The sequence below is a fragment of the Saccharothrix sp. genome, from assembly GCF_031180885.1.
Lineage (GTDB): Bacteria > Actinomycetota > Actinomycetes > Mycobacteriales > Pseudonocardiaceae > Actinosynnema.
In genome coordinates this window covers 1-57,671 of record NZ_JAPSLK010000047.1, presented here as the reverse complement: position 1 = coordinate 57,671, position 57,671 = coordinate 1, and the positions used below count along the sequence as shown (strand labels likewise).

Annotated in this window: 50 protein-coding genes (1 of these 50 running past the window's edge); 16 read left to right on the top strand and 34 right to left on the bottom strand. The window is 72.1% G+C overall.

Annotation, left to right across the window (positions count from 1 at the left end; translation table 11 throughout):
* The 3 genes from RIN75_RS33975 to RIN75_RS33965 all read left to right on the top strand — a co-directional run.
* Positions 1–1,738, top strand: the 3' portion of a protein-coding gene (locus RIN75_RS33975; protein ID WP_309116178.1) for a BTAD domain-containing putative transcriptional regulator. Its footprint begins 1,448 nt before the window's first position; only the last 1,738 of its 3,186 coding nucleotides appear in the window; its start codon lies beyond the left edge, outside the window; the stop codon is at positions 1,736–1,738.
* Between the two features lie 101 nt (positions 1,739–1,839).
* On the top strand, positions 1,840–3,069 hold the full coding sequence (locus tag RIN75_RS33970; RefSeq protein WP_309116177.1) for a cytochrome P450: 1,230 nt from the start codon (positions 1,840–1,842) through the stop codon (positions 3,067–3,069).
* On the top strand, positions 3,066–3,689 hold the full coding sequence (locus RIN75_RS33965) for an LUD domain-containing protein (protein WP_309116176.1): 624 nt from the start codon (positions 3,066–3,068) through the stop codon (positions 3,687–3,689). Before RIN75_RS33970 ends, RIN75_RS33965 begins: the two co-directional genes overlap by 4 nt.
* A gap of 745 nt (positions 3,690–4,434) precedes the next feature.
* On the opposite strand, the gene RIN75_RS33960 is transcribed toward RIN75_RS33965, so the two are convergent.
* The 17 genes from RIN75_RS33960 to RIN75_RS33880 form a co-directional block, all read right to left on the bottom strand.
* On the bottom strand, positions 4,435–5,409 hold the full coding sequence (locus RIN75_RS33960; RefSeq protein WP_309116175.1) for a glutathione S-transferase C-terminal domain-containing protein: 975 nt from the start codon (positions 5,407–5,409) through the stop codon (positions 4,435–4,437).
* The gene (locus RIN75_RS33955; protein ID WP_309116174.1) at positions 5,406–7,016 is read right to left on the bottom strand and encodes an ABC transporter ATP-binding protein; all 1,611 of its coding nucleotides are present in this window, start codon (positions 7,014–7,016) and stop codon (positions 5,406–5,408) included. Before RIN75_RS33955 ends, RIN75_RS33960 begins: the two co-directional genes overlap by 4 nt.
* The gene (locus tag RIN75_RS33950) at positions 7,013–7,798 is read right to left on the bottom strand and encodes an ABC transporter permease (RefSeq protein WP_309116173.1); all 786 of its coding nucleotides are present in this window, start codon (positions 7,796–7,798) and stop codon (positions 7,013–7,015) included. The genes RIN75_RS33955 and RIN75_RS33950 overlap by 4 nt, the downstream gene beginning before the upstream one ends.
* A 2-nt stretch (positions 7,799–7,800) precedes the next feature.
* Positions 7,801–8,745 carry an ABC transporter permease gene (locus RIN75_RS33945; protein ID WP_309116172.1) on the bottom strand — a complete coding sequence of 315 codons (945 nt, stop codon included), beginning with the start codon at positions 8,743–8,745 and terminating at the stop codon, positions 7,801–7,803.
* A gap of 2 nt (positions 8,746–8,747) precedes the next feature.
* The gene (locus RIN75_RS33940; protein ID WP_309116171.1) at positions 8,748–10,343 is read right to left on the bottom strand and encodes an ABC transporter substrate-binding protein; all 1,596 of its coding nucleotides are present in this window, start codon (positions 10,341–10,343) and stop codon (positions 8,748–8,750) included.
* A 670-nt stretch (positions 10,344–11,013) separates the two neighbouring features.
* The gene (locus tag RIN75_RS33935) at positions 11,014–12,366 is read right to left on the bottom strand and encodes an FAD-binding protein (RefSeq protein ID WP_309116170.1); all 1,353 of its coding nucleotides are present in this window, start codon (positions 12,364–12,366) and stop codon (positions 11,014–11,016) included.
* Positions 12,351–13,022 (bottom strand): hypothetical protein, encoded by a 672-nt coding sequence (locus tag RIN75_RS33930; RefSeq protein WP_309116169.1) that lies wholly within the window; start codon positions 13,020–13,022, stop codon positions 12,351–12,353. Before RIN75_RS33930 ends, RIN75_RS33935 begins: the two co-directional genes overlap by 16 nt.
* Positions 13,019–14,056 (bottom strand): prenyltransferase, encoded by a 1,038-nt coding sequence (locus RIN75_RS33925; RefSeq protein WP_309116168.1) that lies wholly within the window; start codon positions 14,054–14,056, stop codon positions 13,019–13,021. Before RIN75_RS33925 ends, RIN75_RS33930 begins: the two co-directional genes overlap by 4 nt.
* 7 nt (positions 14,057–14,063) lie before the next feature.
* Positions 14,064–14,600: a VOC family protein gene (locus RIN75_RS33920; protein ID WP_309116167.1), complete on the bottom strand. Its 537-nt coding sequence runs from the start codon at positions 14,598–14,600 to the stop codon at positions 14,064–14,066.
* Positions 14,600–15,382 carry an SDR family oxidoreductase gene (locus RIN75_RS33915; RefSeq protein ID WP_309116166.1) on the bottom strand — a complete coding sequence of 261 codons (783 nt, stop codon included), beginning with the start codon at positions 15,380–15,382 and terminating at the stop codon, positions 14,600–14,602. The genes RIN75_RS33920 and RIN75_RS33915 overlap by 1 nt, the downstream gene beginning before the upstream one ends.
* A complete protein-coding gene (locus tag RIN75_RS33910; RefSeq protein WP_309116165.1) occupies positions 15,382–16,002 on the bottom strand; it encodes a cupin domain-containing protein in 621 nt (206 codons plus the stop codon). Before RIN75_RS33910 ends, RIN75_RS33915 begins: the two co-directional genes overlap by 1 nt.
* Before the next feature lie 38 nt (positions 16,003–16,040).
* A complete protein-coding gene (locus RIN75_RS33905; RefSeq protein ID WP_309116164.1) occupies positions 16,041–17,090 on the bottom strand; it encodes an alcohol dehydrogenase catalytic domain-containing protein in 1,050 nt (349 codons plus the stop codon).
* Complete coding sequence (locus tag RIN75_RS33900) at positions 17,087–17,506, bottom strand: cupin domain-containing protein (RefSeq protein ID WP_309116163.1); 420 nt, start codon at positions 17,504–17,506, stop codon at positions 17,087–17,089. The genes RIN75_RS33905 and RIN75_RS33900 overlap by 4 nt, the downstream gene beginning before the upstream one ends.
* Positions 17,503–17,820 carry a hypothetical protein gene (locus RIN75_RS33895; protein ID WP_309116162.1) on the bottom strand — a complete coding sequence of 106 codons (318 nt, stop codon included), beginning with the start codon at positions 17,818–17,820 and terminating at the stop codon, positions 17,503–17,505. Before RIN75_RS33895 ends, RIN75_RS33900 begins: the two co-directional genes overlap by 4 nt.
* Positions 17,817–18,209: a cupin domain-containing protein gene (locus tag RIN75_RS33890; protein WP_309116161.1), complete on the bottom strand. Its 393-nt coding sequence runs from the start codon at positions 18,207–18,209 to the stop codon at positions 17,817–17,819. Before RIN75_RS33890 ends, RIN75_RS33895 begins: the two co-directional genes overlap by 4 nt.
* Entirely contained in the window at positions 18,206–19,282 is a 1,077-nt protein-coding gene (locus RIN75_RS33885; protein ID WP_309116160.1) for a sedoheptulose 7-phosphate cyclase, read from the bottom strand. Before RIN75_RS33885 ends, RIN75_RS33890 begins: the two co-directional genes overlap by 4 nt.
* A 716-nt stretch (positions 19,283–19,998) precedes the next feature.
* Complete coding sequence (locus RIN75_RS33880; protein WP_309116159.1) at positions 19,999–21,303, bottom strand: CoA transferase; 1,305 nt, start codon at positions 21,301–21,303, stop codon at positions 19,999–20,001.
* Between the two features lie 76 nt (positions 21,304–21,379).
* Between RIN75_RS33880 and RIN75_RS33875 the strand changes: the two genes are divergently transcribed.
* Positions 21,380–21,547, top strand: a complete 168-nt coding sequence (locus RIN75_RS33875) for a hypothetical protein (protein WP_309116158.1) — start codon at positions 21,380–21,382, stop codon at positions 21,545–21,547.
* A 34-nt stretch (positions 21,548–21,581) separates the two neighbouring features.
* Here the strand turns inward: RIN75_RS33875 and RIN75_RS33870 are convergent, their stop codons facing one another.
* On the bottom strand, positions 21,582–24,641 hold the full coding sequence (locus RIN75_RS33870) for a BTAD domain-containing putative transcriptional regulator (RefSeq protein WP_309116157.1): 3,060 nt from the start codon (positions 24,639–24,641) through the stop codon (positions 21,582–21,584).
* Between the two features lie 94 nt (positions 24,642–24,735).
* On the opposite strand from RIN75_RS33870, the gene RIN75_RS33865 reads away from it, so the two are divergent.
* Together RIN75_RS33865 and RIN75_RS33860 are read left to right on the top strand one after the other, a co-directional pair.
* Positions 24,736–25,191 carry an NAD(P)H-dependent oxidoreductase gene (locus tag RIN75_RS33865; protein WP_309116156.1) on the top strand — a complete coding sequence of 152 codons (456 nt, stop codon included), beginning with the start codon at positions 24,736–24,738 and terminating at the stop codon, positions 25,189–25,191.
* 8 nt (positions 25,192–25,199) lie between these two features.
* Entirely contained in the window at positions 25,200–26,699 is a 1,500-nt protein-coding gene (locus RIN75_RS33860; protein ID WP_309116155.1) for an MFS transporter, read from the top strand.
* 120 nt (positions 26,700–26,819) lie between these two features.
* Here RIN75_RS33860 and RIN75_RS33855 read toward each other — a convergent pair whose 3' ends face one another.
* From RIN75_RS33855 to RIN75_RS33840, 4 genes are all read right to left on the bottom strand, one after another.
* Complete coding sequence (locus tag RIN75_RS33855) at positions 26,820–29,708, bottom strand: tetratricopeptide repeat protein (protein WP_309116154.1); 2,889 nt, start codon at positions 29,706–29,708, stop codon at positions 26,820–26,822.
* Positions 29,709–29,855: 147 nt separating this feature from the next.
* Positions 29,856–30,464: a hypothetical protein gene (locus tag RIN75_RS33850; protein WP_309116153.1), complete on the bottom strand. Its 609-nt coding sequence runs from the start codon at positions 30,462–30,464 to the stop codon at positions 29,856–29,858.
* A 345-nt stretch (positions 30,465–30,809) separates the two neighbouring features.
* On the bottom strand, positions 30,810–31,688 hold the full coding sequence (locus RIN75_RS33845) for an SMP-30/gluconolactonase/LRE family protein (protein WP_309116152.1): 879 nt from the start codon (positions 31,686–31,688) through the stop codon (positions 30,810–30,812).
* Positions 31,689–31,782: 94 nt separating this feature from the next.
* On the bottom strand, positions 31,783–32,367 hold the full coding sequence (locus RIN75_RS33840; RefSeq protein WP_309116151.1) for a sigma-70 family RNA polymerase sigma factor: 585 nt from the start codon (positions 32,365–32,367) through the stop codon (positions 31,783–31,785).
* 98 nt (positions 32,368–32,465) lie between these two features.
* Between RIN75_RS33840 and RIN75_RS33835 the strand changes: the two genes are divergently transcribed.
* Positions 32,466–33,104: a TetR family transcriptional regulator gene (locus RIN75_RS33835; protein ID WP_309116150.1), complete on the top strand. Its 639-nt coding sequence runs from the start codon at positions 32,466–32,468 to the stop codon at positions 33,102–33,104.
* Here RIN75_RS33835 and RIN75_RS33830 read toward each other — a convergent pair.
* A complete protein-coding gene (locus RIN75_RS33830; protein WP_309116149.1) occupies positions 33,101–33,583 on the bottom strand; it encodes a MarR family winged helix-turn-helix transcriptional regulator in 483 nt (160 codons plus the stop codon). The genes RIN75_RS33835 and RIN75_RS33830 overlap by 4 nt on opposite strands.
* Before the next feature lie 58 nt (positions 33,584–33,641).
* Between RIN75_RS33830 and RIN75_RS33825 the strand changes: the two genes are divergently transcribed.
* Positions 33,642–34,211, top strand: a complete 570-nt coding sequence (locus RIN75_RS33825; RefSeq protein WP_309116148.1) for an NAD(P)H-dependent oxidoreductase — start codon at positions 33,642–33,644, stop codon at positions 34,209–34,211.
* Here the strand turns inward: RIN75_RS33825 and cydC are convergent.
* From cydC to RIN75_RS33805, 4 genes are read right to left on the bottom strand one after another with little or no spacing between them, the layout of a single operon-like run.
* Positions 34,172–35,728 carry a thiol reductant ABC exporter subunit CydC gene (gene cydC, locus RIN75_RS33820; protein WP_309116147.1) on the bottom strand — a complete coding sequence of 519 codons (1,557 nt, stop codon included), beginning with the start codon at positions 35,726–35,728 and terminating at the stop codon, positions 34,172–34,174. The genes RIN75_RS33825 and cydC overlap by 40 nt on opposite strands.
* 10 nt (positions 35,729–35,738) lie before the next feature.
* A complete protein-coding gene (gene cydD / locus RIN75_RS33815; RefSeq protein ID WP_309116146.1) occupies positions 35,739–37,334 on the bottom strand; it encodes a thiol reductant ABC exporter subunit CydD in 1,596 nt (531 codons plus the stop codon).
* The gene (cydB, locus tag RIN75_RS33810) at positions 37,334–38,290 is read right to left on the bottom strand and encodes a cytochrome d ubiquinol oxidase subunit II (RefSeq protein ID WP_309116145.1); all 957 of its coding nucleotides are present in this window, start codon (positions 38,288–38,290) and stop codon (positions 37,334–37,336) included. Before cydB ends, cydD begins: the two co-directional genes overlap by 1 nt.
* Before the next feature lie 12 nt (positions 38,291–38,302).
* Positions 38,303–39,583: a cytochrome ubiquinol oxidase subunit I gene (locus RIN75_RS33805; protein WP_309116144.1), complete on the bottom strand. Its 1,281-nt coding sequence runs from the start codon at positions 39,581–39,583 to the stop codon at positions 38,303–38,305.
* An 86-nt stretch (positions 39,584–39,669) separates the two neighbouring features.
* On the opposite strand from RIN75_RS33805, the gene RIN75_RS33800 reads away from it, so the two are divergent.
* Positions 39,670–40,554, top strand: a complete 885-nt coding sequence (locus RIN75_RS33800; RefSeq protein WP_309116143.1) for a LysR substrate-binding domain-containing protein — start codon at positions 39,670–39,672, stop codon at positions 40,552–40,554.
* On the opposite strand, the gene RIN75_RS33795 is transcribed toward RIN75_RS33800, so the two are convergent.
* Positions 40,542–40,949 (bottom strand): hypothetical protein, encoded by a 408-nt coding sequence (locus tag RIN75_RS33795; RefSeq protein ID WP_309116142.1) that lies wholly within the window; start codon positions 40,947–40,949, stop codon positions 40,542–40,544. The genes RIN75_RS33800 and RIN75_RS33795 overlap by 13 nt on opposite strands.
* A 1,075-nt stretch (positions 40,950–42,024) precedes the next feature.
* Between RIN75_RS33795 and RIN75_RS33790 the strand changes: the two genes are divergently transcribed.
* Entirely contained in the window at positions 42,025–42,705 is a 681-nt protein-coding gene (locus tag RIN75_RS33790) for a GntR family transcriptional regulator (protein WP_309116141.1), read from the top strand.
* On the opposite strand, the gene RIN75_RS33785 is transcribed toward RIN75_RS33790, so the two are convergent.
* The 4 genes from RIN75_RS33785 to RIN75_RS33770 are packed head-to-tail and all read right to left on the bottom strand — an operon-like array spanning position 42,689 to position 45,805.
* Positions 42,689–43,336 carry a response regulator transcription factor gene (locus RIN75_RS33785; protein WP_309116140.1) on the bottom strand — a complete coding sequence of 216 codons (648 nt, stop codon included), beginning with the start codon at positions 43,334–43,336 and terminating at the stop codon, positions 42,689–42,691. The two genes, RIN75_RS33790 and RIN75_RS33785, sit on opposite strands and share 17 nt — an antisense overlap.
* Positions 43,333–44,385: a histidine kinase gene (locus tag RIN75_RS33780; protein ID WP_309116139.1), complete on the bottom strand. Its 1,053-nt coding sequence runs from the start codon at positions 44,383–44,385 to the stop codon at positions 43,333–43,335. The genes RIN75_RS33785 and RIN75_RS33780 overlap by 4 nt, the downstream gene beginning before the upstream one ends.
* An 11-nt stretch (positions 44,386–44,396) precedes the next feature.
* Positions 44,397–44,957, bottom strand: coding sequence for a hypothetical protein (locus RIN75_RS33775; protein ID WP_309116138.1), 561 nt, complete (start codon positions 44,955–44,957; stop codon positions 44,397–44,399).
* Between the two features lie 26 nt (positions 44,958–44,983).
* Positions 44,984–45,805, bottom strand: coding sequence for a helix-turn-helix transcriptional regulator (locus RIN75_RS33770; RefSeq protein WP_309116137.1), 822 nt, complete (start codon positions 45,803–45,805; stop codon positions 44,984–44,986).
* A 309-nt stretch (positions 45,806–46,114) separates the two neighbouring features.
* Between RIN75_RS33770 and RIN75_RS33765 the strand changes: the two genes are divergently transcribed.
* Complete coding sequence (locus RIN75_RS33765; protein ID WP_309116136.1) at positions 46,115–47,095, top strand: aldo/keto reductase; 981 nt, start codon at positions 46,115–46,117, stop codon at positions 47,093–47,095.
* Here the strand turns inward: RIN75_RS33765 and RIN75_RS33760 are convergent.
* Positions 47,092–48,591, bottom strand: a complete 1,500-nt coding sequence (locus RIN75_RS33760) for a substrate-binding domain-containing protein (protein ID WP_309116135.1) — start codon at positions 48,589–48,591, stop codon at positions 47,092–47,094. The two genes, RIN75_RS33765 and RIN75_RS33760, sit on opposite strands and share 4 nt — an antisense overlap.
* 256 nt (positions 48,592–48,847) lie before the next feature.
* Between RIN75_RS33760 and RIN75_RS33755 the strand changes: the two genes are divergently transcribed.
* Entirely contained in the window at positions 48,848–49,594 is a 747-nt protein-coding gene (locus RIN75_RS33755; protein WP_309116134.1) for a methyltransferase domain-containing protein, read from the top strand.
* A gap of 31 nt (positions 49,595–49,625) precedes the next feature.
* The gene (locus RIN75_RS33750) at positions 49,626–53,588 is read left to right on the top strand and encodes an alpha-(1->3)-arabinofuranosyltransferase family protein (protein ID WP_309116133.1); all 3,963 of its coding nucleotides are present in this window, start codon (positions 49,626–49,628) and stop codon (positions 53,586–53,588) included.
* On the opposite strand, the gene RIN75_RS33745 is transcribed toward RIN75_RS33750, so the two are convergent.
* Positions 53,563–54,768: a polysaccharide biosynthesis protein gene (locus RIN75_RS33745; RefSeq protein ID WP_309116132.1), complete on the bottom strand. Its 1,206-nt coding sequence runs from the start codon at positions 54,766–54,768 to the stop codon at positions 53,563–53,565. The genes RIN75_RS33750 and RIN75_RS33745 overlap by 26 nt on opposite strands.
* A 135-nt stretch (positions 54,769–54,903) precedes the next feature.
* Between RIN75_RS33745 and RIN75_RS33740 the strand changes: the two genes are divergently transcribed.
* The 3 genes from RIN75_RS33740 to RIN75_RS33730 are packed head-to-tail and all read left to right on the top strand — an operon-like array spanning position 54,904 to position 57,401.
* Positions 54,904–56,499: a hypothetical protein gene (locus tag RIN75_RS33740; RefSeq protein ID WP_309116131.1), complete on the top strand. Its 1,596-nt coding sequence runs from the start codon at positions 54,904–54,906 to the stop codon at positions 56,497–56,499.
* 3 nt (positions 56,500–56,502) lie between these two features.
* Positions 56,503–56,676 carry a hypothetical protein gene (locus RIN75_RS33735; protein ID WP_309116130.1) on the top strand — a complete coding sequence of 58 codons (174 nt, stop codon included), beginning with the start codon at positions 56,503–56,505 and terminating at the stop codon, positions 56,674–56,676.
* Positions 56,677–56,678: 2 nt separating this feature from the next.
* Positions 56,679–57,401, top strand: a complete 723-nt coding sequence (locus RIN75_RS33730) for a class I SAM-dependent methyltransferase (RefSeq protein ID WP_309116129.1) — start codon at positions 56,679–56,681, stop codon at positions 57,399–57,401.
* The last annotated feature ends 270 nt before the right edge of the window (positions 57,402–57,671 follow it).

Sequence of the window (57,671 nt, the reverse complement as noted above, 5' to 3'; positions counted from 1 at the left end):
GAGCACGTCCGTGCGCGAGTACGTGGACCGGCTGCGCGACGGCAACCGGCTGGCCGCGCTGGCCGTGGAGAACGACGAGCAGACCGGGGTGCGGGCCGCGTTCGACCTGTCCTACGAGTCGCTGCGGCCGGCGGCGGCGCGCCTGTTCCGGATGACCGCCCTGGTGCCGGGCCCGGACTTCACCCCGCACGCGGGGGCGGCCCTCGTCGGCACGGACCCGGGCCGGGCGCACGAACTGCTCGGCGTGCTCACCACCGCAGCCCTGGTGCAGGAGGCCGGGCCGGACCGGTACCAGTTGCACGACCTGGTCCGGGACTACGCGCGCCAGCGCGGCCTGGCCGAGGACGACGAGCCGACCCGCACGGCCGCGCTGGAACGCCTGCTCTCGCACTACTTCCGCGCCACCCGCACCGCGTCCGGCCTGATCGAGCCGATCCGCAAGCCCCCGGAGGAGCCGACCGGCCTGCGCGAGACGGCGGTGCCGGAGCTGAAGGACCGGGCGACCGCGACGGCGTGGTTCGAGCAGGAGTACCCGAACCTGCACGCCGCCGTCGACCACGCCGCCGAGCACGGCCCGCACCGGTACGCCTGGCACCTGGCGGACGCGATGTCGTCGCCGCTGGCGCTCGCGCCCCGGTTCGGCGAGTGGGTGACGGTGACCCGGACCGCGCTGCGCGCCGCGACCGAGGCGGGCGACAAGTCCGGCGAGGCGATCACGCTGGTCAGCCTGGGCCACGCGTACAACACGACGGGCCGCATGGCCGACGCGATCGAGACGCTGGAACGGGCGCTCGACCTGTACGTCCAGCTGGACCGGCCGGTGTACCAGTTGCCGTGCCACCACACACTGGGCATGTCGCTGATGTGGACCGGCCGGCTGGCGGAGGCGTGCGCCCACTTCAAGCGCACGATCGAGCTGACCGGCACCGTGGACGTCGGCTACTACCGGGCGGGCGCGGTGCACGGCCTGGGCGTGACCTACCGGTACCAGGGGCTGCTGCCCGAGGCGCTGGAGCAGCTGCTGACGTCGGTGTCGCCCGAGCCCGCACCGGACGAGTCGTACGTGCAGGTGTCGTGGCGGTTCAGCCTCGGCCTCACCTACCGGGACCTGGGCCGGTTCGACGAGGCCGTGCACCAGCTGAAGGCGACCCTGGCCGCCTACGAGCGGATGGGCAACGCGTTCGGCACCAGCCGGTGCCTGGTCGCGCTGGCCGGAGTGCACGCTTGGCGCGGGCGCACCGCCGAGGCGCTGGTGGCGGCGCAGCGCGGGCTCGACCTGAGCCGGCAGGTGAAGCACCGGCGGACCGAGGTCGACGCGTTGAACGTCCTGGGCTCGGTGCACTCGGCCCAGGGTCAGCACGACCGGGCGCGGACCCACCACGCCGAGGCACGGGCGATCGCCGGCACGATGGGGCCGTACCTGTTCGGACTCCTGGAGGCGGAGATCGGCCTGGCGTCGACGACCACCGCGCTGGGCGACCTGCGCGCGGCGCGGCGGCACGCGGACACCGCCCTGACCCGCGTCCGGGAGAGCGGGTTCCGGCTGCACGAGCCCGCCGCGCACCTCGCGGCGGCCCAGGTCGAACTCGCGGCGGGCGACCCGGTCGCGGCCGCCCGGCACGCCGAGACAGCGCTGTCCTCGGCCCGCGAGACGACGAGACCGGCCTGGGAGGAACGCGCACGGGCGCTGCTCGACCGCGTCCACGTGCCGGCGGCCAACCGGTCGTCGGAGCACTGAACCGACCCTGTGCTGAACCAACCCAGAACTGGCCAACCCGGTACCGGACCAACCCGGTACTGGACCAACCCTGTCGAGAGTCGACGAGAAGATCGGGGATCATGAGCGCGCCTGACGCGTCGCCGATCGCACTGGACGACGACTTCGTCCAGCGACGGCACAACTTCTACCAGCGGTTACGCGAGGACAGCCCGGTCCGCCGGGCCACGCTGCCGGGCGGCCTGCCGGTGTGGCTGGTGACCCGGCACGCCGACGCCCGCGAAGCCCTGGCGAGTCCGCTGCTGAGCAAGGACTCCCAGCGGGCCGCACCGCTGCACGACGAGCAGGAGGAGCAGGGTGTCCAGGTCACCCGGCTGGCCAAGATCCTCCAGTCCCACATGCTCAACCTGGACCCGCCCGACCACACCAGACTCCGCAAACTGGTGACCAGCGCGTTCACCCAGCGCCGCGTCGAACTCCTGCGCGCGTGGGTGGAGGAGGTCACCGACCGCCTGCTCGACGGCCTCGACGGCAAGACCGGGGTCGACCTGCTGGGCGAGTTCGCCTTCCCCCTGACCGTGACCGTGATCGGCGAGCTGTTCGGCGTGCCCGCGGACGAACGCGACGCGTTCCGCGCCATGTCCGACGGCATCGCGTTCGGCGGCACGCCCGAGGAGATGGGCGCGGCGTCCGCCCAGATGGCCGACTACCTGGCCGACCTGGTGGCCCGCAAGCGGGACAGCGCCGACGACGACCTGCTGGCCGACCTGATCCGGGCCCGCGACCTCGACGACCGGCTGGACGAGGACGAGTTGGTCGCGTCGGCGTTCCTGATGCTGACGGCGGGCTACGAGTCCACCGCGCAGTTCATCGGCAACGGCGTGCTGACCCTGCTCAGCCACCCCGACCAGCTGGCGCTGTTCAAGTCCGACCCGGCTCACCTGGTCGGCGCGGTGGAGGAACTGCTGCGCTACGAGGGTCCGGGCAGCATGACCACGCTGCGGTTCACCACGGAACCGCTGTCCCTGGGCGGCGTGGAGATCCCGGCCGGCGAGTTCGTGGTCGTGCTGGTGGGCGTCGTGAACCGCGACCCCGACCAGTTCCCCGACCCGGACCGCTTCGACATCACCCGGACAGAGCAGCGGCACCTGGCGTTCGGCCACGGCATCCACCGCTGCCTCGGTGCGCCCCTGGCGCGCCTGGAGGGCCAGATCGCGCTGGGCAGGCTGTTCGACCGGTTCCCGGACCTGGCACTGGCCGTGCCGCCGGAGGACCTGCGGTGGAAGGACAGCGTCCTGTTCCACGGCCTGGACGCCCTCCCCGTCACCCCCCACCCCAAGGAGGCCCAGTGACCACCCCGGACGAGCGCTTCGCCACCGCCGCCCACCCCGACCAACTCACCCGCGCAGCCGAAGCCGCCCGCGCCAACGGCCTCACCGTCGAGGTCGTGGACACCGTCGCCGAGGCGCGCAAGCTGGTCACCGACCAGTTGCCGACGGACAAGACCATCTTCACGTCGTCCAGCGAGACCCTGCGCCTGTCGGGCATCGCCGAGGACATCGACACCTCCGGCCGTTTCGTGTCGGTCCGCGCCCAACTGGAACTCGACGGCGTCGACCGCGACCCGAACGAGGTGCGGCTGCGGACGGCCACCCCTGATGTCGTGGTCGGCAGCGTCCACGCGGTGACCGAACAGGGCCACCTGGTGGCCGCGTCGGCGACCGGCAGCCAGTTCACGCCCTACTCCTTCGGTGCGGCACAGGCGATCTGGGTCGTCGGCGCGCAGAAAGTCGTGCCTGACCTGGAGACGGCGCTGGCCCGGATCAGGGGTTACTCGCTGCCCAAGGAGAACGAGCGCTGCATGGCGGCGTACGGGCAGCCGAGCGTGCTGTCGAAGATCCTGATCATCGAACGGGAGATCTTCCCGGGCCGCGCCACCCTGGTGCTGGTCCGCGAACCCATCGGCTTCTAAGCGCCCCGGGGGCCGCGCTTCTCACCGCGCAGCGGCTGCTTTCGGGCCGCACAGCGGCTGCTTTCGGGCCGCACAGCGGCTGCTTTCGGGCCGCACAGCGGCTGCTTTCGGGCCGCACAGCGGCTGCTCTTTCGCCGCGCTCCGCGCGGCGGGCTGGATACCAGCCACAGGAAGGGCCTCGGTTCGTCCCCCGTACGGCCTGGGCGCAGCCCAACCGCGCTTCGCCCTTCTTGGCAACCAGCTTTTCCGGTTGCCAAGAAGGGCGAAGGGTGGTTGCCTCCGGCAGGCCGTACGGGGGACGAACCGACGCCCTTCCACCCCCGGGGGCCTGCCGCGCGGCGAGCGCCGCGTGTAGCTTTTGATCCTTCAAGCTTTTGAGCTTGAGAGCGCGCCAGCGCGTTCATCTTGAGAGCGCTACGCGCGTTGTTTCAAAGCTCTTAAAGCGCCTTCACAAGCGAACGCGCCGACGCGCTCTGAAGATGAAAAGCGGGCTTGGGAGGCCACCGGGGGAGGAAAAGCAAAAGCGGGACTTTTCCACCCTTCCCGTATGGCCCGGCGGGGCCTACCACAGATTTCCCGGGTGCGCTGAAAACTTTCGCTCGTTCCTCGCAAAACTTTTTGGCTGCACCCGGGAAATCTGTGGTAGCCCTTCGGGCAGGCCATACGGGGGGACGGAAAAGCCAAGAGCCACCGCGCTGCGCGCGCCCAAAAGCTGACAAGCACGCGCTGCGCGCGAAAAGCCCGGCTAGAGCTGGTCGCGGTTGTGAGGGGCCGTCCAGTCCAGGTCTGGGCCCAGAGGCACCAATCCGGACGGGTTGATCCAAGTGTGGGTCAGGAAGTAGTGGCGTTTGGTCTGGTCGAAATCGGTCGTCTCGCTGAACGCCTCCCGGCTGTACAAATCCCGCGCGTAACCCCACAGGTTCGGGTAGTCCACCAGCCGCCGCAGGTTCGCCTTGAAGTGGGTGACGTACACCGAGTCGAACCGTGCCAGGGTCACGAACAGCCGCACGTCCGAATCAGTCAGGAAGTCGCCGAAGAGGTATCGCCGCGTCGCCAATCGCTCTTCCAACTGGTCCAACGCATCAAAAAGCGACGATACCTCGCGCTCGTAGTCCTCCTGGCTCTTCGCGAACCCGCACCGGTACGGCCCGTTGTGGACCCGTTCGTACAGGAACTCGTTCAGCGCGTCGATCTCCGACCGCAACGCCTCCGGGTAGAGGTCCACGTCCTTCGTCGCCCACTCGTCGAACGCGGTGGCGACGTCGATGCTCAGGTGGCGGAAGTCGTTGGTGGCTATGCGCTTCTCCACCTTGTCCCACAGGACCGGCACCGACACGTGGCCGTCGTGGTCCGGGTCGGTGGCGGTGTAGGCCTCGCTGAGCAGGGCGAACCCGTTGAGGTGGTCCAGGTCGTGGCCGTCGCCCTCGCGGAAGGCCCAGCCCCGGCCGTCGCGCATCGGGTCCACGGCGGACACCGAGATCACGTCCTCCAGGCCCTTCAGCTTCCTGGTGATGGTCACGCGTTGGCAGAACGGGCAGGACAGCGCGATGTACAGGTGGTACCGGCCGGGTTCGGCTCGGTAGCCGCTCGAACCGTCTGCCGTGATGCGGTTCGGGAAGGCGGGGCCGGGACGGGCGGAAGCGCCGGGTTTGGGCTTGGGGGCGTAGGGACCGTAGGTGGCGAAGTCCACCGGGCTCGCGGCCTTGGGTGGCGTGGTCATGCCGGTTCCCTTCTGGGTAGGTGGGGGACGGCGGAGAGGAGGGCACGGGTGTGCGGGTGGTCCGGTGCGGTGAGGACCTGGTCGGCGGGGCCGGTTTCCACGATCCGGCCCGCCTGCAGCACGGCCACCCGGTCGGCGACCTGCCGCACCACCGCGAGGTCGTGCGAGATGAACACCAGGCTCAACCCGAGCGACGCCTGGAGGTCCACGAGCAGCCGCAGCACCTGCGCCTGCACGGAGATGTCCAGCGACGACGCGGGTTCGTCGCACACCAGCAGGTCCGGGCCGGGTGCGACGGCGCGGGCGATGGCGACCCTCTGGCACTGCCCACCGGACAGCTCGCCGGGTCGCCGCGACAGCAGGCCCACGGGCAGCGCCACCTGCTCCGCCAACTCGTGGACCCGGGCCGGGGAGGCATCGAGGCCGAAGGCGCGCAACGGTTCCGCGATCAGGTCGAACGCGGTGTAGCGGGGGTCGAGGCAGGTGAACGGGTCCTGGAAGACCAGTTGGACCCGCCGCCGGAACCGGCGCAGCTCCTCGCCGCGCAGGGCCGCGAGGTCCGCGCCGTCGAACAGGATCCGGCCGGCCGTGGCGTCCTCCAGCCGCACCAGCAGCCGCGCCACGGTCGACTTGCCCGCGCCGGATTCCCCCACCAGGGCAAGGGTTTCGCCGCGCGCCACGGTGAACGCCACGTCCGCCACGGCGGTGATCCGCTTGCGGGCCGCGCCGAACCGGGAACTGGTGAACACCTTGGTCAGGCCCTGGACGTCGAGCAGGGTCTCGCCGATCGCCGAGGACGGCCCCAGGAGGGTGGAGTTCAGCCGGGTGGAGTTCAGGCTGGGCGCGTCGGCCACGAGCCGCCGGGTGCGGGGGTGGTCGGGTGCGTCGAGGACCCGCGCCGGCGGGCCTTCCTCCACGACCTCGCCGTCCGCCATCACCACGACGTGCTCGGCACGTTCGGCCGCGATGCCCAGGTCGTGCGTGATCAACACCAGGGCCGTGCCGGACGACCGGGTCAGCTCGGTGAGGTGGTCGAGGACCTGCCGCTGCACGGTCGGGTCCAGCGCGGACGTCGGTTCGTCGGCCACGATCAGGTCCGGCCGACCGGCCAGGGCCGCCGCGATGAGCACCCGCTGCCGCATCCCGCCGGACAGCTCGTGCGGGTACTGCCGCGCCCGCACCCCGGCGTCCGGGAACCCCGCCACCTCCAGCAGCTCCACCGCGCGCCGGCGGGCGTCGCGCCGGGAGGCCAGCCCGTGCACCCGCAGCACCTCGGCGACCTGCGCCCCCACCGGCACGACGGGGTTCAGCGCGGCCGTCGGGTCCTGCGGGACCAGCGAGATCGACCGCCCGCGCACCGCGCGCATCCCGCGCTCGCCCAGGGCCAGCAGATTCCGCCCGCCGAACTCCACCGACCCGCCCAGCACCCGCGCCGACGACGGCAGCAGCCCCAGCACCGTGCGCGCCAACGTGGTCTTGCCGGACCCGGACTCGCCGACGACCGCCACGGTCTGCCCGTGCCGCACGGTCAGGTCCACGCCGAGGAGCGCCGGGACCCGGCCCCCGGCGAAGGACACCCGCAACCCGCGCACCGCCAACAGGCTCACCGCCGCGCCACCGCCCGGTGCAGCGCGGTCACGGCCAGCGTCGTGCAGACCACCATCAACCCGGGAAACGCCGTGAGCCACCACGCCGTTCCCACGTAGTCCCGACCGGACGACGCGAGCGTGCCCCAGTCGGCGTCCGGCGGTCGCGGCCCGAACCCCAGGAAGCTCAACGACGAGGACGCCAGCAGCGCGACCCCCAGGCTCATCAGCGCCAACGTCAGCACGGGCCCGGCCGCGTTGGGGATGATGTGCCGCACCAGCACGGCCGAGGGCCGCACACCGCTCACCGTCGCCGCCGCCACGAACGGCCGCGTCCGCACGTGCAGCACCTGCGCCCGCACCACCCGGCAGTACGGGGCGACCCCGGCCACCGCGACCGCGACCGCCACGTTCACCACCGAACTGCCCAGGATGCCGATCACCGCCAACGACAGCAGCAGCGCCGGGAACGCCAGCAGCACGTCCACCGCCCGCATCAGCAGGGCGTCCAGCCAGCCGCCCAGCATCCCGGCGACCAGCCCGACCAGCGCCCCCACCACCAGCGACGCCGACGCCGCCGCCAACGCCACCAGCACCGACATCCGCGCCCCGTGCACGACCCGGCTGAACAGGTCCCGGCCCAGCTGGTCGGTGCCGAACGGGTGCGCGAAGCTCGGCGGTTCCAGCATGACCAGCGGGTCGATGCGGTCCGGCGGGGTCGGCGCGAGCAGGCCGGGCACCGCCACGCACGCCACCACGAACGCCAGCACCAGCAGCGACAGCACGACACCCGGGCGCTTCACGGTCAGTCCCGGATCCGGTCCGCGGTGACCCGCGGGTCGACCAGCACGTAACAGAGGTCCACCAGCAGGTTCACCACCACGTACAGCACGCCCAGCAGCGCCACGACCCCTTGCAGCACGGGGATGTCGTGGTTGGTGATGGCCTGCAACGTCAACCGCCCCAGGCCGGGCCGCGCGAACACGGTCTCCGCGATCACCGCCGCCGCCAGCAGGTTGCCGACCGTGGTGCCCACCAGCGTGATCGTCGGGATCGACGCGTTGCGCAACGCGTGCCGCAGCAACACCCGCCACCGCCCGGCGCCCTTGGCCCGAGCCGTCACCACGAACGCCTCCGCGTCCACCGCCGCCAACGACGTTCCCAACACCTGCGCGATGACACCGATCGCGGGCAGCGCCAGCGTCACCGCCGGCAGCACCAAGGCCCCGAACCCCGCATCCCCCGTCGCGGGGAACCACGTGAGCCGGAACGAGAACACCTCGATCAGCACCAACGCCACCCAGTACCCCGGCGTGGACATGAACACCACCGGCACCCCGTGGCACAACGACCGCAACGGCCCCGTCGCCACCCGCCCCAGCACCGCGATGCCCACGCCGAACACCAGCGACAGCACCAGCGCGAACAACGCCAGCTCCGCGCTCGCGGGCGCCACCGCCGAGATCGCCGACACCACCGGTTCCCCGGTCTGCACCGACCGGCCGAAGTCGCCGCGCACCGCGTCCGCCAGGAACCCGAAGTACTGCTCGTGCAGCGGCCGGTCGAGCCCGAGCTGGTGCCGCAGCGCCTGCTCCTGCTCGGGCGTCGGCGCCGGCCCCGCGCCGGACAGCATCGTCTGCACGGGGTCACCCGGCACCAGCTGCATCATCACGAACGACAGCGTCAGCACCGCCACCAGCACCGGCACCGCCGAGGCGAGCCGGCGGAGCACGAACCCGGCGCGGCGCACGGTCAGCGCGACACCCAGGCCTCGTGGAAGGAGGGCAGGCCCTGCGGGTCGAAGCCGAGGCCGTGCACGGCCTTGCCCACGCCCAGCAGGTAGGTCGGGTCGTACACCGGGATCGCCGTGGCGTTCTCGATCAGCGACCGCTGCACCTTGGCGTAGTTCTCCTTCCGGACACCGTCGTCCACGGTCGCCGCGGCCGCGGTCAACAGCCCCGGCACCTCCGGCGCGACCACGGCCGGCGCACCGCCGCGCGGCGCGGTCAACACGGTCCGCAGCACGTCACCGTCCGCCCGCACGAAGCTGATGTCGCCCATCTGGAGTTCACCGCGCGCGGTCTTGGCGATCACCTCACCGGCCGCCAGCGGCACGAGCTTCACGTCCACGCCGACCGCCTTGAGCTGCTGCTGCACGACCTGCGCCAACAGGTCCCGCTGCTCGCGCGCCGGCGAGATGAACGTCCACTCGATGCTCAACGGCTTGCCGTTCTTGGCCCGCGTGCCGTCGTCCTGCTTCGCCCAGCCCGCCTCGTCCAGCAGCCGCTCGGCCGCCGCGGCGTCGAACTGGCTGGTGCCCAGGACCGAGGCGTAGCCCGGGGTGGCGCCGGTCAGCACGCTCGTCGCCCGCGGGTACTTGCCCTGGTAGAGGTTGTTGACCACGGCTTCGGTGTCGATGGCCTTCGCGATCGCCTGCCGGACCTTCACGTCCGACAGCGGCTCGCGGGCGGCGTTCAGGTTCAGCGTGTAGGCGATGCCCGGCTGCGCCTTGGCCAACACCTCGAAGCCCGCGCCCTTGAGCCCGTCGGCTTCCTTGGGCGGGACGTTCGCGATGGCGTCGACCTGGTTGGTGCGCAGGCTGCCCATGCGGACGCCGTTCTCCGGGACGATGTTGATCGTCACCAGGTCCAGGTAGGGCGCACCCCGGTGCTTGGCCGTCTCCGGCCCCCAGTTGTAGTCGGCCCGCTTGGTCAACGTGATGCTCGCCTGCGGCTGCCGCTCGGCCGCGACGAACGGCCCACTGCCGACAGGCTTGCGGCACACGGCCTCCGGACCGGCCTCGAACACCTTCGGCGACTGCATCCCGAGGAACGCGGTGCTGGCCGCCTGCGGGAACGAGGCGTTGGGCGCCTTGAACTTCACGGTCACCGTGCGCGGGTCGTCCACCGTGGTGCCGTCGTACCCGGCCAGCAGGCTGGCGGCGAGCAGGGACTTGGTGGCGGGCAGCACGATCCGGTCGAAGTTCGCCTTGACCGCGTTCGCGTCGAACGGCACACCATCGCTGAAGGTCACCCCGGTGCGCAGGGTGAACGTGAAGGAGGTGGCGTCCGGCGAGGCGGTCCACGACTCGGCCAGCCACGGCTTCAACTCCAGCGTCTTGGGGTCCTGCGCCACCAACGAGTCCACGACGTTCCGCGTCACGAGCTGGGACGCGGCGGTGGGCGACTGGTGCGGGTCCAGGCAGCCCGGATCGGCGTCGGTCGCGAACGTGAGCGACCCTCCCGACTTCGGCTCGGCCTGGGGCGCAGTGGCGTCCGGGGCACTGGTGCTGCACCCCACCGCGGCCACGGTCGCCGCGGCGATGAGGACGGCTCGTCTTCCGGTCATCGTCTCCCCCGTTGAAGGTCCCGGCCAGCCTTCCGAACCATCCGTCCCAAGGGGAGTGATCGACGGCTTCATCACCCGATCGGCGGTACGCCCGACGGGACGCGCGCAGCCTTCGCCCTTGGCCGCGCCGCCGCGTGCTTTTGCCGCGCGCAGCGCGTGCTCTTCACTTTTGCCGCGCGCAGCGCGGTGCTCTTCGCTTTTGGGCGCGCGCAGCGCGTGCTTGTCGGCTTTTGGGCGCGCGCAGCGCGGTGGCTCTTGGCTTTTCCGCCCTCCCCGTATGGCCTGCCCGAAGGGCTACCACAGATTTCCCGGGTGCAGCCAAAAAGTTTTGCGAGGAACGAGCAAAAGTTTTTAGCGGCACCCGGAAATCTGTGGTAGGCTCCGCCAGGCCATACGGGGAGGGCGGAAAAGCCCCGCTTTTGTTTTCCTCCCCCGGCGGCCTCCCAAGCCCGCTTTTCATCTTGAGAGCGCGTCAGCGCGTTCGCTTGTGAAAGCGCTTTAAGAGCTTTGAAACAACGCGCGTAGCGCTCTCAAGATGAACGCGCTGGCGCGCTCTCAAGATCAAAAGCCGGCTTGGGAGGCCCCTGGGGGTGGAAGGGCGTCGGCCCTTCCTGTGGCTTGGCAAGCCCGATCGAAAGCAGCGCCTGCGGCGCGAAAAGCGGCAAGTTCGTCAAGTGGTCAGGAGTTCCCGCTCCTCCTGTGTGAGTGGGGGTTCGGTGTTCCGACTCGCCTTCGTCCGAAGCACCTTCCGCACCACTCCCGGCCGCATCAGCCGCGACAACGGCTCCGACAACGTGTACGAATCCAACAACGCACCCGCGACCTCCCGGTCAACCGCTGCCGCCGCCCCCACCCGGTCCGCGTACCACCCCGCCACCCGGTCCGGCAGTCGCCGCCCGGGCGCGAACGTGCGCTCGTACCGAACGTCCTGCCCCACCGCCAACGCCCAAGCATCCGCAGTAGCCCGACTCACAGCCTTCCGCACAACCCGAGCCACGCCAGCCCCGAGCCCGTGCTCCTCCACCCCATCCCGCAAAGCCACCGCGTCCAACGCCGCCACCGTCATCCCGTGCCCGTACAACGGGTTGTAGTTCGCGACCGCGTCCCCCACCGCCACGAACCCCGCCACCTCGGGAAACGTCCGCAACCGCCCCGGCGGCGCGCCATAGGCCCGGATCCCGCCGACCAGTTCCGCGCACCCCAGCAACTCCGCCACCAACGGATGCCGCAACCCCTTGGCGTACCCCAAGAACCCAGCCTCATCGGTAGGCGGCACGTGCCCCCGCAACCCCGCGAGGCTCACGATCCACCGCCCCTCTTCGACGGGCAGCACCACCCCACCGTGCCCCTCGTCCGGCGGCCCGGGCTGCACGCACACCGCCGGAAAAGCCCGAAACCGCTCAGCCGGCCGGTAAAGCGCCGTGGCGTACCGAATCCCCGGATCCACCACAACGTCCCGAACCGACCTACCCAACTCCCCCAACCACCGATCCGCCTTGGAAGACGCCCCCGTGGCATCCACCACCAGATCAGCGAGAACCTCCCTCTCAACACCATCGACCCGCGACCGCACCACCGCCCCGGTGACCCGCCCACCGTCCCCCAGCAGCCGCAGAGCCTCGGTCTCCTCCACGACCTCGACCCCGGCCACCAGGTCCCGCAGCACCGACTCCAGCAACGGCCGCCGACAGCTCACCAAGAACTGCCCGTGCTCGAACCGGGGCGTCCACCCGAACGGCGTGAACGTCAAGATGTCCTGCGGCATCCCGACCCGATGCGCCCCCGCCCCGAGCAAAGCCGCCTCGAACCCCGGCACCAGGCTCTCGATCGCCCGAACCCCCCGCGCCAGCAACAAGTGCGCGTGCCGCCCCTGAGGAACCCCACGCCTCGGGCGAGCCCCGTCAAACCGGTCCCGCTCCACGACACTCACGACATGCCCGTGCCCGGCCAAAGCAGCCGCGGCGAGGAGCCCCGCCACCCCACCACCGAGCACCAACCCGTGCCCCATCAGAACTTCCGCCACGGCGACACGCCCTCGGCCCGGAACTGCCGGTACAGCAGCACCGCGTACACCACGTCCAGCACGACCTCGGCGACGATCATCTGGTGCAGCAGCCACCGGTCCGGGTACCACGCGATGAGCCCGACCGCCCCCGACACGTCGATCACCGTCTTGAGCAGCGCGATGTACATGGTCTGCCCGACCGTCGACCGCCGGACCCGCAGCATCTGGATGAACAGCGCCTCCATCAGCACCACCACGAACACCGTGGTGTACGCGCCGACCCGGTCGTCGAACTCGCGCGTCGCCAGGACCATGAACGACAGCGCGAAGACGAACCACCCGCCGACCATCCACGCGAACCCCGCCCGCGACATCCCGGGGAAGTCCTGCCGCCCCCACCGCAGCGCCTGCCACAACAACACGAGGTTGAGCGGCAGCCAGAAGTACAGGATCACCCGCATTTCCGGGTACACCGGGTAGATGAACGCATACGTGAGTTCCCACGACACGTTGGCGCACGCCGCGAACACCGGCAGCGTCGACCGCTTGTCCAGGAACCCGCGCCGGATCGCCAGCAGGTAGATCGCGAACGTGCACACGCCCACGACCGCGAACGCGATACCGGGCACCGCCTCCGGCACAGGGGCCTGCGGATCGAGAACCGGAGGTGTCACGCGGCACCCACCGCGCCCGCGCGCCCGCGCTTGAAGGCGTCGAGCACCTGCACACCCACGGCGGGCGTCACGTACAACGCGAACAAGACGGCACAAGCCACCACCGAAGCGGTGACCCCGTCATCGATCGCGGTCGCGACGGTGAAGCCCACCACCGCCACCACACCGGTCGCAGCGGCGTGCGCGGTGGCCAGGTGCGCCGTCGAGGTGGCCTGTTCGGGCGCGTCCGGCGACGGCGGTTCACGCAACAACCGCCGGCTCAGCACAACCGCGCCGGGCACCGTCAACAACAGGCCGACACCGACCGCAAGCGGCAGCACACCAATCACCGTGGTCACCAGGACGGTGGCATAAGCAGCAACCTGCAAACCGGCGAACAGCAGCGCTGCCTTACGCGCACCCAAGGTGTTCGGGAGGGTGTGCTTGCCGACGACCAGGTCCGAGTCGCGGTCCACGAAGTTCATCACCATCATCCGCGCGGTCATCACGAGCAGCAGGGGCACGCACACCGCGACCAGTTCCGCCGGAAAACCGCCGGTCAGCGAGTACACCATGAGGAACGGGCAGAACAGGGTGAGCGACGCGGCCGTGGTGACCTCGCCGACCGCCCGGTAGTTCAGCCGCACCGGTGGCGCGGTGTAGAACCAGGCCAGCGCGATCGCGGCCAACGAGATGAGCCGCTGCACCGGGCTGGGCATGACCACGGTCAGCAGCAGCACCACGAACAGCAGCACGAACGCCGCGGCCAGGCTGACCTCCGGCCGCAGCGCGCCCTTCACCAAGACCTGACTGCCGCCGGTCCACCGGTTGGGCGCGGTGTGCGCGCTGTCGGCGGCCAGGTCGAAGTACTCGTTGCAGTAGTGGGTCATCAGGTGCGTGAGCACGACCGTCGACTGGATCAGCAGCCAGGTGCCCAGCGCGAACGCGTGTCCACTGTAGACGGACACGGCGACGCCGAGGGTCACCGTCAACTGGCTCTCGACCAGGAACCGCAGCCTGCTCAGCCGGATGAACGCGGCGAGTCGCCCGCCCACGGCCCGGCTACCTGTTCCGCCAGGGCACGCCGGGCGCGTACAGCCGCGCGTCGGTCTCCAGCTCGAACGGCGCGCCCGGCGGCAGGTTGATCAGCTCCATCTGCATGCCCCACGGCGTGGTGAAGTACACCCAGCGGTCGCCGGTGATGGGACCCTCCTCGATGGTCTCCGGCTCGCCCATGACCGTGACGCCGGGCTGCTCGCGCAGGTACGCCACCGCCGCGTCCACGTCGTCCACGTGGATCGCCAGGTGGTGGCCGCCCCAGTCGCTGTTGCGCGGCAGTTCGCGGCGCTGGTCGGGGGCGGTGTACTCGAACAGCTCCAGGTTGGTGACCGGGCCGAGCCGCAGCATGGCGATTCGGGTGGACGCCTTGGAATCCACGCCGAGCTTGCGGGTCATCCAGTCGCCGTCCGGGTCCTCCACCGGCCCCAGTTCGTAGACCAGTTCCGCGCCGATCACGTCGACGAAGAACCGCACCGCCTGCTCTAGGTCCGGCACCGTGTACGCCACGTGGTGCACGGCCCGCGCGCCCGGGACGCCCATCAGATCCTCCCCGCGTAGGCCTGGTTGGGGATCGCGCCCATCAGCGCGAGCCCGCCGTCGATGTGCAGCGTGGAACCGGTGACGTAGGCCGCCGCGTCGCTCGCCAGGTGGGCGATCAGCGCGGCCACCTCGCCGGCGCGGCCGGGTCGGCCGACCGGGATCATCGGCCGGTCGATGTCGGCGGCGTCGACGTGGTCCGGGACGCCGTTCATGGGGGTGGCGGTCTCGCCGGGGGCGACCGCGTTGACGGTGATGCCGTGGGGGGCGAGTTCCAGGGCCATCACCCGGGTCAGCATCAGCAGGCCGCCCTTGGCGGCGCAGTAGGCCGAGCCGCCGTCGATGGGGATCAGCTCGTGCACCGAGGTGACGTTGACGATCCGGCCGCCCGTGCCCTGCTCGACCATGCGCCGGGCGACCGCCTGGGCGCACGCGAACGGGCCGGTGAGGTCGACGGCGAGCAGGCGCTGCCAGTCGTCGAGGGTCTCGTCGAGGAACTTGCCGCGGTGGTTGACGCCGGCGTTGTTGACGAACACGTCCACGCCGCCGAGGTCGGTCACCGCCCGGTCGACGGCCCGCGCGGCCTGCTCGGGTTCGGCGTGGTCGAGTCGGAAGGTGAGGGCTTTCCCGCCTTCCTCCTCCACCAACGCCTTCGTCCGGTTGGCAGCGTCCACATCGGACCGGTAGCCGATGGCGATGTCGTGGTCCGCGCGCGCTAAGAGGACCGCGGTGGCCTTGCCGATCCCGGAGCCGGCCCCGGTCACCACCGCCTTGCGTCTGGCCATCAGCGCGCACCGCCTTCGACTTCGTAGCCTGCCTGGTCGAGACTGCCCGCGCCGAGGTAGCCGTAGAGCGCGGTGGTGACGGTGCCCGGGTCGGTGGCGAAGCCGTGCGGCTCACCGGCGGGCACGTGGACGAGGTCGCCCGGGTCGAGCCGGACCGGCCCGTCCGGCGCGTGGTGGTACCCGCCGCCGCGCAGGACGAGGAAGAACTCGTCGGCGTGCGGGTGGCGGTGCGGCTCGTGGTGGCCGCCGGGGGCGAACGTGGAGGTGGCGACCACGAGCCCGGTGGTGCCGAGGGTGTCGGTGGTCGCGAGCCACCGCACGCCCATGTCGGTGAACCCGCCTTCGCCCGCCAGCAGGTGGTCCGCGGCGGTCTGGCCCTCGGAGTCGCCGGCGGGGGCGAAGCGCCAGGTGCGGCTGTGCGCGGGCGCGGGGTGGCGGGAGGTCAGCACCAGGAGCCGTGCTTCGCCGCTCAGTTCGGCCGACCCGTGGACGCCGTCACCGACCCGCAGCACGTCAGCCCACTTGGCCTCGCCGCCGATCACCAACACGGCCGTCTCAGCCTCGCCCGTCACCGCGAAGTCGCCGGTGTGCAGGGCGATCGAGCCCAAGGCCGTTGTCACGACCACACCGTCCACATCGGACGTTCGCACCAGGGTCGTCACCAGTCCGCTCCGATGATCACCTTGGGCGGTCCGGACCGGCCGCGCTCCAGCAGTTCGAACGCCCGCTCCGGCGTGCGCGCGGGCACCACCGCGGCGACCAGGCGCGCACCGTCGAGGACGCCCTCGGCGAACATCCGCACGGTCTCCTCGTAGTGGTCGATGCCGTGCTGGACGCCGAGCACGGTCACCCCGCGCAACGCGACATCGCCCGGCACCAAGCCCTCCTCGGGCTCGTTCGACACCCCGACCAGCGCGATCCGGCCACCGCGCTCGACCAGCCGCAGGGCCGTGGCGAACGCGCCCGTCCCGCCGGAGGCCTCCACCACCAGGGAGTGCTCGCCGGGCGGCGCGTCGGGGACCAGGTGCGCGGGGCACCCGGCCAGGGCCAGCCCCGCCGGGTCGATGCCGACCGCGATCACGTGCTCGGCCCACCGGGACGCGAGCTGCACCGACAGCAACCCGATGGTGCCGGTGCCGACGACGGCGACCCGGTCGTCCGGACGGACCTGGGCGCGCCGGAATCCCTCCACCACCGTCACCGCGGGCTCGACGAACACCGCCCACGGCACCGCCAGGGACTCGGGCAGGACGGTCAGGGCGTGCGCGGGCATCCGGACGTACTGCGCGGCCGCGCCCTGCTGCCCGTACAGGCCGACCTCGGTCATCCGCCCGCACTGCTGCCGCGCGCCGCGCCGGCACCGGGCGCACCGGCCGCAGGTGATCATGGTGTGGCCGACGACGGGGTCACCGGGCGCGAAGCCTGGCGCGCCGTCCGCGGCGACCACCTCGCCCCACCACTCGTGGCCGAACACGTGCGGGTGGCGGGCGCGGCCCTCGCGCAGGTAGGAGGCGGTGCCGTGGAACAGTTCCAGGTCCGTGCCGCACAGGCCGACGTAGTGGGTGCGGACCAGGACGTGCCCGGGTCGGCGTTCGGGGATCGGCACGGTGCCCACCTCGACCCGCTTGCGCCCGGTGATCAGCGCGGCCGGCATGGTCCCGGTCGGCCAGGTGCCGACCAGCCGGCGCGTGTGCTGGGGCGCGCTCACGGGACCACCGGCGATCTCGGGGCCACCGGCGCCCCAGGGGCTACCGGCGATCTCGGGGCCACCGGTGACCTCGGGGGCAGTGCGCCCGAGACGGCCGCGGGCAGCACCGCGACCCACAGGAACTCCAGGCCCTCGGCACCGGCTTCCAGCCACGTGCCACCGGCCGGCACCAGCACGACGTCACCCGCCCGCACCGGCGCACCGCCGGCGAGCGTCGCGGAACCGCGCAGTACCAGCCACGCCGACTCGACGCCCCCGGTGCCCGGCGGCGCGAACACCGCCCCGGCCGGCAGCCGCACGACGTCCACCGACTCGGTCTCGGAGTGCAGCATCCCGCGCCGCACCAGGCACCGCCACGCCACCGACCCGCCGCCGCCGACCGTCCGGGACGGCGCGGCCGGCGGTGTCACGATCACGACCCGCCCCCGGCCGGCACGTCGAGTTGCACCAGGAAGTACTCCAGGCCCTCCGCCCCGGCCGACACGGTCACGACCGTCCCCAGCGGCGCGGTCACCGACACGCCCTCGCGCAACGGCACCTCGGTCGCCGTGGTCACGACCGTCCCGGTGCCGTCCAGCACGAAGAAGCTGAACTCCACGCCGTGCGCGGCCAACTCGACCGACTCGCCGCCGGCCAGCCGGACCCGCCGGATCGCGCTCAGCGGACCGGTCAGGACCGTCCGCGGGTCGATCTCGCCCGGCGAACCCAGGTGGAACACGCCCGCGTTCACGACGCCTCCCCGCGCAGCACGGCCGCCGTCCGCGGCCCCGACACCTCGACCACCAGCCACGTCACGCCCTGGTCGCCGAGCGCGCGCAGGCCGTGCTTCGTCCCCAGCCCGGTCAGCACGACGTCCCCGGGCCCGACCTCGGTGGCCACGCCGTCCAGCAGGATCTCGCCGCGCCCGGAGAGGATGAAGTAGACCTCCTCGGTCCGGCTGTGCACGTGCTCGCCGCTCACCCCGCCCGGCGGGATGCGCGCCCACTCCACCGCCTCCCAGTCGCCGTGCAGCCACGTGCGCCGCGTGAAGCACTTCCACTCCGACGCCCCGGCCGCGCCGTGCACGTCCTGCACGGCCGACGCCGCCGACGTGTCGCCGACGACCAGCTCACCGGTCACCGCAGTTCCCCGAGTTCCTTGGCGGCCACGACCAGCTCCCCTTCCGTCACGTCGTCGCAGAACACCGCGGACCCGATGCCGGTGGGCAGCGGCAGGCGCTGGCGGCCACCCCGGTGCCGGGTCGTCGCCGCGAGACCTTCCCGCAACAGGGCGGGTCCGAGGAGTTCATGCGAGACGGGTAGACCGGTGGCGCGCAGGACGTCCAGTATTCGGTCGCGGTCCGCCGGTTCGAGCAGCCCGCGGCGGGCCGCGACGACGGTGAACAATGCCATGTCCACGGCCACCGCCTCGCCGTGCAGCAATTCCGGGAGGGCTTTCATCTCCAGCACCGGGCTGATCGAGTGGCCGAAATCCACGAGCCGGTCCAGGCGGTGCTCCCACAGATTGTCCGCCAACTCGCACAGCATTCCGTCCACCGCCCGGTCGAGCACCTCCGCGGCGCCGGTGCGGAACCGATCGCGGACCAGGTCGGCGCCGCGTTGTGCAATCAGCTCGAACAGTTCCCGGTCGCGGACCAGCGCGATCTTCAGCACCTCCGCGAGCCCGTTGACGAGGTGCCGCTCGTCGAGGGTGGCCAGCAGCGTGCGGTCCAGCAGCGCGGCCAGCGGCGGGTGGTAGGCGCCGAAGAGGTTCTTGTGGTCGCCGTGGTTGACGGCCGTCTTCGCGCCCACGCCGGCGTCGACCAGGCCGACCAGCGTGGTGGGCACGCGGATGTACGGGGTGCCGCGCCGGTAGAGGCCCGCGACCACGCCCACCACGTCGAGCAGCACGCCACCGCCGATCGCGATGATCGGCTGGTGGCGATCGATTCCGAAAGCGCCGAGCGCGTCCGCGACGAGCCCGACGGTGGCCATCGTCTTCAGCTCCTCGGACACCGGCAGCACCATCGGCTCGTCGGTGATGCCGTAGTGCTCCAAGTAGGCCCGGATGCGCGCGCCGTGCAGGCGGTCGACGTTGGCGTCGACCACGACGAACCGGCGGCTGGTGGCGGGGTAGGCGGCGGCGGACACGTCGGCCAGCGCGGTGTTCGCGCGGTCGAAGACGTCGTCCACGACCACGACGTCGTATCGCACCGCGGCCTCGGTGGAAATTGCCCACCCGGGAAGACCACGCCCATGGTTCACACGCAACCCGCGCCCCCCATGGTGGTCGCAACGGCCGGTCCCTGTATGCGTCGGAGTGTAGCCGGCACGGTTACCGGGCAATACGGCCGAAAGGGTGGCGGACTCCCGAACACCGCTGCCGGGTGACCACGGAGTGCACTCGAACAGGCCGCCGGACGACAATGCGGACCGATTTTCGGTGAATATTCCACTCGCCGGCCGGCGCGCGTTACCCGTATTCACAAGAAATAATCGGTGAATTCCCGCCGACCGCGCCCTGCGACCCCGCCGGGCGGGCCGCCGCACCGCCGCCCCGGCCGGGCCGTGCGGACCGTCCGCGCACCCCACGGCGGCGGCGCGGCTTGTTCAGCGGCTTGTAAGCGGCTGGTGCGACGCTGGAACAGCGAGAAGTCCGAGAGGACTTCGAAAGGCCGGGCCAGACGTCGCCAGGAGGCACGCCGCCACCCGGAAAGATCCGTCCAGGGGGCTTGTGGAGGTCGGATTTTTCGCGGTGTGAACCCTTGGCGATGGCGGTCGCAGCAGGGGGGCGCCGCACGGTCGCAAGACCGGCACACAGGCGCAGGAGCTGCGACCGCCAGGCCCGCCTCGCACACCGACCGTCACCGTGATGCCGTAGACGTTCGCTCGTTCAGCCCAATCTCGGCCGTCTCAATTCGGACCATTCGTCACTGTGAGTTCCACTCCGGATGAGCCTCACCCCTTCGGGTGGGTGGTGCAGACCAGGTCCGTGGGCAGCCGTCGTAGTGCACGGGTGGCCGGACGTGACGCAGTTCACCGTAGGGCGAGGAGATCGTCTCCACCCAATCCTCGACGGCGTAGCGGGTGACCCCTCCGACGTCGGCCGGTTCGAGGTCGTGCAGCAGCCACGAGGCGGTGCCCGCCAGGGACAGCCGGACGTGCCGGCCACCGCCGTCGGTCAGCGCCCGCAGCACGGCGCCGGCGAGCAGGTAGCCGGTGCCGTGGTCCAGCGCCTGCGCGGGCAGCACCCCGGGCCGGTCCCCGTCCGACTCGGCCGCCGCGATCCCGCTGCCCGCCTGCACCAGGCTGTCGAACCCGCGCCGATCCGCCCACGGCCCGGTCCAGCCCCACGCGTTCAACTGGGCCACCACCAGGCCGGGCCGGCGGGCGAGGAGGGCGTCGGCGCTCAACCCGAAGCGGTCGAGGGCACCCGGGCGGTACCCGGTCACCACGACGTCCGCGTGGTCGAGCAGGTCGTTGTCGAGCGGGAGGTCCACCAGGGCGGACCTCTTGCCGAAACCCGTGTCCCACAGGTCGTCCTCGGGCAGTCCCGGCGCGTCGATCCGCAGCACGTCCGCGCCGAGGAGGCCCAACGTCCGGGTGGCCACCGGTCCGGCGATGACCCGGGTCAGGTCCAGCACCCGGACCCCTTCGACGGGCAGGTCCGCCTCGGCGAGCTTCCGGCCGGAGGTCCCGGTGTCCCGGGTTTCCACCAGCGGCAGTGCGGCCAGGGGTTGATCGGTCACCGCGACGGCCAAGCCGCCGGCGGCGTACACCGTCTCCTGCACGTCAAGAGCTGAACGCCGAGGCATCTCCGCCTCGACCCGCTCGACGACGTCCGGGCCGTCGGGGACGTCCAAGGCGCGCAGGAGCCGTTCCCGGTGGTGCGGGTAGTTGGCGTGCGTCCGGACCCACCCGTCAGCCGTCCGCCAGAACCGCGACAGGGGCGCGAAGACGGTCGGCTCCCGGCCGTCCATCCGGATGTGCCGCTCGCTCACGAAAGCCGTCGCCACCGCGCCTTCGTGCAAGCGGACCCTGGGCCGGGCTTTCCCGGTGCGCTGGGCGAGCAGTTCGGCGGCGGCCAGGGAACACACGCCGACCGTTGCTCGGGCCAGTTCCCGGACGGGCAAGCGGGCGGGCAGGACCCCGTCGACGTGCTCGTACGAGATGGCGGCGGCCAGGTCGGGGTTTCCGCCGAGTTGGCGCCAGGCGTGCTCCGTTGCAGCGTCCATGCGGATCATGGTGCGGCAGGCGAGCACTGGCGACCGGTGAGAGTTTGCCCACGTGACAGCGGGCAACCCTGCCGGCATGGAGAAGGACGTGCCCCCGGTGCGGACACCGGAAGAGGACCAGCAGCTGGCCGACAGCCAAAAGCTCATCGACGACGCCAAGCTGACGGCCGAGGACCTGCGGAAGGCCACACCGGACCCGTTCCCGGACTCGGAGCCGCCGCAGGAGAGCCGACCGGGCAGCTGAGCCGTCCGGGCAGGAGAGCCGTCCGGGCGGCTGACTAGCCCTGGCCGGCGGCGAATTCCGCGTCGAATGCCTCCGCGCCGATGGCCTCGCGGACCCGGTCGGCGATGCGCGTGACGTCGCCCCGCTCGCCCTCCGGCAACGGTGCGCCCACCGACTCCCGCAGAGCGGCTGCTCGTCCCAGCAACCTGGCCGCTTCGGCGGGTTCCGCGACGCCCGCCAGCCCTTCGTAGGCCAGTGCCACCGCACGGGGATCGGCGGCACGTTCCGCGGCGGCCAGGCCTTCCATGTGCAGCCCGCGGGCCGCCTCGGCATCCCCTCGTTGTTCCGCGGTGAAGCCGAGTTCGGCGAGGATCATGGACTGGGCGATGTCCGAGCCCAGTGACCGGTCCCAGGCCAGCCACTTGCGGAGGATGGCCTCGGCCTCATCGAAACGGCCTCGTCTGCGGGCGCTCAGGGCCAAGCCGAGTTCCGCGAACTCCTCGCCGATGGGATACCCCTGTTCGGCCGCCACCTTGCGCGCTCGTTCGTGCAGGTCGTCGGCGCGGTCGAGGTCGCCGATGAGCAGGGCGATGCGGCCCAGGGCGCCGAGCTTGTCCGAGACGTCGGTCCACAGGCCCAGGTCCTCGGCCATCCGCAGGCCCGAGCGGTGGACGTGGGCGGCCTGGTCGTAGTCGCCGGCGATCTCGGCGCGCCAGCCGAGCGCGTAGGTGGCGTGCAGGCGGCCCCAGCGGTCGCCCAGCGCGGTGAAGAGGTCCATCGCGCGGGTGCCGGCGGCGGTGAGGGTTTCCAGGTCGCTGCGCAGGAGTGCGTGCCGTGAGCGGACGATGAGGGACGTGGCGATGCCCCACTGGTCGCCCAGGCCCTGGAAGACGGCGAGGGTCGACTCGAGTTGGTCCTCGCCGGTGCGGACCGCGCCGATGCCCACGCCGGCGATCGCGAGGAAGACCTCGGCCCTGGCCCGTGCCGCCGAGGCGTCCGGGTCTTGGGGGCGGGGAGCCTCGATCACGCTCAGGTCTTGGGACTCGCCCATGCGCAGCCGGAAGGCGGTCAGCCAGATGCGGGCGGTGGCGGCGTCGTCCTCGGAGCCGCCGGCGGCCAGGGCGGCGGTGAGGGCGCGGCAGCCCTCGCCCAGTCGGCCGCGCAACACCCAGTACCAGGCCAGGGCATTGACCAACGGCAGTGCGGTGCCCTCGCGTACGGCGCTCTCGACGGCGGCGCGGAGGTTCGCGGACTCGACGTCCAGCCGGCGCAGCCACTCCCGTTGCTCGGGGCCGCGCAGGCGCGGGTCGGCGCGCAGCGCCAGGGACGTGTAGTGCTCGCGGTGCCGGCGTTCGACCTCGGCGCGCTCGCCCGACTCGTCCAGCTTCGCGGCGCTGTAGTCGGCCACGGACTCCAGCAGCCGGTACCGATAACCGTCCACTGTGGACACCGCGACCAGCGAGCGGTCCACCAGGCGGGCCAACAGGCCCAGCACGTCCAGGTCGTCGCCGCACACCGCTTCGGCGGCGTCGAGCGTCCAACCGTCGGCGTGCACGGAGAGCCTGCGCAGGACCGCGCGTTCGGGCTCGGTGAGCAGGTCCCAGCTCCAGTCGATGACCGCGCGCAGGGTCCGCTGCCGGGCCGGTGCGTCGGCGTGGCCGGCGGACAGGAGGCGGAACCGGTCGTCCAGCCGTGCCAGCAGTTCGTGCACGCCCAGGGCGCGCACGCGGGTGGCCGCGAGTTCCAGGGCGAGGGGCACGCCGTCCAGCCGGCGGCAGATGGCGGCGATCGCGTCGGCGTTCTCGTGGGTGAGCGTGAAACCGGGGCTGCGCGCGGCGGCGCGGGACACGAACAGCTCGACGGCGCTCGGCTCGGCCAGCGGCGGCACCGGGTACAGCACCTCACCCGCGACACCCAGGGGCCGTTGGCTGGTCGCGAGGACCCGCACGCCGGGCGCGGTGCGCAGGAGCACGCCCACCAGGTCGGCAACGGCCGGGGTGACGTGCTCGCAGTTGTCCAGCACGAGCATCATCCGCTTGCCCCGCAGCGCGTCCGCCAGGTGCGCGATCAGCCCGGACGACGTCTCGTCCCGCACCCCGACGACGGCCGCGACCAGCTCCGCCACCGCCTCGACGTCCGCCCCGGCGGCCAGACCGCCCAGTTCCACCAGCCACACGCCGTCCGGGAAGTCCTCCACCGCGCGCCACGCCGCCGCCAGCGCCAGCCGGGTCTTGCCCACCCCGCCGGGACCGGTGAGCGTCACCAGCCGGTCCGGGCGCGCCCGCACCTCGCCGACCGCGTCCGCCCGGCCGACCAGCTCACCCAGCACGTGCGGCAGGTTCGACGCGGACACCGGACGCGCGCCGCCCAGCGCCGGGTCCTGGGCCAGGATCGCCTGGTGCAGCGCGGCCAGCTCCGGCCCCGGCTCCACGCCCAGCTCGTCGGCCAGCCGCGCCCGGAAGTCCCGGTACCCGGCCAGCGCCTCGCTCTGCCGCCCCGCCCGGTACAGCGCGCGCAGGTGGGCGGCGCGCAGGCGTTCCCGCAGCGGGTGCCGCTCGACCAGGTCGCCCAACTCGTCCGCGAGCACGCCCTGCTCGCCCAGCTCCAGCCGGGCCTCGGCGCGCTGCTCAACCGCCGTCAGCCACAGCTCCGCCAGCCGCGCGGCGGCGACCCGGGCGAACTCCTCGTCGGCGAAGTCGGCCAGCGCCGGGCCCCGCCACAGCGCCAGCGCGTCACCCAGCAGCGCGACCCGGTCCCGCGCGGACCCGACCGCCGACGCCTGCGCGACCAGCGCCTCGAACCGCCGCACGTCCACGTCGTCGGGCGGCACGTCCAGCAGGTAGCCGGGCGGGCGGGACACGACCAGCGCGCGTGACCCGGGCTCGGCGTTGTCCAGCGCGCCGCGCAGCTGGGACACCCGGGTCTGCAACGCGCCCGCCGGGTTGGCCGGCAGCCGCTCGCCCCACAGGTGGTCGACGAGCCGGTCCGCGGGCACCACCCGCCCCGCCTCCAGCACCAGTTCGGCCAGCAGGGCGCGGACCTTCAGCTCGGGGATGCGGACCGGACGGGCGTCGGACGTCCACACCGCCAACGGACCGAGCACCCCGAAACGCACGGCCAGAACCTACCCGAAGGGCGTCCGAAGTCGATCTGGACGGCGTCTGGAGGGCACAACGCCACGGTGGGTCCCATGAGAGAGGAGCCGACCGGTGGACGAGCTGCCGCACCTGGCGATCATCGTCGAGGGCGAACCCGACCTGGCCGTCGCGCGGTGGCTGGCCGAGGCCGCCCGCCGCCGGGGTGACCTGGAGGTCGACCTGCTCGACCTGTCGCTGCTGCACCTCGTGGACGCCTGCGAGGTCGCCGGCGAGATCGCCCCGCCAGCGGTGCACGACCTGGAGCCGTGGCTGACCGTGGCCGCCGGGTTCGTCGTCGTGGTGCCCCGCCGGTTCCCGGCGACCCTGGCCCGCACCGTCGGCTGGTGCCCGGACCCGTGGCGCGGCAAGCCCGTCGCGTTCGCCTGCGACACCGCCGACCCGCCCGCCCTGCCCGGACTCCGCGTCGTCTTCGCCGCCGTCCGCGCGGTGGTCGTGCGCGAGGTCGCCGTCCACGCCGATCCCCGGTGCGCCGAGCGCGTGCTCGCCGCCCTGACCCACCACCTGTGAAGGAAGACATGTCTGCCAAAGCCGGGCCCCGCGAATGGCTGGGCCTGTTCGTGCTCCTGCTCCCCACGACCCTGCTGTTCCTGGCCATGACCGTGCTGTTCCTGGCCACCCCGCAGATCGCCGCCGACCTGCGGCCCAGCGGCAACGAGCTGCTGTGGGTCAACGACGTCTACGGCTTCATGATGGCCGGCCTGCTGGTGGCCATGGGCACCGTGGGCGACCGGATAGGCCGCCGCAAGGTGCTGCTGTTCGGCGCGGCCCTGTTCGGTGTCGCCTCGGTGCTCGCCGCGTTCGCGCCCAACGCCGGCCTCCTGATCGGGGCGCGGGCGTTGATGGGCATCGGCGCGGCGGCCGTGATGCCGTCGACGTTGTCGCTGATCAGCGCCATGTTCGCGGATGCCAGGCAACGGGCGACCGCGATCGGCACGTGGGCGGCGTCGGTGTCGGTCGGCGTGGCGGTCGGTCCGCTGGTCGGCGGCCTGCTGCTGGAGTCGTTCTGGTGGGGTGCGGCCCTGCTGATCGGCGTGCCGGTGATGGCCCTGGTCGTGATCGCCGCGCCGCTGCTGGTGCCGGACTACAAGGCGCCCGGGACGGGGCTGCCGGACGGGCTGTCCGTGCTGCTGTCCATGGCGACCCTGTTGCCGCTGGTGTACGGGGTGAAGGAGTTCTCCAAGTCCGGGTTGACGCTGACCGCCGTGCTGACGGCGGTGGCGGGTCTGGCGTTCGGCGTGTGGTTCGTGCGCCGGCAGTTGCGCTTGGAGGTGCCGCTGCTGGACGTGCGGCTGTTCGGGAACCGGACGTTCAGCGGGGCGCTGGGGGTGTTCCTGCTGTCCGCGATCGCGCTCGGCGGGGTGTACCTGCTGTTCACGCAGTACCTCCAGCTGGTGGCCGGGTTGTCGCCGCTGGAGTCCGGGCTGTGGATCCTGCCCGCGGCGTTGGCGCTGGTGGCGGTGTCGACGCTGTCGCCGGTCCTGGCCCGCAAGGTGCGGCCCGCGTACGTGGTGGCTGCCGGGTCGCTGCTGTCGCTGGTGGGGTACGTGGTGCTGACCCAGGTGGAGAGCGCGGCCGGGCTTCCGGTGCTGATCACCGGGTTCTACGTCCTCTACCCGGGCATCGCGCCGACCATGGCCCTGACCACCGGCATGGTGATCGGCGCGGCTCCGCCGGAGAAGGCGGGCGCGGCGTCGGCGGTGAACACGACGGCGAGCGATTTGGGCGTGTCGCTGGGCATCGCGCTGATGGGCAGCATCGGGACGGCGGTGTACCAGGCGGGGATGGGGCACGCGCCCGCCGAGGCCGCCGACTCGCTGTCCGGCGCGCTGGCCACCGGCTCGTTCGTGGACGACGCCCGGGCCGCGTTCACCAGCGGCCTGAACGCCGCTTCGGTGGTCGCCGCGGTGCTGGTCGCGGGGGCCGCACTGCTCGCGGTGACCCTGCTGCGCCGGGTGCCTGCGGCGGGGACGGCGGCACCGGCGGCGTCGGAGGAGGAAGTGCCGGTTTCGGTGTGAGGTAGGAAGACGAGCCCGGGGGTTGGATGCCCCCGGGCTCGTCGCCATGTCCGCTTCGCCACTCGTCCTCCTGTCAGACCCTGCGGTGCAGGTCCGTGGCGCGCAGCACCCGCACCGGCTTCAGATCGGCTCCAGCCCGGCCAGCCTGGCCTCGACGCGGGCGACCTGCGGGTGGTGGCGGAGCACGGTGAAGATCGCCAGGGCCGCGCGCCAGGACGCCTCCGCCTCGACGTGCCGCCCCGCCTCGAACTGGCACGCGGCGATCCCGTCCAGCGCCTTGGCCTCCTGCAACGGCTCGCCGATCCGCCGCGCGATGGCCAGCGCCTCCCGGTGCTGGGTGAGCGCCTCGGCGGGCCGGCCGCAGTGCCGCAGGGTCGTGCCCAGGCCGTTGAACGCCGCCGTCCGCAGGCTGTGGCTGCCGATCTCGCCGATCAGCTCCAGCGCCTTGTGGTGGTGCTTGAGCGCCTCGTCGGACTGGCCCAACCGGCCGTGCGCCTCGCCCAGGCTGGTCAGCGTGCGTGCCTCGCCGTGCCGGTCGCCGAGGGCCTGGCACAGCGCCAGCGCCCGGCCCAGGTGGTCCAGGGCCTCGTCGGCGCGGCCGGTCTCCAGGTGCACCTGGCCGAGGTTGCCCAGGGTGACCGTCTCGCCGACGCGGTCGCCCGCCTCGCGGAACGCGTCCAGCGTCCGGACCAGGTAGGACACGCCCTCGTCGTACCGGGCGATGTCGATGTGGAACGCGCCGAGGTTGCCCAGCGCGACCGCCTCACCGTGCCGGTTGCCCGCCGCCCGGCACAGCTCCAGGTCGCGGTGGAAGCACGCCAGGGCCTCCTCGAAGCGGCCCAGCTTCTTGGCCGCGTTGCCCAGCGCCGCCAGCGCCTGGTTGCGGCAGGCGGGGCGGTCGAGGTCGACGGCCCCGCGGAGGTGGGCGTGCGCGGCGGTGAAGTCGCCCTGCCGGTACAGGGCCAGCCCGAGGTTCGTGCGCACGACGGCCCTTCCGTCCGGGTCGCCGTCGCGGTCGGCCGCCGCCAGCGCGATCTCGTGGAGGTGCCGCAGGTCGGCGGTGTAGCCGCGGGTGTGCAGGTAGCGGAACAGGACCGCGGCGAGCCGCCAGCACCGCTCGGGCTCGTCGGCCGCGCACCACTCGACCACGGCGATCAGGTTGGCGTGTTCGGCGGTGAGCCGGCGGAGGGCGTCGTCACGGGTGGCGAAGTGCTTTTTCGACGGCGCCGCCCGTTGGCGGAACTTGGGCGACAGGGCGAGGTCGGCCGCGGTGGCGGTGGCCAGGTAGTGGTCCACCAGGCGGACGACCGGTGCGGCGAGGTCGGGTTCGGCGTCCGCGGCGGTCTTGCGGGCGTGGTCGCGCAGCAGGTCGTGGAAGCGGTATCGGCCGGGCACGGGTTCCTGGAGCAGGTGGACGTCCACCAGGTCCTCCAGCAGCGGCTCGACGTCGTCCGGGTCGGCGTCGGCGAGCGCGGCGGCGGCTTCGACGTCGAGGTCCGCGCCGGGGTGCAGGCCCAGCAGGCGGAACAGGCGTTGCCGGTCGGCGGGCAGGGCGGCGTAGGAGAGTTCGAAGGCGGACGCGACCCCGACGTCCCCCGCGGACAGCTCCTTCAACCGCCGGTTGTCCTTCAGCCGGCCCGCCAGGTGCTCGACCGTCCACTGTGGACGGCTGCGCAGCCGGGCGGCGGCCAGTCTGATGGCCAGCGGCAGGTTCTCGCACAGCCGCACCACCTCGGCGGCCGCGTCCGGCTGCCGGTCGGGCCGGCCGTCGCCGACGACACCGGTGAACAGCGCCGCCGCGTCCGGGAACGGCAGGACGTCCAGGGAGGTCGTCCACGCGGGCAGGTCGACCAGGCGTCTTCGGCTGGTGACCAGCGCGAGCGAGCCGGGCGCGCCGGGCAGCAGCGGGCGGACCTGGGCGGCGCTCTCGGCGTTGTCCAGCACCAGGAGGACCCGGTGCCCGGCGAGGGTCGCCCGCAGCAGCGCGGACCGCTCGTCCACGCCCTCGGGCACCTCCTGCTTGGGCACGCCCAGTGCCCGCAGCAGGGCTTCGAGCGCGGCAGCGGTCGGGGTGGGGCCGCGGCCGGCGGTGTGCGCGTGCAGGTCGAGGAACAGGCGGGCGTCCGGGTAGCGGTCGAGCAGGCGGTGGGCGACGTGGACGGCGAAGGTCGTCTTGCCCACGCCGGCCATGCCGTCGATCGCCACGACGGTGCGCTTCCCGTCCGCCACGGCCGCGAGCAGGCTCTTGACCTCGTGCTCGCGGCCGGTGAAGTCGGCGGCGTCGGCGGGCAGGTCGTTGCGGCCGGCCGGGCGGGGCGTGTCGGCGGTGCCGCGGAGGATCTCCTCATGAACGCGGCGCAGCGGCGGGCTCGGGTCGGCGCCGAGTTCGTCGGCCAGCCGGCGGCGGACGCGTTCGTAGTGGTCCAGCGCGTCGGCCTGGCGGCCCGCCCGGTAGAGGGCCTGCATGTGCTGGCGGGCGATGCGCTCGTCCAGCGGGTGTTCGGCGGCGAGCGCGGGCAGGTCGGGCGTGGGCAGGTTGCGGGCCAGCCGCAGCTCGTTGCGCTCGACCACGGCCGCGAGCCGTTCGACCGCGAGGGCGTCCCGGACGGAGTCGGCCCAGGGCGTGTCGAGGCGGTCCAGCGGGGTGCCTCGCCAGAGGTCCAGGGCGTCGTCGAACGCCTGCTCGGCGACGAGCCGGCGGAAGCGGTGCAGGTCGATCGACAGCGGGTCGGTCTCGATCACGTACCCGCCGGAGCGGCGCGTGATCCCGATGTCCGGGTCGGCGGCGAGGACCTGTCTCAGCCGCGAGACGTAGCTGTAGAGGACGTCGTTGGCCTTGCGCGGTGCGCGGTCGAACCAGACGCGCTCGACCAGGGCGTCGACCGGCACCAACCGGTTGACGTCCACCAACAGCACCGCGAGCACGCACTGCCGCCGCGGCGGCCCGATGTCCACCCGTCGCCCCCCGACGGTGAACGCGACCTCCCCGAACAGGCGGAATTCCGCCACAGCCCCTCCCCTGGCTCCCCCGGTTTCCAGGGATAGCGACGGGGCGGAGGCAGCGGCAACCGACAAGGCCGAGCACCGCTCGAATGGACGACTTTTTTAACAGAACAGGGCCGAGCCGGTCATCCGCTGACCGGCTCGGCCCTTGGATCACTTGATCTTCTTGTAGGCCCGGGGCTGGTAGCCACCGGACTTGAGGGTCGACACGGAGACCTTCTCGTGGTCCATGTCGGTCTTGGTGCTGCCCTGCTCGTAGATCCACATGACCGTCTTGTCGGCGTTGGCCCACTTCTCGAACAGCTTGACGTGGCCGTTGCTCAGGACGATGTCACCGGGCTTGAGGGCGGACCAGGCGACCGGCTTGGAGACCTCGGGCAGGGTGTAGGTGGTGCGGCTGCTGGTGAGCTTCCAGGCCATGGAGATGAAGCCGGAGCAGTCGGTCCGGTACTTCTTGCCGCCGTTGATGTCCCGGTACGAGCCCTTCTGGTTGTAGGGCACCTTCTTGTCCCACCAGTACTTCGCCCGCTTGAGGACTTCGGCGCGGGTGATGGGCTTGCCGTAGCCGGCGGCGGCCGCCTCGACGCTCTCGTCCGGGGTGTCCTCGACACCCTGGTCGGCGGCTTGGTCGGCGATCTCGACCAACCCGGTCTGGTCGACGTCGTCGGCGGCCGCGACCCCCAGCGACCCGAACAACAGGGCTCCGGCCACGACCGGTGCGACGGCCAGCTTGGCCAGTTTGTTCAACACGGTGACCTGCACGTTTCCCCCTTGCAGTTGGTGTTGCGTCCAACGCGTCGAACCCTGCCGCCACCGCCTTGCGGGAACCTTGTCGCCGCCGTGTGGGGTTGTGTCGGGCGGGGTTGGAGCAGGCCGAGCAGCCGCAGGACGGCGGGCCGGCAGGGGGGGGCGGAGGGGCGGCTTCGCGGCGGGGGCGGGCGAGGCGGTAGGCGCGGGCTGCGGCGGCGGGCAGGGTAGGCGGGCGAGGCGGTAGGCGCGGGCTGCGGCGGCGGGCAGGGTAGGCGGGCGCACGGCAGGCAGATGGCGGCGGCGAGGGTGGCGATGGAAAGGGTGGCGGCTGGGCGGGAGCCGCCACCCGGAAAGTGGCTAAGGGGTCAAGGAGAGGCGGGCCAGGGCCCCGATTTCCAGAGCTACCCACAGGGCGCCGTCGGGGCCCAAAGTGATGCCGTGCGGCTCGGAGCGCGGCGTGGGCAGGTCGTGGAGTTCGACCGTCCCGTCCGGCGACAGTCGGCCCACCCTGTTCCCACCCCACTCCGTGAACCACAGCGCCCCGTCCGGACCAGCCGTGATCCCGTGCGGTCTGCCCAGCGGATCCGGCAGCGGAAACTCCTCCACCACCCCGTCCACATCGATCCGACCGACCCGACCGGCCGTGATCTCCACGAACCACAGCCGCCCGTCCGGCCCCGCCGCCAACCCCACCGGCCCCGCGCCATCCGTCGGCAGGGTGTGCACCGTGACCTCGCCGTCCACCGTGATCCGGCCGATCGCGTCCGCCTGGTTGAGGGTGAACCACAGCGCCCCGTCCGGTCCGGCCACGATCGCCGACGGCAGCCCGCCGGACACCGGCAGCCCGAACTCCGTCACCTCCCCGCCCACCGAGATCCGCCCGATCCGGTCCGCGGTCGTCTCGGTGAACCACAAAGCGCCGTCCGGACCCGCCGCGATCCCGAACGGCCCGCACTCCGCCAGCGGGAACTCCGTCACCTCCCCCGCCACCGAGATGCGCCCGATGCGGTGCGCCCGGTACTCGGTGAACCACAAGCCGCCGTCCGGACCGGCGGTGATCAGGGTTGGTCCGCAGTCCGGGTCGAGGGCAAAACCAACCGGCGCACCACCGGGTTCCAGGCGGCCGATCTGTCCACTTTGGACTAACGTGTACCACAGCGCACCGTCGGGCCCGGTGGTGATGGCGTGGGGACCGCCACCGGGCACGGCGTGCTCTTCGATCGTCAGGTGAGTCATGCAGGGCGCTCCCCGTCGTCGGTCAAGCCACGTCGAACACAGCAGGTCACGCGATGTCGAACACAGCAGGTCACGCGATGTCGAACACAGCAGGTCACGCGATGAGGTCGGCGAGGACGCAAGTACGGGTGCCCACCAGCACGACCTTCTCCACGGTCACGTCCGCCTCGGCGGCCAGCTCCTCCGGCGTGGGCTGCCGCCCGCTGCCGGCCAGCGCCCGCCGGGCCTTGGTGACCCGGTACAGCACGTCCGCCATGTGCGAGGGCAGGCGGATGGTGCGACTTTGGTCCGCGTGGGCGCGGCCGACGGCCTGCTTGATCCACCACGTCGCGTACGTGGAGAACTTCAGGCCGCGCCGGTGGTCGAATTTGTCCACAGCGTGCATCATGCCGATCGTCCCCTCCTGCACCAGATCCGCCAGCGGCATGCCTTCGCCCGTGGCGTACCGCTTGGCGATCGACACCACCAGCCGCAGGTTCGCCCGGACCATGTGGTCCTTGGCCCTGCGCCCGTCCTCGACCAGCCGTTCCAGGTCCGCCCGCTCGGCGGCGGTGAGCCCTTCGGCGCGGTCGAGCCGTTCCCGCGCCAGGACGCCCGCCTCGATGCGTTCGCCGAGCGCGACCTCCTGCTCCGCGGTCAACAGCGGAGTGCGGCCGATCCGGTCGAGGAAGTCCCTCACGCGGCTCCTTCCGGTCGGTGTGCCTGCGAACACAAATTAGGTCGGACCCAAGTATATGTCAAGAAGAATTTTGTGACCGACCTATGTATACTCCCGGTATGACCACCCCGCCGCCGGGCCTGCGCGCCCGCAAGAAGCAGCAGACCAGGGAGAACATCTCCAACCAGGCCACCCGCCTGTTCCTGGAGCGCGGGTTCGACAAGGTCACGATCGCCGACGTGGCCGAGGCCGCCCAGGTCGCGAAGATGACCGTCACCAACTACTTCCCACGCAAGGAGGACCTGGCGCTCGACCTGGGCGGGGTGTTCGTCGACATGCTCGCCCGGACCGTCCGCGAACGGACCCCCGGCGAGTCGGCCCTGACCGCCCTGCACCGCGCCTACGCGGACGCGGTCGCCCGCCGCGACCCGGTGATCGGCTTCTCCGGCCCGGAGTTCGCCCGGATGATCGCGGACAGCCCGGCCCTGGTGTCCCGGCTCCGCGAGTTCCACGACGACCGCGAGACGGCCCTGGCCGAGGCGTTGACCGAGGAGACCGCCGCCCGCCCGGACGACCTCCACCCCCGCGTGGCCGCCGCGCTGCTGGGCAGCGTGCACCGGTTGCTGTTCGACGAGACCCTGCGCCGGACCGTCGCGGGCGAGCCGAACGACGAGATCGCCGCCGCCCTCGCCGACCACGTCGACACCGCGTTCGGCGCTCTGGAGCCGGCTCTGGGCTCCTACGCGGTCCGCAACTAACGGGGTGGCGAAGTGGCCGCGCCGCTCGCCGTCAGGTGGTCGACGACGCGGCGGGAGAGGGTGGCCAGGACGTCGACCTCCTCGTCGGTCAGCAGGTCGACCAGGTGCTCCCGGACCGACGCCACGTGGTGCGGCGCGGCGGAGCGGATCGCGGTCCAGCCCTCGTCGGTGAGCACGACCTCCGAGCCCCGACCGTCGTCGGCGACGTCCTCGCGGCGCACCAGGCCGCGGGCCTGCATCCGGGTCACGTGGTGGGACAACCGGCTGGGGGACCACAGGAGGTGGGCGGCCAGGTCGCGCAGGCGCAGCCGGCCGCCGGCGGCCTCGGACAGCGTCGACAGCACGTCGTAGTCCGGTTCCGACAGGCCCGTCCGCTCGGTCAGGTCCCGGGCCAGGGCCAGGTCCAGCAGGGTGCGCATGCGGCGGTAACCGCGCCACGCCCGGTCTTCCCGCGCGGTGAGCCACTTCGGTTCGTCCACGGCGCCCAGGCTAACAGAGATTGTTGACATGTCATCAGATCTTGCCTACCTTGATGACATGTCAAACAAACCGCGTCTCGCCGTCGTCGTCGCCAGCACCCGCCCCGGACGGATCGGCCCCCGGGTCGGGGAGTGGTTCGGCGCGCTCGCCGCGGACGAGTTCGAGGTGGTCCCGGTCGACCTCGCCGAGGTGGGCCTGCCGCTGCTGGACGAGCCCGAGCACCCGTCGTCCGGCGTCTACGCGCACGAGCACACACGGCGGTGGAGCGCGCTCGTCGACTCGATGGACGCCTTCGCCTTCATCACCCCCGAGTACAACCACGGCTTCCCCGCCACCCTCAAGAACGCGCTGGACTACCTCTCCCGCGAGTGGCGGCACAAGGCGGCGGGCCTGGTCGGCTACGGCATGAGTTCGGCGGGTCTGCGCGCCACCCAGATGCTGACCCCGGTGGTCCGGGCGCTGGGCATGGTCCCGGTCGCCGAGACGGTCGCGATCCCGCTGCGCCAGCGCGTGGACGACGAAGGCCGCCTCGTCCCGGACGAGGTCATGAACGCCACCGCCAAGGCCCTGATCGACTCCCTCGCCCGCTACACGGCGGCACTCGCGTCGCTGCGGACCTCCGCCTGAGCGACGAGCCGACCCCGGTCGAGAGCCAGCACCTCGTCCACGGCGGCCAGCCCGGCCGGGCGGTGGGTGACCAGCACGCACGTGCGGTCGTCGGCCAGGACGTCGCGCAGGATCGCGTCGGCGGTCTCCGCGTCGAGGCCTTCGGTGGGTTCGTCGAGCAGCAGCACGGGCGGGTCGGCCAGGAGGGCGCGGGCGAGCAGGAGGCGGCGGCGTTGACCTCCGGACATGCCCTCGCCGACCACGGTGTCCCAGCCGCGCGGGAGCGACTCGATCCAGTCCAGCAGGCGGGTTTTCGCCGCCACGGCACGGAGTTCGTCGTCGGTGGCGTCGGGTTTGGCCAGGGTGAGGTTGGCGCGGACGCTGGCGTGGAAGACGTGCGCGTCCTGGGTGAGACCGGTGATCACGCGCCGGACGTCATCGCTGTCGTGAGCACGCAGCTCGTGGCCGTTCAACCGGGCTTGCCCCTCGTACTCCACGAACCGCATCAGGACGGCGAGCAAAGTGGACTTGCCGGAGCCGCTGGGGCCGACGACGGCGACCTTCCGGCCGGGTTCGAGCGTCAGGGTCACGTCGTCCAGGACGCCCGGGACGCGCAGCCCCGCCAGTTCGACGGTGACCGGTGAACTCGGTGCCGGCACGGGGTTTTCGGGTTCGTCGACCGGCGGCGGGGTGTGGTGCGGGCGGGCGAGCCGGGAGGCCGCCTCGCGGGCGCGGGTGAACGTGCGGGCGGCTGCGGGCAGCGGGAGGACCACGTCGAACACGGCCAGCGCCAAGACCGTCAAGACCGTGGTCAGGACGGCCGACCCGGTGTCGAGCCGAGTCATCATGGTCGCGGTCAGGCCTTGGGTCAGCACGATCGCCGCCGTCGCCCACCCCGGTCGCCGACGCCCGAGACCACGAAAGACGAACCGGGCACTGGCGCCGAACGCGGCGAGGTCCGCCGCGCCCCGGACCAGGTCCACGGTGGCCGCCGACAGGTCCGCCTCCCGGCGTCGATCATCTCCGGCGAACAGGACCGAGAGCACTGCGGCGCAAAGCATCCCGCAGGCCAGGACGACACCGGCCGCAGGCACGATCAACGCCGCCACCGCACTCGCGGTCACGCCCACCGCAGCAGCCACCGCGGCCGGCGTGAGGCACCGCAGAACCAAGTCCTGCAAGGCGTCCACGTCCGCGACGACCCCAGTGAGCGCCTCACCGCTGTGCACCGAGCCGCCGCGCGCGGGGGCGAGCGGACGAAGGGCCTGGTAGGTCGTGGTGCGCAGGTCGGCCACGGCCGCCAGCACGGCGTCATGGCCCAGCAGCCGGTCCACGTACCGCAGCACGCCCCGCCCCAGCGACAACGCCCGCACCACGACGATCGCCAACGCGATGGCGGCCAACGGCGGCTGTTGCGCGGCCCGGGCGATGAGCCACGCCGCCGTCCCCGTCAACGCCACCGCCGACAGCTCCGCCAGCACCGCCGCGCACACCGCGACCACCAGGCCCCGCCAGTGCGGGACCAGCGACCTCAACACCCGTTCCTCCTCATGCGGGCACTGGAACCAGCCGGTCGACGTGCTCCAGCACGGCGGGCCGGTGGGCGACGACGAGCACCGTGCGCCCGGCCATCAGCCGCGCCGACGCCGCCACCACCGCCGCCTCGCTCGCCGGGTCGAGGTGGGCGGTGGGTTCGTCGAGCAGCAGCACGGGCGCGTCCCGCAGGAACGCCCGGGCCAGCGCGATCCGCCGCCGCTGCCCCTCCGACAGGCCCGCGCCGCGCTCGCCCAGCACGGTCTCGTAACCCTCGGGCAGGTCCAGCACGAACTCCTCGACGGCGGCGGCCCGTGCGGCGGCCCGCACCTCGGCGTCGGAGGCACCCGGCCGGCCCAACCGGATGTTGTCCGCGACCGACACGGCGAACAGGTGCGGGTGTTGCGGCACCCACGCCACGTCCGCCCGCCACCGGTCGAGGTCCACGTCCGCCAGGTCGACATCACCCACCAGCACCCGCCCGGACTCCGGTGCGGCAAAACCCAGCAGCAGAGCCAGAACCGTCGACTTCCCGGCCCCGCTCGGCCCAACCAGCGCCACCCGTTCGCCGGGCCGGACCGCCAGCGAGAACCCGCTGAGCGCGGTGTCCTCCCGGTCCGGGTAGCGCACGGTCACCCCGTCCAGCGCCAACCCCGCCCCGCGCGGCGACGCCGTCCCGCGGGACCGAACCGGCAGGTCGAGCAGCGCGAACGCCTGTTCCGCCACCGCGACGCCCTCGGCGCCGTCGTGGAACGCCGCCCCGGCCGCCCGCAGCGGCAGGTACGCCTCGGGCGCGAGGAAGAGCACCACCAGCGCGACGTCCAGCCCGACCGACCCGGTGAGCAGCCGCAACCCCAGCGGCACCGCCACGACCGCCACGGACAGCGCGGTGACCAGTTCGAGCACCAGCGAGGACAGGAACGCCACCCGCAGCGTCCGCGTGGTCGCCCGGCGGTGCCGGTCGGCCATGCGCCGCACCACGTCCGCCTCGGACCGGTCCCGCCCGAACGCCCGCAGCGTCGGCAGACCGGTGACGACGTCGAGGAAGTGCCCGCCGAGCCGGGACAGCAACCGCCACTGCCGCGCGGTGCGCCGCCGGGTGTGGGTGCCGACCAGCACCCCGAAGATCGGCACCAGCGGTACGGTGACCAGCACGACCAGCGCCGACGCCGGATCGGTGAGAACCAGCGCGACCAGGACCGCGATTGGCACGACGGCCGCCGCGGCGAAGCGCGGCAGGTAGCCGGTGACGTACCGGTCGAGGCCGTCGAGGCCGCGCGTGACCAGGGTGGCGACCTCGCCGTGCCGCTGCCGGCCCAGCACCACCGGCCCGAGGGCCTGGGTGTGGGCCAGCAGCCGCGAGGTCAGCGCGCCGCGCACCGCCGCCGCGACCCGTTCGGCCAGCACCTCCTGCCCCCGCACCAACGCGGCCCGCGCCACGAACACCCCGACCAGCGGCACCACGGAAGCGCCCGCGGTCAGCACGTCCGCCAGCAACACCGCCTGCGCGACGACCACCGCCGCACCCACCCCGGCCAGCGCGGTCGCGACCACGAGATGCCGGCGCACCGCGGGGAACTCACGCAGCAGCCGCCGCTCGACCGCCTTCATCAGAAGTACGTCGGGGTGCGCTGGTCCACCCGACCCCGGAACGCCCACCGACTCCACCACTGGTGCGCCACCACCAACGGCACCACCAGGACCCCGAACCACGACAGGACCGCGAGCGTGGCCGGGTCCGCCGCCCCCTTCGCCGCCGTCATCGAGTTGTCCAAAGTAGACACCAACACATACGGGTACTGCGCCACACCAAGCAACACAACCAGCGAGGCCGCCGCACACGCCGTCGCCAGGAAACTCCTCCTCCAGTAGCCGATGCCCAACACCACCAAGACCCCGCCCACGACCACCAGCGCGGCACCCGGGTTCACCACACCAACGGCATCCCAGCCGAGCACCAAGCACACGGCCAACCCCACCACCACAACCCCGATCAACGGCCGCACCAACGCCCTCGCCCGCGCCCCGTCCACCAGCCGCCGCGACAGCAGCACCGCCCCGTGCGCGGTGAACAGCGCCAACGACGTCAGCCCGCACGCCACCACGAACGGGTCGAGCACCATCGACCACGTCACGCCGAACGCCCCGGAAGCGCCGCGCGGCACCCCGTTCAGCAACACCCCGACCACCAGCCCCCACGCCACCGCCGGCACCACACCGCCGACGACCACCAGGACGTCCCACAACCGCGCCCAAGCCCGGGAGCGCAACTGCACGGCCGCCTTGCCCAGCACCAGCCCCACCAGCAACAACACCATCAACGGGTGCAGCCCGGACAGCAAAGTCCCTTCCAACACGGGAAAAGCGCCGAACAGCACGCCGGCGAACGCGACCAGCCACACCTCGTTGCCGAAGAACCACGGCCCCAAAGCCGCCAGCACGGCCCGCCGCCCGGCCTCGTCCCGCCCGACCACCGGCAGCAGCACCTGCACGCCGTAGTCGTAGCCACCGAGCACGAAGTACCCGGCCAGCAGGAAACCCAGCAGCACCAACCACGCGGTCGTCACCACCGCCCCCTCTCAGTGCACCCGCCGCGCGAACCGGGCGATCAGCACCCAGTCCGCCACGGCCAGTGCCACGAACAAGCTCATGAACACCACCAGCGACACCGCCGTCGCCGTCGCGCTGACCGGCGACACGGCGTCCGCCACGGTCAACTCGCCGTACACCAGCCACGGCTGCCGCCCGCCCTCGCGGAACAGCCACCCGCCAACCGACGCGACGAACGGCAGCGGGATCACCGCGACCAGGACCGGGGCCAGAAAGCGTTGGTACGCAGGCGGTTTCCACAGCAGCACACCCACGAGCACCGCGCACACCACGGCGATCGGCACCCGATACGGTCCCGCCTCCCCGAACAACAGCCCGCCGACGAACTCCCCGACCAGCAGCCCGAACAACGGCACCGAGAGCACCCGCCACCGCAGCAAACCCTTGCGGTGCACCAGGACCACGGCTACGAGCGCGACCAGGAACACCACGTACGCCACGTACAGCATCACGGTGTGCCCGACGTCCGCCCAGTTCCCGCTGCCCAGGACCGCCATCTTCGTCGGCTGCGTGCGCTCCAGCAGCGGGTACTGCACGCCGCCGAGCGCGTAGGCGGGGACGGTCGACGCGCCCGCCACCGCGACCCCCATCCGCAGCGTCCACTGGAACTCCGCCCGCCCCCGGGCCAGGTGGTAGGCGCTGATGCCGGCCACGAACAGCCCGCCGGCCAGCAGCGAGCCCGCCGTGATGTGCCCCAGCGCCAGCAGGGCGCTCGGGTTGACCAGCATCGCGCCGAAGTCGGTGAGGTAGGCGACCCCGTCGCGGACCTCGTGGCCCACGGGGTGCTGGAGGAAGCCGTTGGCGACCATGATCCAGTACGCCGAGGCGTAGGCGGTGAGCGTGACCAGCCACAGCAGTGCCGCGTGGACGCGCCGGCCGAGGCGGTCCCAGCCGAAGATCCACATGCCGAGGAACGTGGACTCGGCGAAGAACGCGATCAGCGTCTCCAGGGCGAGCGGCGCGCCGAACACGTTGCCCGCGTACTTGCTCAGCCCGCTCCACTGCAGGCCGAGTTGGAACTCCATCACCAGGCCGGTGACGATGCCCAGCGCGTAGTTGACCACGTAGAGCCGGCCCCAGAACCGGGTCGCCCGCTCCCACCGCGCCCGCACGTCGGGGTCCCGCGCGAGCGCGGCCCGGGTGTGCATGACCGCGACCAGCGGCACCAGGCCCAGCGCGAGCACCACGAACAGCCAGTGGACGGTCGTGGTGCCCGCGAACTGGAGCCGTGCCAACAGCACTGCGTCCATCAGAACTCCTCCCTCGCAGCGAGGCTAGGGAGCTCGGCTTATGCTGTCCAAGACCGCTTTCGCCATGAACTCATGCCTGGAGAGCTATGGAATTGCTACCGCTGCGCTACTTCCAGGTCGTGGCCCGGCACGAGCACATCAGCCGGGCCGCCGAGGAACTGCGCGTCGCCCAGCCGTCGGTGAGCCGGACCATCGCGCGGTTGGAGGAGGAGCTGGGCGTGCGGCTGTTCGACCGGCAGGGCCGCGGGATCGCGCTCAACCGGTTCGGCGCGGCGTTCCTGGCCCGGGTCGACCGGGCGCTGGCGGAGCTGGACGAGGGCCGCCGCGAACTGGCCGACGCCGCCGGGCTGGAGCGCGGGGCGGTGTCCGTGGCCGCGGAGACCGCGTTGACCCTGCGGAACCTGCTGCTGGAGTTCCGGTCCGCGCACCCGGAGGCGGACGTCCGGCTGTACCAGTCGACCGCGGGCCGGATGGTGGACCAGCTGCGGCGGCGCGAGGTGGACTTCTGCCTGGCGTCGCAGCCGTTGACCGGCCTGCCGCTGGAGTCGGTGGAACTGCTGGACGAGGAGGTGCTGCTGGTCGTCCCGCTGGACCACCCGCTGGCCGGGCGCTCCCGGGTGGCGGTGGCGGAGCTGGCGGGCGAACCGTTCGTCACCACCCGTCCCGGCCACTGGCAGCGCGCCCTGGCCGACCGGCTGTTCGCGGCGGCGGGCGTCGAGCCGGTCATCGTGTGCGAGGGCGACGAGCCGGCCGCGACCGCTGACCTGATCAGCGCCGGGTTGGGCATCGGCCTGGTCCCCGCCATGGCCCGGCAGCTGGCCGACCGCACCCCCTTCGCGTGGTTGCACGTGGACGCTCCCGACTGCCGCCGCAGGTTGAGCCTGGTGTGGCGCACGGACGCCTACCTGTCCCGGGCCGCTCAGCGCTTCCGCGACCTGGCCGTGCGCCACTTCCGCGATCAGCCCTGGTAGGTGCGGGCGACCGCGACCAGGTCCCCGTCCTCGCGGGTCGAGGCCACGACGCCGGCGGGACGCGGGGTGGCGGCCTCGGGCAGCCCGTGCGTCTCGTCGATCGCCGTCACGCGCACGCTCGACGCACCGGGCGTGCGCAAGGTGATCTCAACCCCTTCCTCGGGCAGGTCGCGGAACCGGATTTCACCGGGCCACGTGTTCGCCCGCGCACCCCGCACGGACACCCCCACCGGTCCACGCCCGGGCGCCACCGCCGCACACACCACGCCCAGCACCGCCAGTGCCACCAACGCTCCGGCCACCGGTACTTGTGCGCCCCACACCCGCCGCTGCAACACGTACCAGCCGAGCACCGCCGACGCCGCCAACGCCACAACCGCCGCCTGGTACGCCATGGGCCGATGAAGGAGCCCACCCATGGCGTCGTACCCCGGCCGAACCCACACCAGGACCGCCCACAGCCCTTGCCCCGGCACCGCCGAGACCCCCAACGCGCAGTCCGCGCCCCACCGCCTCCTGCACCTCAACCCCGAACCCGAGCTTCCTCAACTCCTAGACTGCATAATCCCGCGCCCGATCACCAGCCGCACTGCCCAACGGCCGAGGCTCGCCCGCAATCCGTCCCAAGTGGACCAACGCCCGCTCCGCACTGGACCGCTCCCCACTCCCCGAAGCCGGAACCGCTTGCTGCACACTCCCTTCCCCCAACACCACAACCCCCAGGGCCACCCCCACAACCCCAAGCCCAACCGCAACCCACCACCGAGCAACCCGCCGCATTCCCAAGATCACAAGAACGACGCCAAGCCCCCACGAGCGCCCCGACATGAGGCCGACCACACAACCATTTGAGGTTTTCCACACCCCACACGCCCACAACTGTCACACCCCGCTGAGACAATGGAACCGGGGGGCGGAGGCCAAGCCCGCCACGGAACCTGGCAGCGGGCCGGGGTGGTTGTGGGTGGCGGTTGTGGCTGTGGTGGTGAGTCGGGTGCGGGGAGCGCTCGGACGGCAGCCAGCCGGCTGTCGCGTGTGGCGGTGACCGCGGCGGTGGGGCGGCGCGGTTGCGGCCGGCAGCGGCAGTCGAGGCGGCGAGGGCGGCCCGGCGGCAGCGGTCGAGGCGGCGAGGGCGGCGAGCGGTGGGTGGCGTGGCGAGGGCCGGCTAGTGGCTCCGCTGCCCGTGACGAGCGCCGATGTCGTACCCCCATGGGACAATGGGATCGGGGGCCGGAGGCCACGCGAGGCTCACGCGAACCCGGCCAGAAGCCCGCGCGAAGCCGGTCCGAAGGCTGCGCGAAGCCGGCGCGGAGCCAGCGGAAAGCCGGCGCGGAGTCGGCGCGAAGCCGGCCCAAGAGCCGCCCGAAGCCTGTGCGAAGCAGGCACCGGTCAGGCCGCATGTCGGGCCGATCGGCCGGCCGCCGCGCGGCTATAGTGGCCGCGTTTCGAACCGCGAGGAACGGAGAGCCGATGACGGCGTCGGGTGGCGACCCCGCGGACCAGGTGCCGCCGCACCGCCTGAACACCGCCGACCAGGTGGCCGCCGTCCTCCGCAAGCGCATCACCGACGGCCTCCTCGAACCCGGCCGCCAGCTCCGCGAAGAGCAGCTCTCCACCGCGCTCGGCATCTCCCGCAACACCATCCGCGAAGCGTTCCGCGTCCTCATCCAGGACGAACTGATCGTCCGCGAGCCCTACCGCGGCGTGTTCGTCCGCGTCGTCACCGCCGAGGACGTGGCCGACATCTTCCGCACCCGCAAGCTCCTCGAACCCCTCGGCCTCGACGCCCTGGTCGCCGACCCGCGGGCCGCCGCCCGCCTGCTCGACATCGCCGGCACCGCCGAAGCCGCCGCCCGCGCCGGCGACTGGCGCGGCGTCGGCACCGCGAACCTCGACCTGCACCGGGCGCTGGTCGAACCGTGCCGCAGCCAGCGGCTGGACCGGCTGTTCACCCAGCTGTTCGCCGAACTCCGCCTGGCCTTCCTGCTCACCGGCGACCCCCGGTCGCTGCACGAGCCGTACCTCGCCTGGAACCGGACCATCGCCGAACTGGTCGTCGCCGGCGACGCCGAAGCCGCCCGCGCCGAACTCCTCCGCTACCTCGACGACGCGGAACGCCGGATCACCGCCGCCGTCAGGGCGAAGAGCTGAACCCGGGCACCGCCAGCCCCGACTCGTAGGCCGCGATCACCGCCTGGACCCGGTCGCGCAGCCCCAGCTTGGCCAGCACGTTGCTGACGTGCGTCTTCACCGTGTGCTCGGTGACCACCATCGCCGCCGCGATCTCGGCGTTGGTCAGGCCGCGCGCGATCAGCGCCAGCGTCTCCTGCTCCCGCGCGGTCAGCGCGGGCAGCCGCACGGTCGGCGTCGGCGCCGTGAAACGCGCGATCAGCTTCCGGGTCACCGAAGGCGCGAGCAACGCCTCCCCCGCCGCCACCACCCGCACCGCGTGCACCAGGTCGTCCCGCCGCACGTCCTTGAGCAGGAACCCGCTCGCCCCCGCCTTCAACGCCTCGAACACGTACTCGTCCACGTCGAACGTGGTCAGCATCAGCACCTTGGTCACCCCGCTGACCGCTCGCGCCGCCTCGATCCCGTCCATCCCGGGCATCCGCACGTCCAGCAACGCCACGTCCGGCCGCGACTCCCGCACCGCCGAAACCGCCGCCGCACCGTCACCCACCTCGGCGACGACCTCGATGTCCGGCTGGGCGTCGAGGATCATGGCGAACCCGGCCCGCACCAGCTCCTGGTCGTCGGCGACCACCACCCGGGTGCTCATGCCGGCAACCGCACCGACACGCGGAACCCGGCCCCGTCCACCCGCGGACCGACCTCCGCGAACCCACCGCACGCCGCCGCCCGCTCCCGGATGCCGATCAACCCCCGCCCACCCCTCGTCGAGGTCGCGCCCCGCCCGTCGTCCACCACGCTGATCACCAGCTCATCGGCCTTCCACTCCAGTCGAACGCCCGCCCGCGCCGCCCCCGCGTGCCGCACGACGTTGGTCAGCGCTTCCTGCGTGATCCGGTAGGCCGCGACCGCGACATCGGGCCGCAGCGGCACCGGCGACCCCGACACCGCGAAGTCCACCTCGACCCCGGCCCGCCGCACCTGCTCGGCCAGCCCCGGCAGGTCGTCCAGCGTCGGCTGCGGCGCACGCGGACCGCCGTCGTCGTCCAGCACCGCGAGGATGCGCCGCAACTGGGCCATCGCGTCCCGCCCCGCCGACGCGATCGCGTCGAACGCCGCCTCCGCCCGGGCCGGGTCGGCGCGCAGCACCACCGGCCCCGCCTCCGCCTGCACCACCATCACGCTGACCGCGTGCGACAGGATGTCGTGCATGTCCCGCGCGATCCGCGCCCGTTCCCGCTCGGCCGCGCGCTCCGCCTCGACCTCGCGCTCCCGCTCCAGCCGCTCGGCCCGCTCGACGGCGGCCGCGTTCACCCGACCCACCGCGTAGGCGGCGACCAGCAGGGCGATCGTCCGCAACGCCGTCACCGGCCCCACCGCAACCAACGTCCCACCGATCGACAACACCAACGCAGCGACCCGAGCCCGCGGCCCCGCATACGCCCCAACCGCGTGCATCGCCACGATCGCCGCGTACCAAACAGGCTGTCCCGGCACCTCGCCGACATGGTCGTACGAAGCAGCGATCAGCAGCACCGCCACCAACACCACCATCGGCGCCTGCCGCCGCCAGAACAACGGCACGGCCGAAGCCAGGACGACGAGATACCCGGGCGACCCGTACGACTCGTCCCCGATCGCGAACGGCCACAGCTGGGCCGCCGCGACCAGCACGGGAAGCCCCCACCGGATCAGCACGCCGATCATCCTCACACAAGCACCGACGCCCGCCGCCGCGCCAACGGCAGGAAGGAAACGAACAGCAGCACCGCACCCACCGGGATCAGATCCTTGGAAACGATCGGCATCACGAGGTCCGCGAACACCAACACCGGCGTCCACACGCGAACTTCCTTGCGCAGCGCCAACATCACCACAAGCGTGAGCTGCCCGACGGAGAAGACGTAGGGCGCGAGTTCGTAGCAGAACAACGCCACCCCCGGCACCTCCCGCACCTGCCGGGACAACGCCGCCATCCCCGCGTGGTCGGAGGCGATCAACCCCACCACCACGTCCACCGCGAACTGCCCGATGAACCCCACCGCCCCAACCGTGGCAACAGCGGCCACCCAAAGGGCACGCGGCCCAATGCGAGCAGCCATGTCCCAAAAGATCCGGATGAACAACAGCAACGCGGCGAGGAAGGCCAGATGCCCGAGCGTCCAGGCAGCCCCAGGGCCACGCTCCCCGTCGAACCCGTCAACCATCCGAGCGAGGCCGTAGAAGAGGACCAGCAGCGGTGCTGCGATGTATGCGTTCATGCCGATCATCCTGCGTAAACGCAGCCGCCGGCTGATCACCCGTGAGAGCGGTCTTGGATCTCCCTCTCAAGAGTGAGAAGCGCCTTCTCCGTCACGTCGTCGTCCGGCAGCAACACCACCAGCCGGCACTCGTCACCTCCCGCCACCACAAGCCCTTCAAACGCGAACCGCAACTCCCCGACCACCGGGTGCACCCACCGCTCAACCCCACTCCACCGGGGCAACGCACTACCGGCCCGCCCACTGAACTCCCGCCCCGCAACGATCGAAAGCTCCTCGACCACCACGGCCGCCGCATGATCCCCCAAATCCGCCGCCGCCCTCACCCCCGCAGCCCGCTCATCGGCAACGGCATCCCAATCCGGAAACACCTCCCGCGCCCGAGGATCGGTGAACACGTACCGCGCCAGATTCGGCGCGCCTCCGTCAAACAACCCAATGGGCAAGGCCAACGCCCGAAACCCATCGGTACACGCCAACACATCCCCAGCCGGATCAACCACATAGGCAAAATCCAACCGATCAAGCACCGCCAACACCGAGTCCCGAACCGGCTCCCTGACCGCCACCGCCGCACACGACGCCCCAGCCTTGACCAACCGATGCAAATGCGCCCGTTCCTCAGCAGCCAACCCGAAGACATCGGCCAGCGCCCCCAACACGGAAGCCGAAGGCTGCCTATCACTCCCCCGCTCAAGCCGAATCAGGTACTCGACACTGATCCCAGCCAACGCAGCCACCTCAGCCCGCCGCAACCCAGGCGTCCGCCGCCGCGTCCCCACCGGCAACCCGACCAGTTCCGGCCTGGTCGCCTCCCTCCGAGCGCGCAGGAACCTGCCCAGTGCGGAGTCACCCATGCCCACGAGCCTAGTTGCCACCAAAACGCCCAGGCCGGGACCGCCAACAGCTTTTCGGCGCGCAGCGCCGCCGGGCGTGCCGCCGGGGCACACACCTCAACCTGGGCTTCTTGCTTGTGTCATCCTTGGCGGCCCGCCCGCCGGCGAGGCGCTTTTGATCTTTGAACGAGACGCTCCACGCTCAAATCCACGCTTCGCGGGTCAAACAGGACACACTCCACGCAAACTTGAGGAGGAACGCGATTCCCGCTCCAGAGGGTCCCTCCCACGGTCTCCCTCCGCCCTCCCCACCCCGGCACCCTGGCACCCATGAAGTACCGACTGTTCGGGCAGACCGGCCTGCGGGTCTCCGAGTTGTTGCTGGGCACCATGGTCTTCCAGGACCGCGCTGAAGCGAGCCGCATCGTCGGCACCTACGCCGACGCCGGCGGCAACGTCCTCGACACCGCCTCCGCCTACGGTGACAGCGAGACCATCCTCGGCGACATCCTGGCCGACACCGACACCAACCGCGACCGGTTCGTCCTGGCCACCAAGTACACCCTCTCCCGCGACGCCGCCGACCCCAACGGCGCCGGCAACCACCGCAAGAACCTCCGCCTCTCCCTCGAACGCAGCCTCCAACGCCTGCGCACCGACCACGTCGACATCTTCTGGGTGCACATCTGGGACCGCCACACCCCCGTCGAAGAGACCATGCGCGCCCTCGACGACGCGGTCAGCGCAGGCAAAATCCTGTACGTCGGCATCTCCGACGCACCCGCCTGGGTGGTGGCCCACGCGAACACCCTGGCCCACCTCCGCGGTTGGACGCCGTTCGCCGGCATCCAAGTGCCCTACAACCTGCTCAAACGGGACATCGAGCGCGAGTTGCTGCCCATGGCGGAGACGTTCGGGTTGAGCGTGGCCGCGTGGGCACCACTGGCCGCCGGCAAGCTGGTCGGCGGCTCCCGAGTCCAGCCCGACGCGCACGAACTACCTGCCATAGAGGCCCTGAAAACCATCGCAGCCGAACTAGGAGCAACCCCCGCCCAGGTCGCGCTGGCCTGGACCCGAGCCAAATCACCAACCGTGTTGCCCATCATCGGCATCAGCAGCGCCACCCAACTCACCGACAACCTCGGCGCGCTGGACCTCGAACTCCCACCCGAAGCCATCGCGGAACTCGACACGGCGACGAACTTCGAGATCGGGTTCCCCGGCGACTTCATCGCCCAGTGCGAACCATCAGCCTTCGTCTTCGGCGACAACGCGACGAAGGTCGGCCCCCGCCTACCGCGCCTCAGCTAGGGCTTGCACGAAGGCGGCTGGCACAGCATCCCGCTCAGCGCCGTGTGGAAGATGCCGGAGATCGCCGCCGGATCGGGCGTGGTGAACGCCTTCCCGCCGGTCGCCGACGCGATCTCGGTCAGCTCCGCCAGGTCCGCGTCCCCACCGATACCCAGGGCCACCACGGGCAACGGGCGGCGCGGGTCCTGGAGGGCGGCGAGTTCCGCCAAGAGCGTTTCACGGCTGATGCCCGCCGGGTCCTCGTTGCGCCCGTCGGTCATCACCACGACCACGTTGAGCCGACCGGACTCCCAGTTCTCCCGAGCCGACCGGTAGCCGGCCAGGACGCTGTCGTAGAGGCCGGTCGCGCCGCCCTCGATGGCGCGCACCGAGCGCAACTTCTCCGGCGACCCGCTCGCCAGGTGCTCGGCGACGGTCTTGACGGGCAGCAGTTCGCGGTGGTCGCGGTCGCCGTCGAGGTTCGTGGAGAACAGCCACACGCCGACCTTCGTGGTCGACTTGACGATGCCGAACCCGGCTTCGGCGGCCCCGACCGTGACCGCCATCCGGTTCTTCCCGGTACCCGGCACGGCCTGGCCCATCGAACCGGACACGTCCAGCAGGATGTGCAGCCTCCCGCTCAGGTTGATGACCGCCCACTGGTTGAGGACCTCGTCGACCACGTCAGGCTCGGGCACGGCGACCGGCTCGACCCGCTCGACCACCTGCTCCGCCGCCGCGTGGCCGTCCGGGGAGCGAAGGTCCCCGGGCAACGGCGTCTCCAGCAGCGCGGACAACAGCGCCTGGGCGGTATCACGGTCGCGGGCCTGCGGCAGAACGGTGAACGGGTAGTCCAGCGCCGGCACGGCCGGATCCGGATACACCGGCACCAACCGCTTCCCAGCCCCATCGCGGTTGTGCTTGAGCAACGCCTGTTCCGACAACGCCACCGCAGGTCCGTCCGAAGCGCCCACCCCGGCGGACAGCTTGCGCAGGGACACGGTCAGCTCCGCCGAGTCCGCCGCCAACTGCCGCGCACCGACCACCACCGACAGCCCCACCGGGTCGCGTGCCGGGTCGGGCAAGCCCACCCTCAGGTCGGCCAGCACCCGGTTCCACGAGGTGGGCATCCCCAGTCCGGCCGCGGCCTCCTCGGTCAGGCCCAGGACCACCGGTGACATCGCCACGGACGTCCCGCGCACCGGCAGGTCCCACGACTTCCCGGCCTGCGCCCGCCGCAACCAGGTCGTCGAGGACGGGATCCAGACGTCCACGCCGGCCAGGTTCTCCGCCACCAAAGCGGAATCCCGGGCCGCCACACTCACCTGGGCGCACGTCAAACGAGCAGCCGCCGCCTCTACAGCGGGCGCCAGCTCAGGCGCCACGCTGACCGACAAGGCGCTCACGCGCGAACAGTCGCCGGAGCCGAAGCGCAGGTGCGGCACACCGACCCACGCGGCCACCGCGAGCAGGAGGAGCACCCCGAACACCACGGCGGGAGCACGCCGAGCACGCATGTCCACTCCCGTCGACCACGCCATCCCCGTCGACCAGACGCCATCCCCGCCGACCGCGCACCGCCCCGCCGACCAGACGCCACCGCCGTCGACCGGACGCCACACCGCCGACCAGACGTCATCGCACGTTAACCCACCTCCGGCCAACGCCTCTTGTCCCCGCGCACAACATCTTCTGTCGCCCGGACCAACGCCCCGATGGCTACATTCCCGACACGAGCGCCCACGGCTCCACGGGAGAGATCGGGAAGATCGGGTGGACTTCGACCAGGTTCGTCAGGACTGGACCACGCTCGGCGCGCAGGACCCGCTGTGGGCGGTGAGCGTGGCGCCGGACAAGCGCGGCGGGCGGTGGGACGTCGACGAGTTCCTCGCTCAGGGCCGGCGGGACGTCGAGCGGGCCCGCGCGTGGCTCGACCGGCTGGGTCTGCCGACCGCCTGGGACCGGGTGCTGGACTTCGGGTGCGGCGCGGGGCGGCTGTCGCAGGCGCTCGCGGAGCACGCCGAGGAGGTCGTCGGCGTGGACGTGTCGGTGCCGATGCTGGAGACCGCGCGGGCGTTGGACCGCAGCGGCGGGCGCTGCCGGTTCGTGCTCAACGAGTCGCCCGACCTGCACGTGTTCCCCAGCGGCAGCTTCGACCTGGTGTTCTCGGAACTGGTGCTCCAGCACCTGCCCAAGCGGGTGATCACCGAGTACCTGGCCGAGTTCGTGCGCGTGCTGCGGCCGGGCGCGGTGGCGCTGGTCCAGTGCACGACCCGTCCACTGTGGACGCTCAAGGGCATCGGGTGGCGGATCGCGCCCAACCCGGTGGTCCGGTTCGCACAGCGCGCCGTCCTCGGCTACCCGGCGCCGATGCGCATGACGGCACTGCCCGAAGCGAGGGTGCGGGCAGTCGTGAACGCGCACGGCGGCGAGGTCGTGGACACCGCCACGACACCGGAACCCGAGACGCACTGGGTGTCCACCAGATACGTGATCCGCAAGCTCGGTGGGAGGCGCTGACATCCGCACCAGGCCGACCCCCTGGGTGCTGGTGGGACTGACGGTCCTGTCGTTCCTCCAACTCCCGGGGCGCACCACGTTCGACACCAAGCTCGACCTGGTCGTGGACCCGGCCGCGTTCCTGGGCCGCGCGCTGCACCTGTGGAACCCCATGGCCAGCGGCGGCGAACTGCAGAACCAGGCCTACGGCTACCTGTTCCCGATGGGGCCGTTCTTCCTGCTGGGCGACCTGGCGGGGCTGCCGCCGTGGATCACCCAGCGCCTGTGGTGCGCGCTGCTGCTGTGCCTGGCGTACGGGGGCGCGCTGCTCCTGTCGCGGGCCATGGGGATCGGCAGCGAACCCGCCCGGCACGTCGGCGCCCTGGCCTACGCGCTGGCCCCGCGGATGCTCACCGAGATCGGCCCGCTGACCGCCGAGATGCTGGCCGCGGTGATGCTGCCGTGGGTGCTGCTGCCGCTCGTCAAGGCCGACCGTCGGGGGCCACGCAAAGCCGCGGGGTTGTCCGGGTTGGCGGTCCTGGGGATGGGCGGGATCAACGGCGCGGTCGTGGTGATGGCGCTGGTCCTGCCGGGGTTGTGGCTGCTGACCCGGAAGTGGTCGTGGCCGCACGTGAAGCTGGTGCTGTGGTGGGCGGGCGCGGTGACGGCGGCCGTCCTGTGGTGGCTGCTGCCGTTGGTGCTGCTGGGCCAGTACAGCCTGCCGTTCGTCGACTACGTGGAGTCCGCGACCAACACCACCTCGCCGACGTCGCTGTTCCAGGTGCTGCGCGGCACGAACCAGTGGGTGGCCTACGTCGTGCAGGGCACGCCGTGGTGGCCGGCCGGGTTCCTGCTGGTGGACAACCCGTTCCTGATGGCCGCCACCGGTCTGCTCGCGGCGGTCGCGCTGGCCGGCCTGGCCCGCACGAGCCTGCCCGAGCGGCTGTTCCTGACGCTGGGCGTGGTCACCGGGGCCACGCTGCTGACCATCGGGTACGTCGGCGCGCTGGACAGCCCGCTGTCCGAGACGGTCCGAGCCCTGCTGGACGGCCCGCTCGCCCCACTCCGCAACGTGCACAAGCTCGAACCCGGCCTGCGGCTGCCGCTGTCCCTTGCCCTCGCCCACGCCCTGACCGGTCGGCTCCCCCTGCTGCGGCGGGTGGTCTCGCCGGTCCTGGCGCGTCGGGCACGGGTGGCGGCGGGCGCGCTGGTCGTGGTGGTCGCCGCCGCGCCGGCCTGGTTGCTCACGCTCCGACCCGGTCCGGGGTGGGACGAGATCCCCGGCCACTGGGAGGAAGCGGCGGAGTGGTTGGCGCAGGCCGACCCCGGGTCGCGGGCGCTGATCGTGCCCGGCACCGGGTTCGCCGAGTACACCTGGGGCCGGCCGATCGACGAACCGGTGCAGGCGCTGGCGCGCTCGCCGTGGGCGCTGCGCAGCCAGATCCCGCTCGGGTCGGAGGGCAACACCCGGCTGATGGACGCCGTGGAGGACGCGCTGGCGGACGGTCGCGGCGCGCCCGGCCTCGCGGACTTCCTGGCCCGGTCCGGGCACCGGTTCCTGGTGCTGCGCAACGACGTCTCCCGCGTGGAGACGGACGTGCCGCCGATCGCGGTGCTGCGGACGGCGTTGGAGCGGTCGCCGGGGATCAAGCGGGTGGCCGGGTTCGGGGAGGCCGCACCCTCGCCGGTCAAGGTCGACACCACCCTCCCCGCCGTGCCCGCGCTGGAGGTCTACGAGGTCGAGCGGGACGTCCGGCGGGCGGTCGCGGTGGCGGCGCAGGACGTGGCCACGGTCAGCGGCGGCCCGGAATCCCTGTTGCCGCTGCTCGACTCCGGGCTGCTCGCGGCCGACCGGCCGACCGTGCTGGCGGGTGACGGCGGTGCCCCGCAAGGCACGGACTGGCTGGTCACCGACGGTCTGCGCAACCGCGAGCGGAACGTGGGCCGGATGCGGGACAACCTCGGCCAGACGCTGACCGTCGACGAACGGCCCCGCCAGGTGCGGCCCGCGCTGGACGTGCTGCCGTTCGACGGGCTGGAGCACCGGACGGTGGCCGTGCACCGGGGCATCCGCGGGATCACCGCCTCGACGTCGGCCGGGTTCGCGGACTCGGTGCGCGGCTCGGACCAGTCGTCGATGCCGTTCGCGGCGGTGGACGGCGACCCCTACACCGCCTGGCAGTCGTCCACTGTGGACGGTGCGATCGGGCAGTGGCTGGAGGTCGCGCTGGACACGCCCCGGGTGGTGACCGAGGTCGGCCTGCGCGTGGTGGACGACCGCCGCGTGGGCTGGCCGGTGACCCGCATCCGGATCTCGACCGACGCGGGCGAGGTCGAGCACGAGGTGGAGCGCGGGCAGGGTGAGCAGCGGTTCCCCGTGGCGGCCGGGTTGACCGGTCGGGTGCGGGTGACCGTGCTGGCCCTCGCGGCCGGCCGGACCACGGGCAACGCGGGCATCGCGGAACTGTCCGTGCCCGGTGTCGAGCCCGAGCGGGCGCTGCGGGTGCCGTCGGACGTGGCTCCGGCGGACGGGCAGCGGACGGGGTTCGCGTTCAGCCGCGGGGCGCAGCCCCGGTTCGCGTGCCTGCGGGTGGACGGCGTGGTGCGGTGCGACGCGGGCCTGACCCGGTTCGGCGAGGAACCCTCGGGCGTGCACCGGCTGTTCCGGACCGGCGCGAAGGCGACTTACACCGTGGACGGGACCGTGCTGCCGGCCGGCGGCGCGACGCCTCCGGTGCGGCTGCCCGGGGTGACGGTTTCGGGGTCCACGCAGTTGGCCGGTGACCCGGCTGCGGCTCCTTCGATGGCCGTGGACGGTGATCCGACCACGACGTGGATCGCCGACCACACCGATGAGCGCCCGACCCTGCGGTTCACGTTCGACGAGCCGCGGGAGGTGCGGGGGCTGAAGGTTTTCGTCGACTCCGGATCCGGTGCGAGTGCACCGTCCGAAGTGGACATCACGACGGCGGCCGGGACGGTGCGGCGGCCGGTGGGTGATGGCGGAGTGGTCGAGTTCGAGACCACGACGGACCGGGTCGAGGTGTCCGTGGTGCGCCGGGAGAGCTTCGACGGGCCGCCCGGGATCACGGAGTTGTCGCTGGTCGGCGTCGACCTGCCGGCCACCACCCCGGACACGCCGGTCACCGCGCCGTGCGGGCAGGGGCCGTCGTTGCGGATCGACGGGGTCGAGTACGACACGTCGGTGTCCGGCACGGTGGCGGACCTGGTCGAGCACCGGCCGTTGCGGCTGACCACGTGCCCGGACCTGGCCGAGGGCTTGGTGTTGGGCGAGGGCGACCACGAGCTGCGGGGCGGGCGGTCGGCGGACTTCGTGGTGCAGGACGTGTGGTTGAAGCCTTCCGGTGCGCCGGCGGCGCAGGTCCGGCACCGGTCCGTGGATGTCGTGTCGTGGACGGCGGCTTCGCGGGAGGTGCGGGTCGGGGCGGGCCCGGATGCGGTGCTCGCGGTGCCGGAGAACGCGAACGACGGTTGGGTGGCGACCGTTGACGGCAAGCCGTTGGAGCGGACACGGGTCGACGGGTGGCAGCAGGCTTGGGTGTTGCCGTCGGGTGGGCCGGTGACGGTGGCGCTGGAGTTCGTGCCGGACTCGTCCTACCGGTCGCGGTTGTTGGTGGGTGCGGCGGCGGTCTTGGTGCTGGTCCTGATGGCTGTGGTGCCGGGGCGGCGGCTGAGGGTGTCGGTCGGGGCCGGCGGTGACCGATGGGTGCCGTGGGTGCTGGTCGTGCTCCTCGGGTTGTTGGGTGGCATGGCGGGTGTGGTGGCGTTGCTGTCGTGCCTGTTCCTGCGCAGTCTCGTGCCGGACTACCGGCGTGCGGTGTCGATGGCGTTGGCGTTCGGCGGGATGCTCGTCGCCACGGCGGTGGGTGTCACCGGGCGGGCGCTGGGGCACGGGCAGGACTGGGCGTACGGGACGGTCGCGCAGGCGGCGGTGCTCGTGGCACTGGCCGCCGTGGTGTCCGCGCGGATCAGGTGGCTCGACCGTGCCGCCTAGCGCGTGCCTCCACGACCGCGCCGGACACCACCAGCCCGGCCGTGGCGACCACGGCGGCCGACACGGTCTGCGCCGGGGAGTCGTTGAGCCACAGCATGACCAGCGCGGTCTCGACTCCGACCGCCAGCCACAGCAGCAAAGTGGCCTTGCGGTCGCGGCCCGCGATCCGGGCGTAGAGCAGGAGCTGCGCGAGTGCGAGCAGGGTGCCGACGAGCGCGAACGCCCACAGCGGGAGCGCGGTGTCGGCGTAGGACTGGCCACCGATGATTCGGGTCGCCGTGGGGCCGAACAGCGCCGCGCCGAGCACGACCACGCCGTCCAGGGCGGCGCAGATCGCAAGCGCCGATCCGAGCGCCTTCCCGCTGCCCTCGGGATGGGCCAGGCGGGGCAGGAGGATGACCGCGATCGCGTGCGGCAGCCAGTAGGCGATCTTCGTCAGCACCGCGCCGACCGCGTACTCGCCGGACGCGGCGGCGGGCAGGACGTGCCGCGCCAGCAGCAGGTCCAGGTTCACCAGGACGACCACGGCGAGCAGGGCCTGACCGGCGTGCAGCACTTCGCGGACGTCGGTCGTGGCGAACCTGGCGGGTGTCGGTCGCCGGCACGCGAGCCAGCCGATGGTGGTGGAGGCGGCGGTGCCGATGGCCGCGCCGGCGAGCGTCCCGGTGGTGGTGCCGGTCCATGCGAGGGCGATGAGCGCGCCGCCGACGCGGCTTGCGGCTTCGAGGGCGACCAGTACGCCGAACAGTGCGTACCGGCGGTCACCTTGGAGGAGGCCGTGCCAGAGGCCGTTGAGGGTGAGCGGTCCGACGCAGAGAGCCAGCCAGATGACGGCACCGACGTCGGATACGCGGAGGAGTGGGACGGCGATGGGGACGGCGAGGGCGGCGAGAGTTGTGACGGCTGTGGCGATGGCGAGACCCAGGCCGACTACTGGCTGGCGCGACTTCTCCGGGTCGGCGGCCACTTTGAGGGCCACGTAGGTCTGCAAGCCCATCGCGGGGACCGCGCCGACGAGCAGAACGGCCAGGAGGGCACCGAGTTCGCCGAACGCGGCTGGGGCCAGCACCCGGGCCGCCACCACGGTGAGCACGTAGCCCGAGGCGTTGGCGACCATCACGCCGGCGGTGACCGCGAGGGCTTGGCCGCGCACGGGTTGCCGGGTCGAGCTGACGGCCACGGCGGACCTCCGGGGTCAGCGAACGGTGTGGTGTGCAGCGAGCAGTGTGTGCACTGTAGCCGGGTGCGGGGGCGGTGAGAACCCTTGATGCGGCGGCTGATCCTGCCCGGGTGGAGTGTGATTCTGGCACTTGCCGTGCTGTTTCCCTTGCTGGGGCGCGGGTTCGTGCTGTCGTACGACATGGTGTTCGCGCCCGAGCAGTCGTTGTCGCCGGACGGGGTGGGGGCCGGGAGCACGCCGGCGCGGTCGGTGCCGGCGGACGCGGTCGTGGCGTTGCTCACCTGGGTTCTGCCTGGTGACGTGGTGCAGAAGTGTTTGCTGGTAACGGCTTTGGTGTTGGGGCCGTGGGGAGCGGGGCGGCTGGTTCCGTCCGGGGTTGTCGGGACTCGGTTGGTTGCGGCGACTTTCTACGGGTGGACGCCGTACGTTGCCGAGCGGTTGTTCATGGGGCATTGGCCTTATTTGTTGGCTTATGCGTGTCTGCCTTGGGTTGCGGCGGCTGGGTTGGCGGTTCGGCGCGGGGAGCCGAAGGCGTTGACGCGGTTGGTGTTGTGGGTTGCGCTGGGGGCGTTGACGCCTACCGGTGGGGTGCTGGTGGGTGCCGTCGCGTTGGCTGGTGCGGGGTGGCGGAGGGTGGTGAGGGTTGCGCCTGCGGTGGTTTTGGTGAACCTGCCGTGGGTGGCGCCGTCTGTGGTGAGGGCCGGGGCGGTGTTGTCCGCGCCGGAGGCGGTGTGGGTGTTCGCCGCCAAGGGCGAGAACTGGGGCGGTGCGGTGGTGGCCGTGCTGGGGTTGGGCGGGTTTTGGAACGCCGATGTCGTGCCGGCTAGCCGGGAACTGTCGCTGGTGCCGGTGTTGACGGTCGCGGTGGCGGGGTTGGCGGTGGTGAGTTTTCCCCGGCTGGGGCGGGAGTGGGGCTGGGGGTTGGTTGGTTTGGGCGGGGTGGGGTTGGTGGCTGCGCTGTTTGCGCATCTGCCGTTGGGGCGTGGGGTGTTGGAGTGGGCGGTCGCTTCGGTGCCGGGGGCGGCGTTGTTGCGGGATGCGCAGAAGTGGGTGGCTTGGTGGGCGCTTCCGTTGGCGGTCGGGGTTGCGTTGACCGTGGAGGTGGTGGGGCGGAGGCTATCGCGGGGGCGGGGAGCTGTGCTGGCTGTGGCGGTGGCGGTGCCTGTTGTGGCCATGCCGGACCTGGCTTGGGCGGGGTGGGGACGGCTTGATGTGGTGCAGTACCCGGGGGATTGGGGGCGGGTTCGGGAGGTGCTGAGCGGAGACCCCCGGCCGGGGGATGTGCTTTCGTTGCCGTTGGGGGCGTTTCGGCGGTTCGAGTGGAATGGCTACCGCACGCAGCTGGATCCCGCGCCTCGGATGTTGCCGCGTACGACCGTCGTGGATGACACGGTGTACGTCAGCGGGGTTGCGGTGGCCGGTGAGGACACGCGGATGCCGGCTGTCCGGCGGGCGTTGGAGCGCGGGGACCTTGGTGCTGCGGGGATCGGGTGGGTGCTGGTGGAGCACGGCACGCCTGGGGCGTTGCCTGATTTGAGCGGGTTGGACGAGGTTTTCCGGGGGCAGTGGCTCACCCTGTACCGGGTGCCGGGGGTGGTGGTGGTCGTGGCGCCGGAGAACCTCGGGGTTGCGGTCGCGGCGAATGTCGTGGGGTTCGGGTTTTTGGCTGGATGTCTGTTGTGGCAATGGTTACCGGCCGGTAGATTGGTGTTCCACCGACGCGAGGAGTGACCCGTGGGCAAGATCGTCGCAGCAGTCGTCGTGGTTCTGGCGGGCATCGCCCTGGCGATCGGCGGCACCGTGGCACTGGTGAGCGCCAACAGCCCCGACCGCAAGGTCGAGCTGGAGAACGCGCCCGCCGCGAACGGTGCGGGCGGCGTCGTGGACTACGGCACCGTCAAGCGCTGACCGTGCACGCCGCGACACTGGGCCGGTCGGTCAAGCTGTTCCGCGCGTTCCGCAACGAGCAGACCGACCGCGACACGTTCTACCGCACGCTGGCGGAGGACTCGGCGAACCAGGTCGAGTCCTTCACGTCCTTGGCGGGCAAGCTCTTGTTGGATGTTGGAGGCGGGCCGGGGTACTTCTCGGAGGCTTTTCGCGGCAAGGGCGCCCGGTACGTGGGGCTGGACCCCGACGTGGGCGAGTTGTCCGCGCGCGGCGCGCCGGGGCAGGACATGGTGCGGGCCAGCGGGACGAACTTGCCGGTGCGGACCGGTTCGGTGGACGTCTGCTACTCGTCCAACGTGCTGGAACACGTGTCCGAGCCGCACGCGATGCTGGCGGAGATGGTCCGGGTGACCAAGCCGGGCGGGACGGTGTTCTTGTCGTTCACGCCGTGGCTGTCGCCTTGGGGCGGGCACGAGACTTCGCCGTGGCACTACCTGGGTGGGGACTTCGCGGCGCGTCGGTTCGCGGCGAAGAACGGGGCGGAGCCGAAGAACCGGTTCGGGGTCAGCTTGTTCGCGTTCTCGTTCGGGGCCGCGTTGGGGTGGCTTCGGGGGCGGGAGGACGCCGTGCTGGTTCGCGCCTTCCCGAGGTACCACCCTTCTTGGGCGGCTTGGGTGGCTCACGTTCCCGGGTTGCGCGAGGTCGCCAGTTGGAACGCTGTCTTGGTCATGCGCCGTCTTTGACTTTCAAGAGCTTTGGGCATCGCTTCGCTCTTGAGCCTTACGCGCTTCGCGCTCTCAAGATCAAAGCTTGAGAGATCAAAAGCTTGGAAGATCAAAAGCGAAAAGCGGTGCTCGCCGCGCGGCAAGCCACCGGGGGGGTGGAAGGGCGTCGGTTCGTCCCCCGTACGGCCTGCCGGAGGCAACCACCCTTTGGTCTTCTCCGCAACCGGAAAAGCTGGTTGCGGAGAAGACCAAAGCGCGGTTGGGCTGCGCCCAGGCCGTACGGGGGAC

Excerpts from the sequence above, each read along its gene's own strand:
- RIN75_RS33825 (WP_309116148.1), top strand. The coding sequence starts at position 33,642 with ATGTCAAACAAACCGCGTCTCGCCGTCGTCGTCGCCAGCACCCGCCCC.
- RIN75_RS33940 (WP_309116171.1), bottom strand. The coding sequence starts at position 10,343 with ATGACCGGAAGACGAGCCGTCCTCATCGCCGCGGCGACCGTGGCCGCG.
- RIN75_RS33805 (WP_309116144.1), bottom strand. The coding sequence starts at position 39,583 with ATGGACGCAGTGCTGTTGGCACGGCTCCAGTTCGCGGGCACCACGACC.
- RIN75_RS33860 (WP_309116155.1), top strand. The coding sequence starts at position 25,200 with ATGTCTGCCAAAGCCGGGCCCCGCGAATGGCTGGGCCTGTTCGTGCTC.
- RIN75_RS33775 (WP_309116138.1), bottom strand. The coding sequence starts at position 44,957 with ATGATCGGCATGAACGCATACATCGCAGCACCGCTGCTGGTCCTCTTC.
- RIN75_RS33760 (WP_309116135.1), bottom strand. The coding sequence starts at position 48,591 with ATGCGTGCTCGGCGTGCTCCCGCCGTGGTGTTCGGGGTGCTCCTCCTG.
- RIN75_RS33845 (WP_309116152.1), bottom strand. The coding sequence starts at position 31,688 with ATGACTCACCTGACGATCGAAGAGCACGCCGTGCCCGGTGGCGGTCCC.
- RIN75_RS33875 (WP_309116158.1), top strand. The coding sequence starts at position 21,380 with ATGGAGAAGGACGTGCCCCCGGTGCGGACACCGGAAGAGGACCAGCAG.
- RIN75_RS33790 (WP_309116141.1), top strand. The coding sequence starts at position 42,025 with ATGACGGCGTCGGGTGGCGACCCCGCGGACCAGGTGCCGCCGCACCGC.
- RIN75_RS33920 (WP_309116167.1), bottom strand. The coding sequence starts at position 14,600 with ATGGGCGTCCCGGGCGCGCGGGCCGTGCACCACGTGGCGTACACGGTG.
- RIN75_RS33785 (WP_309116140.1), bottom strand. The coding sequence starts at position 43,336 with ATGAGCACCCGGGTGGTGGTCGCCGACGACCAGGAGCTGGTGCGGGCC.
- RIN75_RS33770 (WP_309116137.1), bottom strand. The coding sequence starts at position 45,805 with ATGGGTGACTCCGCACTGGGCAGGTTCCTGCGCGCTCGGAGGGAGGCG.
- RIN75_RS33835 (WP_309116150.1), top strand. The coding sequence starts at position 32,466 with ATGACCACCCCGCCGCCGGGCCTGCGCGCCCGCAAGAAGCAGCAGACC.
- RIN75_RS33915 (WP_309116166.1), bottom strand. The coding sequence starts at position 15,382 with ATGGCCAGACGCAAGGCGGTGGTGACCGGGGCCGGCTCCGGGATCGGC.
- RIN75_RS33800 (WP_309116143.1), top strand. The coding sequence starts at position 39,670 with ATGGAATTGCTACCGCTGCGCTACTTCCAGGTCGTGGCCCGGCACGAG.
- RIN75_RS33970 (WP_309116177.1), top strand. The coding sequence starts at position 1,840 with ATGAGCGCGCCTGACGCGTCGCCGATCGCACTGGACGACGACTTCGTC.
- RIN75_RS33960 (WP_309116175.1), bottom strand. The coding sequence starts at position 5,409 with ATGACCACGCCACCCAAGGCCGCGAGCCCGGTGGACTTCGCCACCTAC.
- cydD (WP_309116146.1), bottom strand. The coding sequence starts at position 37,334 with ATGAAGGCGGTCGAGCGGCGGCTGCTGCGTGAGTTCCCCGCGGTGCGC.
- RIN75_RS33880 (WP_309116159.1), bottom strand. The coding sequence starts at position 21,303 with ATGGACGCTGCAACGGAGCACGCCTGGCGCCAACTCGGCGGAAACCCC.
- RIN75_RS33795 (WP_309116142.1), bottom strand. The coding sequence starts at position 40,949 with ATGGCGTACCAGGCGGCGGTTGTGGCGTTGGCGGCGTCGGCGGTGCTC.
- RIN75_RS33765 (WP_309116136.1), top strand. The coding sequence starts at position 46,115 with ATGAAGTACCGACTGTTCGGGCAGACCGGCCTGCGGGTCTCCGAGTTG.